50 protein-coding genes, 1 tRNA gene and 1 other RNA gene (1 of these 52 only partly in view) are annotated in these 57671 nt (G+C 42.9%); 25 read left to right on the top strand and 27 right to left on the bottom strand.

What is annotated here, in order from left to right; all coding sequences use genetic code 11:
- Positions 1-27: 27 nt before the first annotated feature.
- The gene (locus SJY28_RS13255) at positions 28-456 is read right to left on the bottom strand and encodes an MgtC/SapB family protein (protein ID WP_298809563.1); all 429 of its coding nucleotides are present in this window, start codon (positions 454-456) and stop codon (positions 28-30) included.
- 100 nt (positions 457-556) lie between these two features.
- On the opposite strand from SJY28_RS13255, the gene SJY28_RS13250 reads away from it, so the two are divergent.
- A complete protein-coding gene (locus SJY28_RS13250; protein WP_379545006.1) occupies positions 557-643 on the top strand; it encodes a helix-turn-helix domain-containing protein in 87 nt (28 codons plus the stop codon).
- 230 nt (positions 644-873) lie between these two features.
- Here the strand turns inward: SJY28_RS13250 and SJY28_RS13245 are convergent.
- A tRNA-Val gene (locus SJY28_RS13245) sits at positions 874-950 on the bottom strand.
- A 311-nt stretch (positions 951-1261) separates the two neighbouring features.
- Between SJY28_RS13245 and SJY28_RS13240 the strand changes: the two genes are divergently transcribed.
- A complete protein-coding gene (locus SJY28_RS13240) occupies positions 1262-2239 on the top strand; it encodes a glutathione S-transferase family protein (RefSeq protein WP_379544825.1) in 978 nt (325 codons plus the stop codon).
- 88 nt (positions 2240-2327) lie between these two features.
- Here SJY28_RS13240 and hemB read toward each other — a convergent pair whose 3' ends face one another.
- The 5 genes from hemB to SJY28_RS13215 all read right to left on the bottom strand — a co-directional run bounded on the left by hemB (position 2328) and on the right by SJY28_RS13215 (position 11934).
- Positions 2328-3335 (bottom strand): porphobilinogen synthase, encoded by a 1008-nt coding sequence (gene hemB / locus SJY28_RS13235; RefSeq protein ID WP_101206356.1) that lies wholly within the window; start codon positions 3333-3335, stop codon positions 2328-2330.
- 268 nt (positions 3336-3603) lie between these two features.
- Positions 3604-5418, bottom strand: a complete 1815-nt coding sequence (locus SJY28_RS13230) for an efflux transporter outer membrane subunit (RefSeq protein ID WP_379544824.1) — start codon at positions 5416-5418, stop codon at positions 3604-3606.
- Positions 5415-8645 carry an efflux RND transporter permease subunit gene (locus tag SJY28_RS13225; protein WP_379544823.1) on the bottom strand — a complete coding sequence of 1077 codons (3231 nt, stop codon included), beginning with the start codon at positions 8643-8645 and terminating at the stop codon, positions 5415-5417. Before SJY28_RS13225 ends, SJY28_RS13230 begins: the two co-directional genes overlap by 4 nt.
- Positions 8646-8679: 34 nt before the next feature.
- Positions 8680-10080: an efflux RND transporter periplasmic adaptor subunit gene (locus SJY28_RS13220; protein ID WP_179798404.1), complete on the bottom strand. Its 1401-nt coding sequence runs from the start codon at positions 10078-10080 to the stop codon at positions 8680-8682.
- A gap of 828 nt (positions 10081-10908) precedes the next feature.
- A complete protein-coding gene (locus SJY28_RS13215; RefSeq protein WP_379544821.1) occupies positions 10909-11934 on the bottom strand; it encodes a polyprenyl synthetase family protein in 1026 nt (341 codons plus the stop codon).
- Between the two features lie 569 nt (positions 11935-12503).
- Here SJY28_RS13215 and rplU point away from each other — a divergent pair.
- The 3 genes from rplU (at position 12504) to lolA (ending at position 14262) form a co-directional block, all read left to right on the top strand.
- Positions 12504-12815: a 50S ribosomal protein L21 gene (gene rplU, locus SJY28_RS13210; RefSeq protein ID WP_057761012.1), complete on the top strand. Its 312-nt coding sequence runs from the start codon at positions 12504-12506 to the stop codon at positions 12813-12815.
- A gap of 91 nt (positions 12816-12906) precedes the next feature.
- Positions 12907-13164 carry a 50S ribosomal protein L27 gene (gene rpmA, locus SJY28_RS13205; protein ID WP_021813611.1) on the top strand — a complete coding sequence of 86 codons (258 nt, stop codon included), beginning with the start codon at positions 12907-12909 and terminating at the stop codon, positions 13162-13164.
- Between the two features lie 411 nt (positions 13165-13575).
- The gene (gene lolA / locus SJY28_RS13200) at positions 13576-14262 is read left to right on the top strand and encodes an outer membrane lipoprotein chaperone LolA (RefSeq protein WP_057761010.1); all 687 of its coding nucleotides are present in this window, start codon (positions 13576-13578) and stop codon (positions 14260-14262) included.
- Positions 14263-14382: 120 nt separating this feature from the next.
- Here lolA and scpB read toward each other — a convergent pair whose 3' ends face one another.
- The 8 genes from scpB to mrdA all read right to left on the bottom strand — a co-directional run bounded on the left by scpB (position 14383) and on the right by mrdA (position 22415).
- Entirely contained in the window at positions 14383-14943 is a 561-nt protein-coding gene (gene scpB / locus SJY28_RS13195) for an SMC-Scp complex subunit ScpB (RefSeq protein WP_379545004.1), read from the bottom strand.
- A gap of 124 nt (positions 14944-15067) precedes the next feature.
- Positions 15068-15886: a segregation and condensation protein A gene (locus SJY28_RS13190; RefSeq protein ID WP_379545003.1), complete on the bottom strand. Its 819-nt coding sequence runs from the start codon at positions 15884-15886 to the stop codon at positions 15068-15070.
- Positions 15887-16067: 181 nt separating this feature from the next.
- Complete coding sequence (locus tag SJY28_RS13185) at positions 16068-17153, bottom strand: tryptophan--tRNA ligase (protein ID WP_379544820.1); 1086 nt, start codon at positions 17151-17153, stop codon at positions 16068-16070.
- 108 nt (positions 17154-17261) lie between these two features.
- On the bottom strand, positions 17262-18350 hold the full coding sequence (locus SJY28_RS13180; RefSeq protein WP_191113961.1) for a lipid A biosynthesis acyltransferase: 1089 nt from the start codon (positions 18348-18350) through the stop codon (positions 17262-17264).
- Positions 18351-18637: 287 nt separating this feature from the next.
- Positions 18638-19024 carry a 30S ribosomal protein S9 gene (rpsI, locus tag SJY28_RS13175; protein ID WP_021813618.1) on the bottom strand — a complete coding sequence of 129 codons (387 nt, stop codon included), beginning with the start codon at positions 19022-19024 and terminating at the stop codon, positions 18638-18640.
- A gap of 10 nt (positions 19025-19034) precedes the next feature.
- A complete protein-coding gene (gene rplM, locus SJY28_RS13170) occupies positions 19035-19463 on the bottom strand; it encodes a 50S ribosomal protein L13 (RefSeq protein ID WP_057761004.1) in 429 nt (142 codons plus the stop codon).
- A 210-nt stretch (positions 19464-19673) separates the two neighbouring features.
- Positions 19674-20360, bottom strand: coding sequence for a 16S rRNA (guanine(966)-N(2))-methyltransferase RsmD (rsmD, locus tag SJY28_RS13165; RefSeq protein WP_379544818.1), 687 nt, complete (start codon positions 20358-20360; stop codon positions 19674-19676).
- A gap of 69 nt (positions 20361-20429) precedes the next feature.
- Positions 20430-22415, bottom strand: a complete 1986-nt coding sequence (gene mrdA, locus SJY28_RS13160; RefSeq protein WP_191113959.1) for a penicillin-binding protein 2 — start codon at positions 22413-22415, stop codon at positions 20430-20432.
- Positions 22416-22908: 493 nt separating this feature from the next.
- On the opposite strand from mrdA, the gene SJY28_RS13155 reads away from it, so the two are divergent.
- From SJY28_RS13155 to adk, 6 genes are all read left to right on the top strand, one after another.
- Positions 22909-24243, top strand: a complete 1335-nt coding sequence (locus tag SJY28_RS13155; RefSeq protein WP_102093742.1) for a hypothetical protein — start codon at positions 22909-22911, stop codon at positions 24241-24243.
- 280 nt (positions 24244-24523) lie between these two features.
- Positions 24524-26554, top strand: a complete 2031-nt coding sequence (locus SJY28_RS13150) for a heme lyase CcmF/NrfE family subunit (protein ID WP_201571266.1) — start codon at positions 24524-24526, stop codon at positions 26552-26554.
- A 1-nt stretch (position 26555) separates the two neighbouring features.
- Positions 26556-27233 carry a DsbE family thiol:disulfide interchange protein gene (locus tag SJY28_RS13145; protein WP_379544817.1) on the top strand — a complete coding sequence of 226 codons (678 nt, stop codon included), beginning with the start codon at positions 26556-26558 and terminating at the stop codon, positions 27231-27233.
- A gap of 65 nt (positions 27234-27298) precedes the next feature.
- Complete coding sequence (locus tag SJY28_RS13140) at positions 27299-27787, top strand: cytochrome c-type biogenesis protein (RefSeq protein ID WP_379545001.1); 489 nt, start codon at positions 27299-27301, stop codon at positions 27785-27787.
- Positions 27784-29064 carry a c-type cytochrome biogenesis protein CcmI gene (gene ccmI / locus SJY28_RS13135; protein WP_379544816.1) on the top strand — a complete coding sequence of 427 codons (1281 nt, stop codon included), beginning with the start codon at positions 27784-27786 and terminating at the stop codon, positions 29062-29064. Before SJY28_RS13140 ends, ccmI begins: the two co-directional genes overlap by 4 nt.
- 335 nt (positions 29065-29399) lie before the next feature.
- Positions 29400-30053, top strand: a complete 654-nt coding sequence (gene adk, locus SJY28_RS13130) for an adenylate kinase (RefSeq protein WP_180952604.1) — start codon at positions 29400-29402, stop codon at positions 30051-30053.
- A gap of 194 nt (positions 30054-30247) precedes the next feature.
- On the opposite strand, the gene secB is transcribed toward adk, so the two are convergent.
- From secB to rsgA, 4 genes are all read right to left on the bottom strand, one after another.
- Complete coding sequence (gene secB, locus SJY28_RS13125; protein ID WP_057760989.1) at positions 30248-30700, bottom strand: protein-export chaperone SecB; 453 nt, start codon at positions 30698-30700, stop codon at positions 30248-30250.
- Between the two features lie 192 nt (positions 30701-30892).
- Positions 30893-31156 (bottom strand): glutaredoxin 3, encoded by a 264-nt coding sequence (gene grxC, locus SJY28_RS13120; protein ID WP_021813631.1) that lies wholly within the window; start codon positions 31154-31156, stop codon positions 30893-30895.
- Between the two features lie 359 nt (positions 31157-31515).
- Positions 31516-31971 (bottom strand): rhodanese-like domain-containing protein, encoded by a 456-nt coding sequence (locus SJY28_RS13115; protein WP_057760987.1) that lies wholly within the window; start codon positions 31969-31971, stop codon positions 31516-31518.
- 221 nt (positions 31972-32192) lie between these two features.
- Positions 32193-33296, bottom strand: coding sequence for a ribosome small subunit-dependent GTPase A (gene rsgA / locus SJY28_RS13110; protein ID WP_379544815.1), 1104 nt, complete (start codon positions 33294-33296; stop codon positions 32193-32195).
- 230 nt (positions 33297-33526) lie between these two features.
- On the opposite strand from rsgA, the gene orn reads away from it, so the two are divergent.
- A complete protein-coding gene (gene orn, locus SJY28_RS13105) occupies positions 33527-34114 on the top strand; it encodes an oligoribonuclease (protein ID WP_057760984.1) in 588 nt (195 codons plus the stop codon).
- Between the two features lie 119 nt (positions 34115-34233).
- On the opposite strand, the gene SJY28_RS13100 is transcribed toward orn, so the two are convergent.
- Entirely contained in the window at positions 34234-35118 is an 885-nt protein-coding gene (locus SJY28_RS13100; RefSeq protein WP_379544813.1) for a UDP-2,3-diacylglucosamine diphosphatase, read from the bottom strand.
- Positions 35119-35241: 123 nt separating this feature from the next.
- Positions 35242-35757 carry a peptidylprolyl isomerase gene (locus SJY28_RS13095; RefSeq protein WP_057760980.1) on the bottom strand — a complete coding sequence of 172 codons (516 nt, stop codon included), beginning with the start codon at positions 35755-35757 and terminating at the stop codon, positions 35242-35244.
- Between the two features lie 312 nt (positions 35758-36069).
- On the opposite strand from SJY28_RS13095, the gene SJY28_RS13090 reads away from it, so the two are divergent.
- The 5 genes from SJY28_RS13090 (at position 36070) to SJY28_RS13070 (ending at position 41915) form a co-directional block, all read left to right on the top strand.
- Entirely contained in the window at positions 36070-37809 is a 1740-nt protein-coding gene (locus SJY28_RS13090; protein ID WP_379544812.1) for a glutamine--tRNA ligase/YqeY domain fusion protein, read from the top strand.
- A 163-nt stretch (positions 37810-37972) separates the two neighbouring features.
- Positions 37973-38716: a phospholipase D family protein gene (locus SJY28_RS13085; RefSeq protein WP_379544811.1), complete on the top strand. Its 744-nt coding sequence runs from the start codon at positions 37973-37975 to the stop codon at positions 38714-38716.
- Positions 38717-38960: 244 nt separating this feature from the next.
- Positions 38961-39599, top strand: coding sequence for a peroxiredoxin (locus SJY28_RS13080; RefSeq protein ID WP_057760978.1), 639 nt, complete (start codon positions 38961-38963; stop codon positions 39597-39599).
- A 219-nt stretch (positions 39600-39818) separates the two neighbouring features.
- Positions 39819-40490 carry a glutathione S-transferase family protein gene (locus SJY28_RS13075; RefSeq protein WP_379544809.1) on the top strand — a complete coding sequence of 224 codons (672 nt, stop codon included), beginning with the start codon at positions 39819-39821 and terminating at the stop codon, positions 40488-40490.
- A 474-nt stretch (positions 40491-40964) separates the two neighbouring features.
- On the top strand, positions 40965-41915 hold the full coding sequence (locus tag SJY28_RS13070) for an META domain-containing protein (protein ID WP_379544808.1): 951 nt from the start codon (positions 40965-40967) through the stop codon (positions 41913-41915).
- Positions 41916-42075: 160 nt separating this feature from the next.
- Here the strand turns inward: SJY28_RS13070 and ruvC are convergent, their stop codons facing one another.
- Positions 42076-42660 carry a crossover junction endodeoxyribonuclease RuvC gene (ruvC, locus tag SJY28_RS13065; protein ID WP_379544807.1) on the bottom strand — a complete coding sequence of 195 codons (585 nt, stop codon included), beginning with the start codon at positions 42658-42660 and terminating at the stop codon, positions 42076-42078.
- A gap of 259 nt (positions 42661-42919) precedes the next feature.
- Here ruvC and SJY28_RS13060 point away from each other — a divergent pair, with 259 nt between their 5' ends.
- A complete protein-coding gene (locus tag SJY28_RS13060) occupies positions 42920-43552 on the top strand; it encodes an FxsA family protein (RefSeq protein ID WP_379544806.1) in 633 nt (210 codons plus the stop codon).
- A gap of 106 nt (positions 43553-43658) precedes the next feature.
- Here the strand turns inward: SJY28_RS13060 and ssrS are convergent.
- A non-coding RNA gene (gene ssrS, locus SJY28_RS13055) (6S RNA) lies at positions 43659-43854 on the bottom strand.
- A gap of 247 nt (positions 43855-44101) precedes the next feature.
- On the opposite strand from ssrS, the gene gpmI reads away from it, so the two are divergent.
- Positions 44102-45760, top strand: a complete 1659-nt coding sequence (gene gpmI, locus SJY28_RS13050) for a 2,3-bisphosphoglycerate-independent phosphoglycerate mutase (RefSeq protein WP_379544805.1) — start codon at positions 44102-44104, stop codon at positions 45758-45760.
- A 234-nt stretch (positions 45761-45994) separates the two neighbouring features.
- Positions 45995-47464, top strand: coding sequence for a S41 family peptidase (locus SJY28_RS13045; RefSeq protein WP_379544804.1), 1470 nt, complete (start codon positions 45995-45997; stop codon positions 47462-47464).
- A 74-nt stretch (positions 47465-47538) separates the two neighbouring features.
- On the opposite strand, the gene SJY28_RS13040 is transcribed toward SJY28_RS13045, so the two are convergent.
- The 3 genes from SJY28_RS13040 to SJY28_RS13030 form a co-directional block, all read right to left on the bottom strand.
- A complete protein-coding gene (locus tag SJY28_RS13040; protein WP_379544803.1) occupies positions 47539-49266 on the bottom strand; it encodes a sigma 54-interacting transcriptional regulator in 1728 nt (575 codons plus the stop codon).
- Between the two features lie 166 nt (positions 49267-49432).
- Positions 49433-51190 carry a sensor histidine kinase gene (locus SJY28_RS13035; protein ID WP_379544802.1) on the bottom strand — a complete coding sequence of 586 codons (1758 nt, stop codon included), beginning with the start codon at positions 51188-51190 and terminating at the stop codon, positions 49433-49435.
- A gap of 34 nt (positions 51191-51224) precedes the next feature.
- Complete coding sequence (locus SJY28_RS13030) at positions 51225-51860, bottom strand: response regulator (protein WP_379544800.1); 636 nt, start codon at positions 51858-51860, stop codon at positions 51225-51227.
- A gap of 392 nt (positions 51861-52252) precedes the next feature.
- On the opposite strand from SJY28_RS13030, the gene SJY28_RS13025 reads away from it, so the two are divergent.
- Together SJY28_RS13025 and SJY28_RS13020 are read left to right on the top strand one after the other, a co-directional pair.
- Complete coding sequence (locus tag SJY28_RS13025) at positions 52253-53335, top strand: serine hydrolase (protein WP_057760963.1); 1083 nt, start codon at positions 52253-52255, stop codon at positions 53333-53335.
- Between the two features lie 87 nt (positions 53336-53422).
- Positions 53423-54091, top strand: a complete 669-nt coding sequence (locus SJY28_RS13020; protein WP_379544798.1) for a thiamine phosphate synthase — start codon at positions 53423-53425, stop codon at positions 54089-54091.
- Positions 54092-54156: 65 nt separating this feature from the next.
- On the opposite strand, the gene SJY28_RS13015 is transcribed toward SJY28_RS13020, so the two are convergent.
- Positions 54157-54486 carry a TraR/DksA family transcriptional regulator gene (locus tag SJY28_RS13015; protein ID WP_379544796.1) on the bottom strand — a complete coding sequence of 110 codons (330 nt, stop codon included), beginning with the start codon at positions 54484-54486 and terminating at the stop codon, positions 54157-54159.
- 505 nt (positions 54487-54991) lie between these two features.
- On the opposite strand from SJY28_RS13015, the gene SJY28_RS13010 reads away from it, so the two are divergent.
- The 3 genes from SJY28_RS13010 to fba all read left to right on the top strand — a co-directional run.
- A complete protein-coding gene (locus SJY28_RS13010) occupies positions 54992-56206 on the top strand; it encodes a phosphoglycerate kinase (RefSeq protein ID WP_379544795.1) in 1215 nt (404 codons plus the stop codon).
- A gap of 257 nt (positions 56207-56463) precedes the next feature.
- Entirely contained in the window at positions 56464-56850 is a 387-nt protein-coding gene (locus SJY28_RS13005; protein WP_379544793.1) for a hypothetical protein, read from the top strand.
- A 412-nt stretch (positions 56851-57262) separates the two neighbouring features.
- Positions 57263-57671, top strand: the 5' portion of a protein-coding gene (gene fba, locus SJY28_RS13000) for a class II fructose-bisphosphate aldolase (RefSeq protein WP_057760953.1). The gene runs 629 nt beyond the window's last position; the window shows 409 of its 1038 coding nt (coding positions 1-409); it begins with the start codon at positions 57263-57265; its stop codon lies beyond the right edge, outside the window.

The raw sequence follows: 57671 nt of genomic DNA, 5'->3' as shown, positions 1-57671 counted from the left end.
CTATTCTAATGACTAAGAATGGCATCGTTAAGATTTTGGTTTAAAAGGTTTTGAGAATTGTAGAATTAAAAAACCAACTATTGATAATATAATGGCAATCTCATAGCGACCATAAGCCACTGATATCCCAATGGCGGCTGTATTCCACAATCCAGCCGCAGTAGCAGTGCCCTTTGCGCCACTTTCATTTTTAAAGATAGCACCACCGCCAATAAAACCCATTCCAGTGATTATGCCATACATAATTCTAGCCTCAGCATCGGCGTCTTGATAAATGTCCATGCCCACTAGCATAAAAGCACACGAAGCAATTGTTACTAAAGGAAAAGTCCTCAAACCTGCACCATTATCTTCAAGTTCACGGTTCAGCGCGATTGGTAGTGACAATATGAAAGCAATACCTAATTGAAAGGCATGATACACCAGAACATTTAGACTAATATCGAAGTTAAACATAGTAATAACTCAGAATATATTTATGGCATGGTTTACTTTAAAAAATATGAGTATAAATAAAGAATAACAGAAATTAGTAAGTCGTAGTGTCTAAGATCTAATTGATAAAATTTGTGAGGCACTAGGTATTGAAGTAGGTGATTTATTTACTTATGTACCTAACGAGTCGCTGGATAAAGAGAAGTAAATAAATATTGAGAGTGTTTTAGATAATTTAGGGTAGAGGCCGAAAGTGCTACCCTGAAAGAAAGGCGAAATAAAGAGCGGGCACAGCTTGGGCACACACGTTTTTTGATGATGTTTGCGGAAAGTGAGAAAAGAGGAAATTTGCATCGACGTATAGTTTTCTTTTCCCCTACAGCCCATATTTCACGGACAAAAAAAAGCCCCAATCTTAAGATTGGGGCTTTTCGAATCTGGTAGGCGTAATCGGATTCGAACCAACGACCTCTACCATGTCAAGGTAGCGCTCTAACCAACTGAGCTATACGCCTATTTAGGTTGAGCATTTTAGCAAGTTTCCCAGACTTTGCAAGTCTTTTTTAGCTTAAACCTCTTTTATTATCATAATATCTGCTATTCAGGCTTATATTAGTTATTTAGATATATTTTTGTGTATATTTACTAAACATTAAATTTAAACGGTTTAGTTTTTATTGTTAATAAACTGGGTGACGCTAATGATTAAACCCTTATAACTGGTATGATATCTCCCTAAACAACGTAATCGTCATGATAATAATGGCTTAAAGTCAGTCATGCTGACTAAGCGTTAAACAAATATTAAAAACAGTTGGAGAATAACATGGGTCTCTTGGTAGACGGGCAGTGGCAAGACAAGTGGTATGAGACAAAGGAGAGTGGCGGCCGCTTTCAGCGTGAAGATGCTGGTTTTAGAAACTGGGTAACGGTAGATGGTAGCGCAGGGCCTACAGGTATTGAGGGCTTTAAAGCCGAACCTGACCGCTATCATTTATACGTGTCGCTAGCCTGTCCTTGGGCACACCGTACCCTTATCTACCGCAAGCTTAAAGGCTTAGAAGATATCATTCCGATATCTGTAGTACATCCATATATGGGTGAGTATGGTTGGACGTTTGCAGAAGGTGCAGGCGTCGTTGCTGATTCAGTTATCAATGCAGACTATGCTTATGAGCTGTATACCAAGGCCAAGCCAGACTATACAGGCCGTGTCACCGTACCTATCTTGTGGGATAAAAAAACAAATACAATCGTGAGTAATGAATCATCTGAAATTATTCGTATGTTTAACTCTGCCTTTGATGAGGTTGGGGCACTAGCAGGTAATTTTGTGCCAGCAGAGTTATTACGAGAAATTGATGACATCAATACCTTTGTCTATTCTACTATCAACAATGGCGTGTATAAGACAGGATTCTCTACCACACAAGAGGCTTACGAAGAGGCCGTGATTGAGCTGTTTGCGGCATTAGATACACTTGAGACGCGCTTAGCACATCAGCGTTACTTGGTAGGTAGCACGATAACTGAGGCTGATTGGCGACTGTTTACGACGTTGGTTCGTTTCGATGCTGTTTATGTTGGACACTTTAAATGCAATCTGCGTCGTATCGTTGACTATCCAAATCTTTGGGGCTATCTGCGTGATTTATATCAGGTACCTGGCATTAAAGATACGGTAAATATGGATCATATCAAGCAGCATTATTACACCAGTCATGCCAATATCAACCCCACGCGTATTGTCCCTACTGGCCCAGTGCTTGATTTTAATGAAACACATGACCGTGCACGTCTATAGTTTTATTTATCAGAAGATATTCAAAAAAAGCCCCAGCGACTAATAGGTAGCTGGGGTTTTTACATTATAAAAGTTAGTGTAATTACTATTAGGCATTGTTTAGCTGGCGGGCCGCTTCTAGAGCGAAGTAGGTCAAGATGCCATCAGCACCAGCACGGCGGAAGCCAATCAGCGACTCTAAAATTACTGCATCACTTAACCAGCCGTTTTGAATGGCTGCCATATGCATGGCATATTCGCCTGAGACTTGATACGCAAAGGTGGGTACGCCAAAGGTATCTTTGACTTCACGAATCAAATCAAGATAAGGCTGACCTGGTTTGATCATGACCATATCTGCGCCTTCGTTGATATCCATAGCCACTTCATGTAGCGCCTCAGCACGATTGCCAAAGTCCATCTGATACTGTTTCTTATGGCCACCTTTTAGGTTGCCAGCACTGCCAACGGCATCACGGAATGGACCGTAGTAGGCAGACGCATATTTGGCTGAGTAAGCCATAATAGCCGTATTCACAAAACCTTCTGCTTCAAACGCGTCACGCATGGCCTTGATACGGCCGTCCATCATGTCACTAGGAGAGATGATATCTGCACCGGCGCGCGCATGTACCAACGCTTGCTTGACCAATACTTCGATGGTTGCATCATTGATGACGTAACCACTGTCATCAAGTAGACCGTCTTGACCATGTGAGGTATAAGGGTCTAGCGCTACGTCAGTCATGACGACCATTTCTGGCACAGCATCTTTGACCGCTTTTATCGTACGTGCAGTTAGGGCGTTTTCGTCATAAGCGGCGCTACCGTCTGGTGTTTTCAAGGCGTTATCGATCACAGGGAAAAGGTCGATGGTTGTGACACCCTCTGCTAACAATTCTTTGGCATAGTTGATTAGCAAATCAATCGATAAGCGTTCAACGCCCGGCATACTAGCGATGGTTTCGCGTTGGTTTTCGCCTTCTAAGACAAAGACAGGGGCAATAAAGTGCTTAGGATGCAGCTCTACTTCACGAATCATCGAACGTACGTTGTCGTTGTAGCGTAGACGACGTAAGCGAGTGGCAGGGTATTGACGGTTAAAGGTATAGCTCATAATAATTCCTTATGATTGTTTTAATAGTTATCATGTTACATGGTTAAAATAATATCGCTATAAGCGGTATTTTATAGAATCAGCTTATCAAAATCTTTGCTTTATAAGTGGCTATAAATAAAGAGAGCTTACATAAAGTGAGCCTACTATAACCAAAAGACGTTAATGAAAGCAAAAAGCCCCACCACGTTAAGTCGGTAGGGCTGATAGTACGTATCGACTGTAAATGTGATGATAGAGCTGCGTCATCAGATTAAGGCTGGGTCATTTAAGGCTCAACAATCTGGGTCACAGGAACTTGTTCAACACTATTGTTATTGAAGCGAATCTCTTCAGTGACCACGCCGACAGCGGCATCCTTCTTACCATCGTCATTCACATCGACGATAGCAGTCGGTTCAAAAGTAGTCGTTTCTACCGCTTGCGACTGCTTGATGGCGACAGCTTCTTGCGGCGTAGTCACACGCGCTGAACCAGCTGCTTTGATGGCATTTGTCGCTTTGGTTTTTGCACTAGTAGCAGTTCCAGTGACAATCTGCGCCAAGTTGGTGTGCTGCGGTACAGGAATGACAGACGGTACATCAAGATTCGCTCCGCCACCAAGCGCTTGGTACAGCTCAATCTGGCTAACGATTTTCTGTAGCTCTAAATCTAGGATACCTTGCTGAGTAGAGAACAGTGAACGCTGCGCGTCAAGTACGTCCAGATAGTTCGAGATACCTGCCTTAAAGCGCGCATCTGCTATCTGATAGGTCTGCTCAAAATTATCTTGCAGACGATACTGCGCCTCTAACTGCTCACCAAGTGTTGCACGAGTGGCAAGTACATCTGACACTTCGCGGAATGCCGTTTGGATAGAGCTCTCATAGCTAGCAAGCGTTTGCTCACGTTCGATTTGAGCCACATCATAGTTGGCATCTAGACGGCCTGCATCAAAGATAGGGACGCTAATGCTAGGTCCAAATGACCAGCCAACGGCACCATTTTTGAACAAGTCATTTAAGCTGCCGCTACTGACGCCCACACTACTGGTCAAGCTAATAGATGGGAAGTAAGAGGCACGGGCCACCTCGATATTCGCACCAGCCGCTTTTAGGTTATATTCTGCTTGTAGCACGTCAGGACGATAACGTAGTAATTCACTTGGTAGACCGGCATTGAATATCTGCTGGCTAGTGATATTACTGACGGCAGGTGTTGGGATCAGCTCGTTTGGAATCGCGCCACCAACCAAGTACTGCAATGCATTGCGTGATTGGAGAACGCTGGTCTGTGCACGTAATACGGCAAGCTTGGCATTCTCTAATGAGGCAGAAGACTGTAGTGAAGGTAGCTTAGGATCGATACCTGCTTCAAAACGTTTATCCGCGATAAATAGCGAACGCTCACGACTCTCGACTGTAGCTTCAGCCAGTTTTAACTGCGCTAAGCTATAGCTTAGGTTGGCGTAGCTTTGGGCAATATTACTAATCAAGCTGATTTGGGTCGCATCTTTAGCTGCTGTAGTCGCCAAGAAATTCTGCAATGCTTGATCTTTTAAGCTTGAGATTTTACCCCAAAAGTCGAGCTCGTAATTGGCAAGGCCCAAGTTGACACTGTAGCTACTACTAGCGTTTCGATCAGTACGATTCTGTGCTGAGCGAGTATAACCAGCACTGCCGTTGATAGCTGGCAAGTCATTAATATCAGTAATCTGATACTGGGCACGTGCTCTTTCAATCGCTAGGCGCGCACTCTCAAAGTCTTTGTTGTTTTCAAGACCGAGAGCAATCAGACCTTTTAGACGCTCATCGCTATAAAAATTCTGCCAGCGTTGACTGGCAATGCTTGCTTGGTCAGCACTACTGACAGTCTCTTTATCAAATGCACCGTAAGATTGCTGCATAGGGATATTCGGCTCTGCTAGCACAGGACGCATATCCGCTTTTGGAATGGTGTTACAAGCGGCCATGCTGATTGCTAATGCAGTCAGTCCTAACAGGCGGCCACTGTTTTTGCGCAAACGAGATAGTGCTGGCTGTGCATCGATAGCTGTGATAGCTACCGATGACGAGTTGATGATAGATGTTTTTTGAGCACTCATTGTGTATTGTCTCCAAGACTTGCAGGCTGATAACTCTCAGAAGGTGTTGAGTTATGCGAGTTAGGCGTACCATTGCCACCATCTTTATCATTGGGTGTGTTGTTCTCATATTTATGCGGGAACGCACTACGCACCCAGATATAGAACATTGGGATAAAGAAGATACCTAAGAGGGTTGCTGTGATTACCCCACCAACAACACTAGTACCAATAGCGTTTTGACTGCCTGAACCTGGCCCATTCGCCAAGAATAATGGCACAACACCCAGACCAAAGGCAAGTGAGGTCATGATAATCGGACGCAAACGTTGGCGTGCTGCGGTCATGACGGCCTCTCTGAGGCTGTAACCTTCCTCTTGGTGTTCTTTCGCAAACTCGATAATCAAAATGGCGTTTTTGGCGGACAGACCAACGACAGTCAGTAGACCAACTTGCAAGTAGATATCATTGGCAAAACCACGTAGCCAGGTAAATATCACTGCACCCAATACCCCAAGTGGAATAACTAGTAGCACAGAGAAGGGAATCGACCAGCTTTCGTACAAAGCCGCCAAGCATAAGAAGACAACTAGAATTGAAAGCGCATAAAGCATCGGCGCTTGGGCACCTGACTTCTGCTCTTCCAATGACATGCCTGTCCACTCATAACTGATACCTTCAGGTAACTTGTCTATCATCGCTTCCATCGAGCTCATCGCTTCACCAGTACTTAGACCTGGTGCGGCGCTACCTTGGATGTTCATGGACGGTAGGCTGTTGTAACGAGTAAGACGCGGTGAGCCTGACTGCCACTCACTACTAGAGAAGGCATCGAACGAAATCATATCGTTCATGTCATTTCTTACATACCATTTGCCAATATCATCAGGGTTGGTACGGCTGCTGGCTTCACCTTGTACATAGACACGTTTGATACGGCCACGATCGATGAAGTCGTTAACGTAGCTTGAGCCCCACGCTGTCGAGATGACACTGTTGATATTGCTTAGTGACAGGCCATAAGCCGCCGCTTGTTCTTGATTGATATTTACTTTAAGTTGTGGCGAGTCTTCTTGACCGTTAGGACGTACGCCAGCCACTTGATCATTTTGTGCGGCCATACCTAAGAGCATATTTCGGGCTTCAAGTAGCCCATCATGTCCGAGGTTACCACTGTCCTGAATCATTAAGTCAAAACCACTGGCGTTACCAAGCTCGGTAATCGCTGGTGGGACGATGGCAAATACTTGTGCTTCGTTTAGCTGAGTAAAGAAATACCCCATCGCTCGACCAGCGACAGCTTGAGCGGTATTTTCATCGCCCGAGCGTTTCTCCCAGTCTGATAAGCGCACAAACGCCAGACCCATATTCTGACCCTGACCCGCAAAACTAAAGCCTGCAATGGTAAAGACCGAAGCGATATTATCGGTTTCTTGAGTATCGTAATAGTTTCTGACTTTATCCAATACGTCTTGTGTCTCATCTAACGTAGAGCCAGCCGGAAGCTGAACCAAGGTAAACATAATACCTTGATCTTCTTCTGGTAAAAACGAGCCTGGAATACGTAAGAATACGACTGCCATGATACCGATGATGGCTGCGTAGCCAATCATGTATAACCATTTAAAACGAATACTTTTGCCTACAAAGTTTTCGTAAGAACGGCTAAGTTTGAAGAAGCCGCGGTTGAACCAACCAAAGAAGCCTTTTTGCTTTTCGGTACTGCCTTTTTCATGACTTTTGCCACGTTTTAGCAAGGTCACACATAGGGCAGGGGTGAATACAAGCGCGACCATGGCAGAGAGCACCATGCTGGTAATCAGCGTGATAGAGAACTGACGATAAATCACACCTGTTGAGCCACCAAAGAAGGCCATTGGTACGAATACTGCGGACAAGATAAGCGCAATACCAATAACGATTTTACTGATTTCACCCATCGACTGGATAGTTGCGTCTTTGATAGAGATGTGAGGATCTTCTTCTAGTATTCGCTCAACGTTCTCTACGACGACGATCGCATCATCGACCAGTAGACCAATGGACAATACCATGGCAAACATGGTCAACACGTTGATACTAAAGCCAGCAACGTATAGTACTGCAAAGGTACCCAATAGAACCACAGGTACTGCAAGCGTTGGAATAATGGTTGCGCGCCAGTTCTGCAAGAAAATGAACATGACGATAAATACTAAGACAATAGCCTCAATAAGTGTATGTACTACTTGCTCGATAGAAAGCTTCACGAATGGCGTTGTATCATAGGGAACAACTGATGCTAGACCTGTTGGGAAGTTTTGCTCCAGCTCTGCCATACGCGTAGCAACAGCTTCGCGAGTTTCAAGCGCGTTAGCACCGCCCGCAAGCGAAATACCTAGACCAGCAGCTTCTTGTCCATTATATAAAGACAAAATACTATAGTTTTCACTACCGATTTCAACATCTGCTACATCACCCAAACGTACTTGCGCACCAGAAGTATCCGTTTTTAGCAGAATGTTTTTAAATTCTTCAGGCGTTTGTAGGTAGCTTTGAACAGTAACAGTGGCATTGATAACTTGTTTGTCTGTGTCGGCAGGTGCTTGACCCAATTGTCCCGCAGATACCTGAGCGTTCTGTGCTCGTATCGCATTAACGACATCTGAAGGTATCATGTTGTAGCTACGTAGGCGTGATGGGTCTAACCAAACACGCATCGCATAAGTAGAACCAAAGACCTGAACGTCACCCACACCTTCGACACGACTGATCGAATCGAGGACGTTAGAGTTAATATAATCGGCAATATCCGACCGATCCATATTGCCGTCTTCAGAGATAAACGCCTGTACCATCATAAAACTGCTAGATGATTTGTTGACGTTGACACCTTGACGCTGCACTGATTCAGGTAGCGAGCTCATCGCGGCTTGTAGTTTGTTCTGTACTTGTACTTGCGCAGTATCAGAGTCGGTACCGTTTTCAAAGGTTAGCGTCACTGACGCACTACCATTCGACGAGCTCGACGATGACATATACATCAGGCCATCTAGGCCTTTCATACGCTGCTCAATGATCTGTACTACTGAGTTTTCTACGGTTTGCGCATTAGCACCAGGATAGCTTGCACTGACTGAAATCGTTGGTGGTGCGATACGTGGATATTGTTCAATCGGTAGATTAAGAACGGATATCACCCCGATGAGCATGACCAAAACAGCCAGCACCCATGCAAAAATAGGGCGATTAATAAAAAAACGTGACATAGTATATCCCTAAGTCTTCCTGTCTTGAATGGAATTAGTTGGCAGCGGCTTCTGTTGGTTTTTTGGTAGAAGTCTCATCGCCAGCTGGCTTTTTATCCATCGTTTTTGCGGCTTGCTGCGGCGTTTTGGTATTAGGCGCACTTTGTGCAGCTGGTGCTGGATTTGCACTTTCTAATGGTTTAGCGACCACCTCTTGGTCAGGCTTGACCTTAGCACCGCCAATCACAACCACTTTGTCACCTGCTTTCAAGCCTTCAGTGACGACCCATTGTCCATCGTAAGTACCATTAATGGTGACCGGACGTACTTGGATTTTATTATTTTCGTCAACGATATAGACTTGTGTCTCACTCTTAGGCGTACGAGTGACCGCACTTTGCGGGACAAGGGCTGCGTTGGTAATAACGCTCTGCGTCAAACGTGCCGTGACATACATACCTGGTAGCAGAATGTTATTGCTGTTTGGGAAAATAGCACGCAAAGTGACAGCGCCTGTTGACTCATCAACTTTGGCTTCAGACAGTGCAAGCTTACCGCGTACTGGGTAAACAGAACCATCTTCTAGCACCAATTCAACTGAGTTCATACCCGGCTGAGCAGTACCATCTGCGATCTGCTGACGAAGCTTAAGCAATTCAGAAGAAGACTGGCTGATATCAACGTAGATAGGGTCTAAGCGTGAAATAGTCACCAATGGATCTGCTTGACCAGCACTGACTAGAGTACCAGCAGTGACGCTAGAGCGATCAGTACGACCGGTTAGTGGTGCGCGTACGATTGTACGGTTTAGATCTAAGGTACTGGCTTCCAAACCTGCTTTTGCGGTCTGAATGCCTGCTTTTGCACTCTCAATACCTGCTTGAGTTTGACCGACAGCGGCGGCGGCACTTTGTACTGCTGCTTGTGCTGTACGTACGGCTGTTTGTGCTTGATCGTACTGCTGCTTTGAGATGGCATCAATACTGACCAGACCCTGCAAACGTTGTAAGTCGTTTTGCGCTTGTGCTAATGACGCTTGACGACTGACTAGCTCAGCTTTTGCATTGGCATTGTTTGCCACAGCAGTCTGATAGTTAGCCTGTGATTGCTGTACGGCGGCTTGGCCACTCGTTACAGATGAGGCATAGTTGTCGGTGTTGATGCGATACAGTGGCTGACCTTTTTTGACGTTACTTCCTTCACGGAATAGTACTTCGTCAATCACACCATTGACCTGTGGGCGGACGTCAGCAGTTTGATAAGCTGCAGTACGACCAGAAAAAGTTTGTACTTGAGGGACGGTATCGAGAGTGACTGTCTGAACGTTGACAACCGCAGGCGGCATTTGCTGCTGTGCGGCTTGCTCACCAGCGGCGTCCTCGTTTTTGTCACAGCCAACCAGTACAGCTCCAGATAGTACAGATGCTATTACAAGCGCAAGATAAGAGTGCTTCATCAATGTCCTCGGCAATATATATAAATAGTGACAGTATAAAAATCGATCAATAAGTTTGGCGTACTGAATATAAGGGTCTTGCTAATACTAAATAACTTGCTAATGCTGAATAAAGAGAATAAATAGCCTAAGCTAGCATTATTTATTCCAATTTCAGATTATTCTGTTAGTGAAATATGACTAATAGAAAATCTGACATCGATATGGATTAAGTATCGAAAGAATTATTTAGCATTAATTGTTTAAGCAAACCACAGAATGGATTAATAAATTTAATGAGTCATTATAAACTATTGGGGTAACCCCACAGTCAAGTAGTTTGCGATACGAGCTGGACCGAAAAGCAGTAATATTACAGTTTACGAATTAATAGATTACCGTCATAGTAAGCGTCGTCTCTATTAACAGCTAATGGAACCATGCACAACCTAGTATCAAAATATATTGTAAACTTTTGTTATAAATCTAAAACCCTATAGTAACTAAGGTTTTTAAACGATAGAAAATCGACTTTGTCAACAAAATGACAATTTTAGCAACCCCTAATTACAGTCATAAAAAATAACTATCAGTATCTCTCTACCTAGCGTTGTCAAATTTTAACCGACTGTCAAAAAGCCTTATACGATTATAGTACTGCAAGAATGTATGAAACTTAAAGAAAGGTAACGATTTGGCTGACATGCTAGTTTTTAAGAGGGTAATTTCTAATTTATGGGCTTTTTATTTATCAATTGCTAAAGAAATTTGCTAAAAAGCTTTGCTAAAAAATTCTGTCAAAAAAAGAGTCGTCTTAATTAGCTAATAATAAAGACGACTCAGCTTTAATTATACTAGTCGGGCGCTAGCGAGTTCAGTCAATTGATATAAGCCTGTACGATAACGGTTGTCTGGTAGCGTACTCAGTGCATCTTGTGCCAGTTTAGTTTCTTCTAGAGCGCGCTGCTTACAATAAGCCAATGAGCCAGAACTACGTACCAACTCAATCAGTTGCTCAGCGTTTGGTGTCTTACCTGTCTGAACGGCGATACGTAACTGCTCATAACCTTCAATGTCGCTGTCTTTGAGTAGCTCGAGTGCTTTGATAGTCGGTAGGGTAGGCTTGCCTTCAGCAAGGTCATCGCCTAGATTTTTGCCCATCACTTCGCTATCGCCACTATAGTCGAGCACATCATCGATAATTTGGAAAGCATTACCAAAATGCTGTCCAAAATCGCCCAATGCCGTCATATATTCTGTCTTATCTTGCAAGATAGCAGCGCCTTGGGTCGCCATCATGAACAGGCGTGATGTTTTGCCATCGATAATGCGTAAGTAATCTTCCTCTGTTGCGGCAGGATTATGCTGGTGCTGTAGCTGTAATACTTCGCCTTCGGCAATGTCACAAGTCCCATCAGAGAACACTTGCAACAACGGCAAGCTCTGAAAACCAACCAACAGATTGAACGCGCGAGCAATCAAATAGTCACCGACTAACACTGCAGTGGCGTTGTCCCACGTTGCATTTGCCGTCGGTTTTCCACGGCGTTGCCCTGACTCATCGATGACATCATCATGGACTAGGGTGGCGGTATGTAGCATTTCAGTGATAGCAGCTAGATGCATGGCCTTTTCTGATGGATTGTCATCAAACATACGTGCGCAGAGCAAGGTAATCAACGGACGCATACGTTTGCCGCCAGCATTGATCACGTGTTGCGAGACGCTCATGACGAGTTGTACTTTTGAGTTCAAACTGCCAAACACTTGCTTGTCCATTACCTCAAAGTCGTTGGCTACAATACTTTGAATATCAGCATAGCTAGGCGTCGATTGAGGGGCAGGCACGGTATTACTTAAAGAGGTACTAGTCATAATAAATAGTCATATTAATAAGAGTAAAGAGAGTTGGTATAACCTTGACTTTATCTATCTATAGGTAAGGTATTATTTCGCTTATGATAGCATAGCTATCTGCTTAAATTGTTGGTTAAAGTATATAGCACAAGTAGGTCAAGCATATGATATATAGGGCTTACTATGCCTATTGAATAGAATAAAAACTGTAAGAAATTTCTTATGTTTTACAGATATATCTTCTAGCGCATTTTAAGCTTATTGGTCACATAAATGATTCATAAAAGGCTGTAAGTAACTGATTACATAAGTTATAATGGCCGCTGTTGGGCTTAATCTATCACTTATCATTACTATTTCTCATGTTTATATTCGTATGGTCGTTTATCGACTTTCTTTGATGAGCAGCCGTTATAGCTAAATGAGAGATGGTCATTAGTGTAACCACCTTGCAAAAACAAGAGGCGCGGCTTGCTTTTATGAGCAAAAAGCCGTAAAATCTTGCCTTTAATTTTTCCCTGTCGTGTTCGTCGTAAAAGCGTTGGTATAACATCAGCCACGGCACACGGGTTAAACGGAGTCATACAATGTACGCAGTAATCAAAACTGGTGGTAAACAGCACCGTGTAGTCGTCGATGAATTGCTTAAAGTTGAACTACTAAAAGCAGAAAAAGGCGAAACAATCAAATTTGAAGACGTGTTGATGGTTGTTGACGGCGATAACGTCAAAATCGGTCAGCCTGTTGTTGACGGCGCTAGCGTAGAAGTTGAAGTTGTTGAGCATGGTCGCGGCGAAAAAATCCGTATCATCAAGCACAACCGTCGTAAGCATTATCACAAAGAACAAGGTCACCGCCAATGGTATACCTTGTTAAAAATCAAAGCGATTAATGCCTAATTATCCATTTAGCAATTATTGCTAAATAGCGCACTAAATGCTTAAGAGTTATCGCATCAGCGATAAGTCAAATTAACAAGGAGATTTTCTCATGGCACATAAAAAAGCTGCCGGTTCGAGCCGTAACGGTCGTGATTCAAACCCAAAAATGCTAGGCGTAAAAATCTTTGGTGGCCAAGCTATCACAGCTGGTAACATCATCGTTCGTCAACGTGGTACAGAATTCCACGCAGGCGAAGGCGTTGGCATGGGTCGTGACCATACTTTATTTGCACTGAATGACGGTGTTGTAAAGTTTGCGACCAAAGGTAAATTTAACCGTCGTTATGTTACGGTTGAAAACGCATAATTATCTATTTAGGTCGTTTTATTCTTTGGATAGAATGATCAGATAATTAAAAAAGCCCTTACTGCCTTACGGTAGTAGGGGTTTTTTACGTTTGTAGGGTGATATAAATTAATAATAATAATTCTGAGCGATATTTTTAAGGCCACTATTAGCGTAATTACTGTAGCTAACAATTATAAATGCAAACTTTTACCGTGTAACTGTATTGGTTACAAGCGTGTATGGCAGCCGTAGTAAAGATTGCAAATCATGACTAGGCGCGTAATAAAAAAACTGGCACACTGTTGCCATTGCTGATGGTTACCAGTTTTAGCTTGGTAAAATCAGTATTTATAGAAAACAAAAATTTCAATAGAACATTTTATTTTTAGCAACAACTTTAAAGCGATTATGCTTTTTTAGAGAGGATTTATGATGAACTTATCTACGAAAAAATCAACCAAACAAAAAATGATGAGTGGCGCTTTAGCAGGTGTATTAATGACATCGCTAGGTATCGCAGCGCCAATGATGGCATTGACTCAAACGGCTACCGCAGCTCCTGCTGATAACCTAACAGCAGCTAAACGTTTGAATAAATTGCTGACCAATACCAAGAGTATGACGGCTAATTTTAGTCAAACGACTAAAGGTGCGAGCAGTGGTACTTTTAAAGGCTCTATGAGTGTCCAACGTCCAAATAATTTCCGCTGGGAAACCAAGTCACCATCAGAGCAGCTGATCGTTGCTAATGGTAACTCTATGTGGGTTTATGACAAGGATTTAGAGCAAGCGACTAAACAAAATGTCGACAGCCAAGTAGGTAATACACCAGCCTTGCTACTATCAGGTGATCCAAGCAAGATTGATCAAAACTTTAAAATCACTCAGCCATATGACAACAAAAACTACTATGTGCTCTATCCTAAGTCAGACAGTGCAAGTTTCAAAAGTCTTTCAATAAGCTTTAGTGGTGGCAAACCTGTCATGATGGTATTGAATGACACCTTGGGTCAAACAACTTCTATCAAGTTTAGCGGTATCAAGATGAACCCAAGTATTGGTAGCAGTCAGTTTAAATTTACACCACCAAAGGGTGTTGACGTTATCAATCAGTAATTAACCGATATATTGCTAGGTTTTGATATCAGTTCAAAATCAGCAACGTAATAAAAAGGACAGATCCTATGCGGTCTGTCCTTTTTTGTGTGAGTAACTATAGTTTGTTCAGCAGAAAACTTAAGACATGGATTGTATGGTTTCCATATCTGGCATAGGTGGAAGTCCATCTAGATGGCTTAATCCAAACGCATCTAAAAACTGCGCAGTAGTATGAAGCAATGCAGGACGGCCTAGAGTATCTTTAAAGCCTTTCTCCACAATCCATCCTTTATCGAATAACTGGCGCAGTATATTGCTCGATAATGTGACTCCGCGCACATGCTCGATATCACTACGCGTCACAGGTTGCTTGTATGCAATGACACTTAGGGTTTCAAGTAAAGCTTGGCTCAGGCGTTCCTGACGCTGCGGAAAAGTACGCTGGATTAGACTGCTATAGTCATCAGATATCTGTAGACGATAACCGCTGGCTGTCTCATGTAGCCTAAGCACACCTGTATCTAAGCGTTGTTGCAGCACTTCCAAGGTTTGCTTTAATTCTTTAGTAGATAATGACAAATGTTTTTTTAACGAGTGAGCTGTCAGCGGTGCCTCTGACGCATGCAACAGCACTTCGATACGTTTACTCATCTCTTCAAGAGAATTATGCTGCGCTTCAGCTGATGGTGATGTAGTCATAGTTGTTGATTCTTGGGTTTTGCTATGTTGCTTTGGATCTTCAATATCTACCATCTAAAGTATGCTCTTATTTCAATATTGTGATTTTGATAGAGAATGGGCTAGGAGACAATTTTAGAGCCTACTAGGCTAGCCACTGTAACGTAAGTGCGGTAGGCTCACTATCCACATCAGACGGTTCGTCATTGGGAGCAGAGTTGACGATACCGCTATCTGTCTTAATGTTAACCACACCGACCAACTGCCGCTTTATAAGCTCAAGTACGGCAACGAAACTCACGACCACGCCTATTTTACCCTGTGCTTTATCTAATAGCTCATAAAAGGAGCGCGCCCCGTCCGTACTTAATTGCCTGCTAATACTGGCAATACGATCGGCAAGGGGTACTGCATCAACTTTGATCGTATGCATTTGATAGTCGGGCTGTAGTTGCATTTTAAATAAGCTATCAATCAGCAAGTTAGGTGAGTAGCTTGGCAGCTCCGCATTCATAACGTCTTGACCAGGCATACTAACCATGGCCAAAAACACATCGCGCTCTAGACGTACTAGATTGTCTAGGCGCTGACTGACCACTTTGATTTGCGCGTATTCTTCGAGGCGTTCGATTAGCTCTGCTTTTGGGTCACGCTCGTCGGTTGGGGTATCAGGGGTAGGTAATAGCAATTCGGTTTTGATAGCGATGAGCGTTGATGCCATTAGCAGATAATCACCTGCTAATTCAAAGTGCTCGGTATCCAACTCACCGATATAAGCTAAGTACTGCTCAGTGATGGGCAGAATGGGCATCTGAGTCAAATCGACGTTGTTCTTTTTGACCAAATACAAAAGGAAATCCAATGGACCAGCAAACTGCTCTAACCAAATAGCAAAGGCTTGCGGTGGCACATACAGGTCTTCTGGCAAATGCTGCACAGGCGTCTGATAGATACGTAGCGACATATCATGGTTGATTGACTCATCAAGCTCGCTCTGATTGTATGTAAGTTCGGAGGTTGAATAAGCCATAGCAGATAAGGCGACTTTAGATAAAGCCGCCTGTTTGGTGTTCGGTTCAGTTTGCACGTTTAGCACCCGCTTTGATAATAAATTGCGCCAGTGAAACGACTATATTAAGCAACGATTATTTAAGCTTAGCAAGCGGACGGATACCGATAGCACGGCGAGCTTTGTCTAGTTGCTTACGACTATGACGACGGGCTTTATTTGCACCCATCTGCAATATTTCTTCTAGCTCTTTTGGATTGGCCATTAGCTCTTCGTAACGTGCACGGAATGGCGCGACTTCATCATTAATCTTATCAAATAGAGCTTGTTTTGCATCACCCCAGCCAATACCAGCGGCATAACGCGCACGCATATCAGCAATCTCTTCAGCGGTCGCAAATGCTTTATAAATCTCAAAGATAGCTGAATCATCAGGATCTTTTGGCTCATCAGGTAGCTGTGAGTTAGTCACAATTTTCATAATAGCTTTATGCATCTGTTTTTCAGGACTGACTTGTGGGTTTGGCTCACCAAATAGGGGAATCGTATTGCTATAGCTCTTACTCATCTTACGGCCATCCAGCCCAGTAAGCAGCGGTATATCGTTATCAACGACTGCTGACGGTAGCGTGAAAAGCGACTTATAACGATGATTAAAAGTACCTGCGATATCACGCGCCATCTCGATGTGCTGTACTTGGTCACGACCAACAGGCACGTGGGTCGCATTAAACATCAAGATATCAGCCGCCATTAGTACTGGATAACCAAACAACCCCATGGTGACACCTTGATCAGGATCGACATCGGCTTTTTCTGTGTTGATATCGACGGCTGCTTTATAGGCATGGGCGCGGTTCATCAAACCTTTGGCACATGAGCAGTTCAAAATCCAAGCAAGTTCTGGAATTTCAGGCACATCTGACTGACGATAGAACGTCACACGCTCAGGGTCTAGACCACAAGCAATCCACGTAGCGGCAATGGCTCTCGTCGATTCATGAATGATAGCAGGGTCATAGCAGCCGATGATGCCATGGTAATCTGCCAAAAAGAAAAACGCTTCATGATCACTATTTTGAATAGACTCAATCGCTGGACGAATCGCGCCAACATAGTTACCCAAGTGCGGAATACCAGTCGGTTTGATACCAGTCAGAATGCGCTTGGCTTCAGTTGAAGTATCAGAAGCTTGATTGTCAGGAGTACTGTTATTGCTCATGGAAAATCCGTTATTTTGTTTATCAAATTATTATCAATGCATAGCTAAAATGCAAAATATTAGCCGCAAAGTATAGCAAACTTCACCAGTATTTTTGGGAATAAAGCCTTACTTATAGATATCGGTACGACCGTTTGGCCCATGTTTGAAGCGGCGATGGAACCACATCCACTGAGTGGGATCAATACGAATGAGCCCTTCTAAGACTTCATTGACCCGAGTGGCATCAGCGACTTCATCTTTACTTGGATAATTGTCTAATTCTGGCGTAATTGTTAAATGATAATGGGGACGTTTACCGCGCGGCAAGTTGTCAGGCGTTTGCCGATAAGTATGCAGTGCCATGACAGCTGGCGGCTGTGCTTTGCTACCCAGTTTCGCCATGCGACGCGATGCAGTAATCGTTGCGGCTGGCACACCGAAGAATGGCGCCATGACACCTTGCTTGAGACCATAATCTTGATCAGGAGAGTACCAGATGACGTGTCCTGCTTTGATAGAGGTAACTAAGCTTCGCATATCACGACTAGAGATTTGCTTACCAAAAATATTGGTACGACCATTATAAATAAACCAGTCTAATAGAGGGTTGTTCTGTGTACGATACATACAATCTACTGGGAAAAACTGTGCACATAATAGGCCACCCAAATCTAGCATCGTATAATGTGCACCGAGCAGGATAACTGGTCGCTGCTCATTTTGCGCATTAACAATATGCTGTAAACCCGAAATGGACACAGTTCTAGTAAATACATCTGGCCTGAACCAAGCGCATAACGTTTCAAACACACCAATGCCTTGATTGACAAATACTTGCTTGGCCATTAATTCACGTTCAGCTTCAGGCTTTTCTGGAAATGCCAACTTCAGGTTGATTAACGTATCGCGTCTACGTGAGCCAGCAGCTTTATAAATTAATATACCGAGCTTACGACCTAGCCAAAACTGCCAGCGTAATGGCAGATATATCATGGGTAGCATTATCAAGAATAATAACCAAATGCCCCAATTCTTGGGTGATAAAAACTGCCACTGAAATGGCTTGTTATCTGCTTGCGCTGTACGCTTATGATTTTGGGTAATTGTCGGTGTGCCAGCCGGTATCGCAGGCGACTTAGCCGACTGTTTCATGCTAGGCGGCACGCTGCTATTGGCAGATGGCTTGCTAGGGTCAAATTGTTCTGGCGCTTTCATAATATCCTTCTGCGGCACGGTTTGAGGCATCATGGCAAATAATAAAAAGTTACTGATATGATGGGGTAGCGTTTAATGCTTTGCAAGTTAGAATTTCTACAGACGCTCTACTTTGCAGTGTCGAAACAAGGCACTCATGTTAATTATTGCCGTATCAGTAGGCATAAAAAAACCTTATAAGCTGTGACCAGCTTATAAGGTTTTGCAAAACCAGACTCTTATTTAACTTTGCTACTGAAGCTCTGAGAAAAAGACAACAGCAGCAAAAATATAAGAGAGAGTTTTGATTAACGTTTTGAGAACTGTGGACGTTTACGTGCTTTACGTAGACCCAGTTTCTTACGTTCAACTTGACGTGAATCACGAGTAACAAAACCAGCTGCTTTTAGGGCAGGCTTCAAAGTTTCGTCAGCCTCGATTAATGCACGTGTGATGCCGTGGCGGATTGCGCCAGCTTGACCACTAATACCACCGCCTGCAACAGTTACATATAAGTCATATGCGTTAGCAGAGTCTAGTAGTTCTAATGGCTGACGTACAACCATGCGTGAAGTTTCACGGCTGAAGTATTCGTCAAGTGGCTTACCGTTAACAACGATACTACCAGTACCTTTTGATAAAAATACACGAGCAGTAGACGTCTTGCGGCGACCAGTTCCGTAATTGCGTTCCATAAGTATATCCTTAGATGTCTAGTTCTTTAGGTTGCTGTGCAGTATGTGGATGATCAGTACCCGCATAAAGTTTCAGCTTCTTGATCATCGCATAGCCAAGAGGGCCCTTTGGAAGCATACCCTTAACTGCTTTGTGTAGAACATCTTCAGGCTTATGTGCAAGCAACTTATTGAAGTTGGTTTCTTTAATACCACCTGGGTAGCCACTGTGACGATAGTACTTTTTGTCTTGTGCTTTTTTACCCGTTACCGTGATTTTGTCAGCATTGATGACAACAATAAAGTCACCAGTATCAACGTGCGGAGTAAAAGAAGGCTTGTGCTTGCCACGTAAGCGAGTTGCGATTTGAGTGGCTAAGCGACCAAGGGTTTTGCCGTCAGCATCTACGACATACCAGTCATGGGTCACTTCAGCTGGTTTTGCACTAAGTGTTTTCATGATAAAACCTTAAAATTAGAATTCGTTGAGAGTTTAGCTGGGAACGGGGCTCTCAAAAAACAGACTGCACATTATAAGCAGTAGCGCCTACGCTTGCAAGCTGCATTGGGGTTTATTTTCGCCTTATATACATTAAACTGCAGCGTCGGCCAGTTTTTAGCGGTTCTAAACATTTGTAAAATACGTTAACGGCTTTCATCAACCCGACAATTATGACGATGATAGACGATAAAGTCCAGCGACAACTTGTCCGACTTTGGTTTGTTTCAAGCATTCAAAAGCGATTGGTTGCTGAGTAACGCTTGATTGAGAGTCTGAATTCTCATTTAGCGACGCTTCCAATTGCTTAAGCTGTGCTGACAAATCTTTATCAGCCTCTAAATAAATCAGTGTTTCAGTATTGATTAAGGCATTAGTAATAAGCGTAGTCAAAATAGGCTGCCATAAATCCTGAGCATAAGGCGGATCGATAAATACAATGTCAAAGGGACGCGTAATTAGCTGCTCTTGACGCAATACTTGCTCAGCAGTGCCAGTGATGATTTGATAAGAAGCAGCCTCAAGGCGTAATTGCTCAGCGCTCTGACGTAGCATGTTACTTTGTGCTGGATTGATTTCGATAAATGTCGTGTAGGCAGCGCCGCGAGATAGCGCTTCAAACCCCAGTACGCCACTGCCAGCACAGCTATCGAGTACATACGCATCATGAATGTCAGCGAGTAGCCAGTTAAATAAAGTCTCTCGCAAGCGATCTGGGGTCGGGCGCAGGCCATCTGCATCGATGAAACTTACAATACGGCGCTTAAACTGACCACCGATAATGCGCACATCACCCGCTGCGGTACTTTTCGCCTTACGGTTATTCTTTGGTGCGCGTCCATTTGAGGCTTTTTTCATTATCGTGTCTCGCTTACCAATTCTTTGCTAGGTTTTGCTTTTTATACTATTAAACACTTAAAGGTCTAGTTACTCAGACGTCGCTGCTGCCGCTTCAGCTTCCGCGGCTTCTTTCTCTTCCAATGCTTTTGCTTCTTTATCACGAATGGCATCACGCATCGCTTTTTCAAAAGCCTTTTGGCGTTTAATAACTTTTAGCTCGTCAGCAGAAGGTGGTAGCACAGGATCTGTTTTACGTTGTAATACCCAGTAATCAAATAGAGCACGGCCAATAGGCGCTGCAACAGCACTACCACCGCCGCCATTTTCGACCAATACCGCAAGGGCAATCTGCGGGTCTTCTACTGGGGCAAAACCATTAAACCAAGCGTGATCCCAGTGGCGCTTATCAATCGCTGACTTGTCATAGCGTTTGCCTTGCGCGATAGATTTCACCTGTGCGGTACCTGTTTTACCAGCGATACGATAGCGCGGGGTATAGATACCGCGTCCTGTACCATTTTCTACCACGCTTTCCATCGCATCATGCATACGCAACCAGTCGGACGGCTTACCGTTGTAGTCAATTTTACCATCTGGCTTAGTGATGATTTTGACGTCCGCGGCGCCGTCACTGCTCTTTAATAAGTGCGGAGTGATATGCTGACCTTTACTGGCTGTCATGGCTGTAGCGTTAGCAATCTGTAATGGTGTTGCCAAGAAATACCCTTGTCCAATACTGACCGAGATAGTTTCACCCGGTAGCCAGTCTTTATCGTAAGTATCTTTTTTCCATTTTGGTGATGGCATGATGCCTGATTTTTCATTAGGTAAATCAATACCAGTATCCTCACCAAAACCAAAGCGTACCATCCAATCGTGCAGACGCTGAATGCCCATCTCATAAGCCAACTTATAATAATAAGTATCGACCGACATCGCGATGGATTTTTTTAGATCTACCGTACCATGACCGCCACGTTTCCAGTCGCGGAATCGATGCGTGTCACCAGGTAAGCTAAAATAACCAGGGTCATAGATGGTGCTATTCCAATCGCGTAGACCATAATGAATACCGCCCAAACCCTCAAATGGCTTGATAGTAGAGCCAGGTGGGTAGGTACCTTGTAGTGCACGGTTATACAGCGGCTGATCCAAATCTTCACGCAGATCATCATAATCTTTAAAAGAGATACCCGATATAAAAGGGTTAGGGTCGTAGCTTGGATTACTCACAAATGCCAAGACGTCACCGTTTTTTGGGTCTATCGCGACGATTGCACCGCGGCGTCCATCGAGCTGCTGCTGGGCGATGGTTTGCAAACCATAATCCAAGCTCAATGTAATATCGTTACCCGCTATCGGCGGCTTGGTATCCAATTGACGTAAGATATTACCATGTGCGTCTGTTTCTACCGATTGATAACCCGGTTGCCCAAGCAAAATATCTTCGTAGTAGTCTTCAATACCAATCTTACCAATCAAGTCAGTACCAGCGTAACGGTCTTTATCAATACGCTTTGACTCTTTGTCGTTGATACGCCCGACATAGCCGATGACATGGGCAAACAGCTCGTCATAAGGATAAGAGCGCGTAAGCTTGCTTTGAATAGAGACCCCGCGGAAGAACGGCTTACGCTCACTAAACTGAGCCAACTGTGCTTCTGTTAAGTCGATCTTGATCGTTACAGGGTCATTTTTATTTTTACTTAGACGCGCCAAGATATCAGTGATATCTGTATCGGTTAAATCAAAAATCGGCGCAAGCAGATGCAACGTGCGTTCAGGATTTTCGACTTCATCAGGACTGAGCATCGCTGTAAAGACTGGCTGGTTGTCTGCCAGTATTACTCCGTTACGATCATAAATATACCCACGACTAGGCGGCGCAGATATCAGTTTGATACGGTTGTTATCGGCTTGCGTTGTGTACTGATCATGAGCGTAGACTTGCAAATACCCATAGCGTGTTATCAAACCGCCCAAACCAATCAATATTATAATCCCAAAGATGATAATACGATTGGTAAAGGTGCTGTTGACCTGTTCGGTATTGGGAGTTATCGGTTTATTCATAGAAGATCAGAGCCCAAACGGTCAGTGAGTCAATAAAAGAAAAATAAGAGGGCAGGTTGGTTAACCAAAGTGCGGTGAGTCTAAAAGATAATGCAAATGGTTTCAATCACATAGAAGGGTATGGGGTGAAATCGTCATGCAGTCATTTATACGCAGGTAGTCTTTGTTATTGCACTACAAATTATAACAGAACAAATGAGCAGGCGCAGTACTCAGTCATATATTTTGTCTTGTTTATCTACTGACCAAGAACTGGCTTATATTTAGGTTTTTATCGGTTAACAGACGATATGAACCATGTCATTTTTAGTCACAACTTGCCGTTGGTCTATATGTGCTAATAAATGGCAAGTATGCTAAAATCAGGCGATTTATTTTATAGTAGTTATTATGGGCGGAGCGTCTTTTGAAACGTTCTCATTTTGCTAAAGCCTCGTTATCAGTAGCGACAATATTAGCAACGACAATCAACCTGTCAGGGACTAGATAAGTCATGGACGTAAATTCATTATGGCAGACGATAGCTGAACACCCAGAGTTTTTTGCCATGCTGACCATCCCACCAGTGACGGCATTCGTCACTTGGGTACATGTGTGGATGGCGCTCAAGATGCTGTTCTATCCGGTCAAGTTCTGGGGTATTCGTATTCCTAACTTCCCATTTTTTGGGTTGCCAGGTATTGGTTGGCAAGGTATCGTTCCGCGCAAAGCGGGCAAGATATCAGGGGTTATCGTTGACCAGACGCTCTCAAAACTCGGTTCGCTTGATGAGTTTTTTAAGGCGATGGAGCCTGAGCAAATGGCGATATTTGTCACCGACACGGTAGACAAAAACCTTGAGCCATTGATTGATGAGATTATGCTGGATCACTCGCCAGCATTGTGGGGCAATCTACCTTACGCCCTAAAGCGCCGTGTCTATGCGCAAGCACACAAAGAGCTACCTAGTATTATGCAGTCGCTGGTGACAGATTTGACTTACCATGTCGAAGACTTGGTCGATATGCGCAAAATGATTGTCAACACCATGGAAAACGATCGTCGCCTGATGGTCAATATGTTTTTAAAGGTTGGGCAAAAAGAGATCGATTTTATCTGGCACATCAGTGCTTTGATTGGTCTGGTATTTGGTATTATCCAGATGTTTATATTTTTGGTGGTGCCACAGCATTGGACCGTGCCGTTCTTTGCCGCGATTTGGGGTTTTCTCACCAATTGGATTGCCATTTGGATGGTGTTTAATCCAGTAGAGCCACACTTTATACCTTATTTGAAGCTGTTTTCGGTGCAGAGTCGCTTTCCATTTATCAAACCCGTCATACCACATATCGCAAAGTATCGTTTGCAAGGCGGCTTTATGAAGCGCCAAGAGGAAGTTTCTGAGGTTTTTGCTGAAATTGTGGTAAAGGATTTGGTCACTCTAGAAAACATCATGAATGAGATGATGTATGGTGATCGCTCAGCGCAAACCCGTGATTTGATGAAATCGCATCTATATACGGTACTAGAGTCACCAGTGATTAGCACGACACTACGTGTGGGGTTGGGACGCCGCGATTATGGCCAACTCAAAAATACCATTATTGACAAATCTATTGTCGCAACGATGGTACCACTGCGAGATCCTGAGCTAAATGAAAGCCGAGCCAGTAAGATATTTGGTCTGTTTCGCGATAGAATACGTGCGCTTACGCCAAATGAGTTTCAGAATCTATTGCGTCCCGCTTTCCGTGAGGATGAGATGACGTTGATTGTTTTGGGCGGTTTGACCGGTTTTCTAGCAGGTTGGTTGCATTTAGTGTTAGTATTTTTCCCCTCGATGCAGTAATGCATCAATAAGTATTTTTAATTAGTCATGAATGGCTGTATTGAATAAGCTTTGAATAACTAAAAAATGTAAAATTAACAACAGATAAGCATTTTGTATCAATCATTCATATTGGTACGTCACAATGATAGTAGCGGGTTTTATGTGCTTCTACAGCAATTGAAACCTCAGTTTTTAACCGTAAACTATGACCGCATAAAGGACTATTAGCGTTTGCCAGTGGCTAGCAATGCCATCGGTGAACCCTTAATTGTATCCAAGGTAAACAAGGTTAGACCGTATGTTAATCACAGAATTGGGTTATTTTGCCTTGCTGGCCGCTTTTATATTGGCGATTTTGCAGGTGGTACTACCAACCATTGGCGTCATGCGTGACCACGTCGCTTGGCAGCGTTTGGCGCCAAGTCTGGCATGGGCACAATTTGCGGCAATGATTACCTCATTTGCTGCGCTGATGGCAGGCTTTTATTACAACGATTTTAGTCTCGTCTATGTCACTCAGCATTCCAATACATTGCTGCCTTGGTACTACAAGCTGTCGGCGACATGGGGCGGGCATGAAGGCTCGCTGCTGCTTTGGATGACCATCATGGCCACTTGGTGTGCGCTGGTCTCTTACTTCAGTCGTGGGTTGCCGTTGTCTATGCGTGCGCGAGTGCTGGTGATATTGGCAGGCGTGCAGATGATGATGCTAGCGATGCTTATCTTTACCTCATCGCCATTTGATCGCACATTACCCAATTTGCCTGTTGATGGTGCGGATCTAAACCCTGTATTGCAAGATTTTGGTCTGATTATTCACCCACCGATGCTTTATATGGGTTACGTGGGTATGGTTGTGCCATTTGCGTTTTGTATGGCAGCACTGTGGGAAGGGCGCTTGGATGCGGTATGGACACGTTGGTCGCGTCCATGGGCATTGGCGGCTTGGGGTTTCTTAACAGTCGGTATCGCGCTTGGTTCTTGGTGGGCTTATTATGAGCTTGGCTGGGGCGGTTGGTGGTTCTGGGATCCAGTAGAGAACGCCTCATTAATGCCATGGTTGGCAGGAACAGCGCTACTGCATTCACTTGCTGTCACTGAAAAACGCGGTGTGTTTAAAGCATGGACAATCATGCTCGCAATCTTTGCTTTTGCGCTTAGCTTGCTTGGCACGTTCTTAGTACGTTCAGGTGTCATTACGTCAGTGCATTCATTTGCCGCTGATCCAACGCGTGGTCTAGTGATTCTAGTCATTCTCGGTATCATCGTCGGCGGTGGTCTGTTGATGTTTGCTGTACGTGGTTGGCGTTTGACGGTCGAGAGTCAGTATCGACTAATCTCACGTGAATCATTTTTGGTGATTAACAACGTTATTATTCTCATTTCAACCTTAGTGGTACTACTTGGTACGCTATATCCTATTATTGCTGATGCCTTTAACTTAGGTCAGGTATCTGTTGGCCCTCCATACTTCAACGCCCTGTTTGTGCCGTTGACATGGCTGCTACTGGTGGCGATGGGTATGGGCTCTAATATTCGCTGGAAACAAGACAGCCGCCCGTTATTGGGTGCTGGCATGGTTATCGCGGTAAGTAGTTTGGTATTGGCCGCCATTATCACCTATTTCACCAGTCCATCAGCGATGCTAAATATCGGTGTTACGTTGGCCGTGAGCTTTTGGGTGTTGTTATGGATGGTTGTCGATTTCAAAGACAAAACCAAAAATGCACCGAGTCGCTTAAACGGCTTACGTCAGTTACGTCTAAGTTATTGGGGTCAACAGACCGCTCATATTGGCGTCATCATTGCAGTTATCGGCGTGGCATTTACTAGTACGTTGAGCATTGAGCGCGATGTGGCGTTAGGGCCTAATGACAGTGTCAATGTGCAAGGCTATGACTTTACGGTGAAAGGCTTTAGTGAAGTAAAAGGCAGTAACTTTGACGCTACGCAAGCAGAAGTAACGGTCAGTAAAGACGGTCAAGAAGTGACCACGTTATATCCTGAAAAGCGTAACTATATTATCAGTATGATGCCGATGACAGAAGCTGCGATTGATGCCAATCTGATGCGCGATGTGTACGTAGCACTTGGTGAGCCGATTGCTGAAGATAGCAATGAATGGGCTTTCCGTATCTATGTCAAACCGCTGATCCGCTGGATATGGTTAGGTGCACTTATCATGGCGTTTGGTGCATTGCTCAGTATGCTAGACAATCGTTACCGTATCAAAAAAACCAAAACACCTGCGCAAATCGCGGCCAAAAAATCAGGCTTTGCGACGGTTGCAGATTTGGATACGTCAGCTACAAAGATAGGGGAGCGTTAATATGACTACCTCAAACAATGAATCGGATAGAAAAGCTCAGCAAGAATCTGTCAACGACCCTAAAGTTGCTAGCAGCAATAAAGTAAAAACTAAGAAAAGGCTTAAAATTGGGTTTTTGATTCCGCTGGTTATCTTTATTGGTTTGGTCGCTATGCTCTATATGCGTTTGGGCAAACCGACTGATATCGTGACCAATACAGCGCTTGAGCGTCCAGTACCTGCTTTTGAGTTGCCATTATTATCAGATACCAGTCGTATCATGACCAATGACAACTTGCCAGATAAGCCATTCCTCATGAATATTTGGGGCTCTTGGTGTCCAACTTGTATCATTGAGCATCCTTTTTTGATGAAGCTAGAAGAGCGCGGTGTTAACTTAGTAGGCGTAAACTACAAAGATGATATTGGGGATGCGTTAGGGTATCTTAATCGCGGTGGTGACCCGTTCTCTATGTCTATTCAGGACTTGTCAGGACAGTTTGCTCTAGATTTGGGTCTGACAGGTGCACCTGAGACTTTCATCGTCGATGGAGATGGGATTATTCGTCAGCATATCATCGGTGAGATCAATGAGAGCAATTGGCAAAGTCGTATTACGCCTTGCTTGATGGTGCTCAATGACGCTAGTAATAATGGTGTCAGTCCAGATCCGAGCCAAGTTGCGGAGGCGTGCAAATGATAGCCTACCAAATAAGAAATGCGACCATAAAGTTAACAAGCTTGTTTATCGCTTGTCTATTCAGTATGGCAAGCTTTGCTGCCATTGATGTCTACGATTTTGACTCTGTGCAACAAGAAGCCCAGTATCGCGGTCTTATCGAAGAGCTACGCTGCCCGAAATGTCAAAACCAAAACTTGGCAGGGTCTGATGCGCCAATTGCCCAAGACTTAAAGCAAAAAACCTATGATTTGATAAAAGATGGTCGTAGTGATGGCGAGATTCGAGCCTATATGCAAGAGCGCTATGGCGACTTTATCAGCTACAAGCCGCCAGTACGCCCTTCGACATGGATTTTATGGTTTTTCCCACCATTATTATTGATCGTTTTATTGGTCGGTTGGTTTTGGCAAAGTAAACGCCGTCAGCTTGTCGCCAGCGGCGAGAGTGGTGTCGCAGTAGACAACCATGTTAAAGCGTTGTCTGCCGCTGAAAAAGCAGAACTTGATCGCTTATTGTCACGAGCCAATAACGATGACAAAGACGACACTACAAGCCTTGGGGGCAAAAAATGACCATATTTTCTACTGTTGGCTTATTTATTGCGCTGAGTTTACTTGTCGCTCTACTATTGGGCATTATCACTATTAAGCCGTGGCTAAGAGCACCGCGTTCGCATAGTAAGCCTGTGGACAATCAACTGCTGGATATCAACGTTGCTGTGTTTCGTGAGCGACTAGCAGAGCTGAAAACAGACAAAGACAGTGGTATCATTGATGACCATCACTATCAAAACCAGAAGCTTGAGCTTGAACGTCAGCTTTTGGATGCCCAGCGAGAAGTGTCACCGATGGTCACGCCAGGTATCAAAAGCCGATTGATTATTATGGTTTGGGTGCCTGTATTGACTGCCATGGCATATCTGATGGTCGGTGATCGCACACCTGTCTTTGAGCTGTGGGCTGCCGAGGACAAAGTCGGTCAAGTGGCGGATGACTTACTGACAGGTAGAATCGATCAACCACCTGCTTGGGCAATTGAGGATGGTAATCAGCTGATTAGTGCCATGCAGACTAATGTATATCGTCATGCTAGCGACTATAATCGCTGGATGCGTTTATCAGAGCTGTTCTTGTCATTAGAGGCGACTGATTCGGCATTAGAAGCGTTGTCGCGCGCTTATCGTCTATCACCTGATAACGAAGAGATTGCGACCACTTATGCGCAGATCAGTTTCTTTGCTAATAAAGGTCAGTTAGATGCCAATAGCCGCCGAGTGTTAGAAAACATACTAGTCACAAACCCAGAGCATGAAGGCGCACAAATGCTTATGGCGATGGGTGAGGCTCGTGCTAGTAACTTCGATCAAGCGCAAGGCTGGATTAAACGTCTGCGTGACAGTATCGCGGCCAAACCAGGTGATCATACGCAAGCGCTATCAAGTCTAGATGAGCTTAGCGCTAATGTGGTGATGCAGCAGCAGCAAGCCTCTGAAGGCGTCGAAGTGACAATCAAAATTAATGCTAGTCTGTTACCATTGGTAAAAGCTGACGATACGCTGTTTGTGGCGATACGTGATGTAAAAGGTGGTCCACCATTTGCTGCTAAGCGTCTACCAATTAGCAATATCAAACAAGGCGAAGCTGTTATTAGCCTAAGTGATCTTGATGCTATGATGCCAGAGCGTACTCTAGGATCGGCTCGTTCTGATAAAGTGCAGCTAGCGGTCATCGCTCGTATCAGCCATAGTGGCAATGCTACCGCAGAGTCAGGCGACCTCTCAGGCAATCCAGTGGTCATCAGTGCAGAACAAAATCAGGTCAACGTGGAAATCAATCAGCAAGTGCCATAGCCATAGTAGTATGATAAATACCGGACGCTAATGGTATTTATTATATAGACGCTGCTGCTCAGTACGGACGCGAGCAGCAGTGCTATGATTGTTCTAATTTGAAAGAGATATGAAGTGAACCCAGATATATAAATGGGCGTTTCAAACGCAGTCAATTCTATTACTTTTTATCTTGAATTGACCATGTATGAACAGATAAGTCATGCCAACTTGTCACATCAATAATGAAAATACTTGAGCTTTGCAGGGCCACAAGGTAAGGTAGCTTTGCAAACAACTAATCCCAGAGTTTTATTAATCCCAAAATCCTATCTATTAAGGAGAGTCGTGTAATGATGCGTATTATTTTACTAGGACCACCAGGCGCCGGTAAAGGTACCCAAGCCCAGTTTATTTCTAAAGAATATGATATTCCACAGATCTCAACTGGCGACATGCTACGTGCAGCAATTAAAGAAGGTAGCGAGCTTGGCAAAAAAGCCAAAGATATCATGAATGCTGGTGGTTTGGTTTCTGATGACCTCATTATCAACCTAGTGAAAGAGCGTATCGCTAAGCCTGATTGTGTGAATGGTTGTATCCTAGATGGTTTCCCGCGCACTATTCCTCAAGCGCAAGCACTTGCAGACGCTGATGTTGCTATCGATCATGTTATCGAAATCAGTGTGCCTGATGACGAGATCGTGAGCCGTTTGTCTGGCCGTCGTCAGCATCCAGGTTCAGGTCGTGTTTATCATGTCGATCACAATCCACCAAAGGTTGAAGGCATCGATGATGTCACTGGTGAAGCGCTTATCCAGCGTGAAGATGACCAAGAAGCGACTATCCGTGACCGTCTGTCGACTTACCATGAGCAAACATCAGCATTGGTTGGTTTTTACCAAGACAAAGCTAAAGAAGGCGATGATGCGCCTAACTATGACAAGTTTGATGGTACGCAAGGTATCGATGACGTTAAGCAGCAAATCCTATCTGCACTAAAAGGCTAATGTTCGATGTTAGCTAATTGATTTAGCCAGTCGATGTAGTCGTTGAAGACCCTGTTTAATAGCAGGGTTTTTTTATGGCTGATGATTTTATGCCTTATAAAAACATACCCACAAAAAAACCGCTTACTCATTATAAGTAAACGGCCTTTTATCAAATATACGACTCGTAGAGCTCATATATTTTTGGTTAGCGCTTAAGCATTACCTTGAGCATCAACTTGTGCTTGCTGCTGGCTCTGTGCATACGCTTGATCAAAGTTCACAGGTGCTAATAGCAATTGTGGGAAGCTACCACGCGTCACGATGTCACTGATGACTTCACGAGCATATGGGAACAACACGTTAGGGCAGTATGCGCCTAGGATTTGACCGATTTGATCTTCTGGAATATCTTTTAGTAAGAAGATACCAGCTTGATGCACTTCAGCGATAAATGCTGCTTCTTCCGCATTTTTGGCAGTAACGCTTACAGTTAGGATGATTTGATAATGATCGTCATCTAGTTTTTCAGCGTTGCTAGACAAATTGATATCAAGCTCTGGGTTCCACTCTTTGGTGAATACGCTAGCGCCTGGGACTTCAAGTGACATGTCTTTTACGTAGATGCGTTCTAGTGCCAATTGTGGTTGTGCTTGTTCTTCAGCCATGGTAAATCCTCTAAAATTAAATCAAATGATTGGGCAAATCGTCATTTTAATAAAAGTTCATTGTAATATAAATCGAGACTATTTTTTGGTATTGTCTCGATATTTTTTATTATTACTTCTTACTGCTCTATTAAAACGTGCCACTGTCTATCTTTACATAAATAAAGATAGACAGTAAAGAAAGGTAGCAGATTAACCAGCCAATAGCTCGTCAAGTTTGCCTTGTTGGTTCATTTGGTTAAGTTCATCAAAACCACCAACAAAGGTTTCGCCAACGAAGATTTGCGGCACAGTGCGGTAGTTATTGGTTTTTTTCATCAACGCTTGACGCTCTTCGCTGCTCATATCGTGCATGCCGATTTCTTCATAATCAACGCCTTTGGTTTTTAGTAGTTGTTTGGCGTTTGAGCAGTATGGGCAGATAGGGGTAGTGTAAACTTTTACAGATACAGTCATGGTAAATCCTTATTTATAAATTTATGGGATAACAAACGTATTATAGAGAGCATGATAAATTATCATAGTCTAAGCGTTGGTATAGTCTGTTATCAATGAGTAAAGTAAAAATGCATTCGGTGATGCTCATTACTAAAGTGGGGATGGGCATAACAAATTCAAGCCGTTTTGGCGCAAAACGTATTTTAGTGCTGTAAAACCTGATAAATAGGTCATAAAAAATAAACCACAAAAAAAGACACCTGATAAAAAGGTGTCTTCTTTATAGCCTTGATAGCGCTGATAACGTTAGTCAGGTCGCATAAACATCAGCTAAGCAATGTGTATAAACGCTTCACTTAAGTGCCTATACAGGTCTATTACTTGCTTAGACTTGGTTTTGTTTTACCTTTAGCCTTTGCTTTGGCGTCTTTTACACCAACCAACGGCATGCCAGCGCCTTGCCAGCCGCCAATACCGCCCTCTAAGCGATAGACACTATCTTTACCAATCATTTGAATCGCAGCGCCTGCTTGGACGCCCATGTCGCAGATGATAATCACTGGCTGCTCAATCGCGCGAATCTCTTCTAAGCGGTCTTTGAGGTCAGTGAACGGTATGTTGCGGCTGCCTTGAATATAGCCTGATTCAAACTTCTTTTTAGCGCGAATATCGATAAGTTGCGCGTTTTGAGAGTTGACCATCATGCCAAGCGTGTTAGGCGATATTTTTCTACCGCTACGTTTGTTTTCAATCGTAAAAAACAGTATAGCAAGTACGGCTAATATACCAAATAAAAACGGGTGGTTGCCCACAAATTCCAGCGCACGATCCAAACCATACCTCCAAAAAAATAAGTGTTCTATTAAGCTGAGAAGACAGCCCAATGATATTGAACAAGGCGCTATTATACCGATAAGGCCATCTATAGTAAACGGGCGATGACACAGGCAATAATTGGGCAGTTATTGTACCTATCTATGGATCTTCTCAGCCTAATAAAAATATCTACTCACAAGACCGCTTTTAACTAAGGCGGACACTAACAAGCCAAATATTAATAAGGCTTCGTATCTGCCTCTTCTCGTAGCGTGACGAGGTTTTCAACGCGGCGCTGCAATACCTCACCATCAGCTACTGCTTGCCATAGTGCGCAGCCTTTGCTGTTGTGAGTATGGCGACAGTCACGGAATTGGCAACTGCCGGCCAATGGTGCTAGCTCAACAAAGCCTGAAATAATATCATCAGGGGTAAGGTGCCAAATGCCATACTCACGAATTCCTGGTGTATCAACGATACCGCCTTGGGTAAGGTCTTCTGGATTGAATGGCAACAGTCGGCTAGTTGTCGTGGTGTGCTGACCGAGCTTAGAGTTTTGTGAGATGATATTGACGCTCTGTCCAGAGTCAGGCAGAAGGGCATTGATTAAGCTGCTTTTGCCGACGCCAGATTGACCCGCGAAGATTACCAGCTTTTTATCTATATAACGCTTTAGTTCATCAAGGCCTTCTTGCTCATCGCTCTCGGCGATATTTTCAGGGCAATCGACCGAAGTCAGAACGTTTTCATAACCAAGCGCGGCATACTGTGCCAATAATTCATTGGTGTCTACGCCATTTTCTGCTGCCAATAAATCGGCTTTATTGAGTACCAACAGTGGTTTGACACCTGCATGATGGCATACCACAAGATAGCGATCGATCAACGTTGGCGCGGCGGCAGGTAATGGCGCAAAAACAATCGCCAAAATATCGACATTGGCGGCAACAGGTTTGAGCTTATGATAGCGGTCAGGACGAGAAACCAGCGATGTACGCGGTTTGACCGCTTCGATACGGCCAAAGCCAGTATTAGAATCGGCATTCCAGCGCACTTGATCGCCAGCAGCTAGCATCGGTAGATTGGTACGCACATGACAGCGCCAAATATCATTCAATTCAAGCGTTTGCCAAAACGGTTCAGGGTCATCAGGTGCAATCTCTGGCTGCTCAGGTATCACTGCAGGCAGGCTAGTGACTTGTACTTCTAGTTGCTTACCGTAATGCGCCATGACCACGCCATCCATCAAACTGTCATCAATACTATCTTGATTGGACAGTTGCTGCTTGTCGATGCGACGAATCTGTTGTTTAGTCAGTTTGCGTTGCCGGATTAATGCCATGGGTTTTTGACCTATTATAAAAATACTGCTAAGTGTAGCGTGAAAATTTGCTAACATACAGCCTAAAGCGTCTGCGGCAGACAGTGGTTTTGTAATATTTTGGCTGCTTGCTAGATTTTTTGAATCAATCAGTGCATTACAAAGCTGTCTGAATATGAGTATTCAACCGCAATACGTTTTTTAAATTATCTTTAAAACTGTCCCAAAATTTAATGACCATAGGATATTGTATGACTACCGGTGACCATCCCAACAAGATTAAAATCAAAAATCAAGGCAAAAAAGGGCTGGTGTGGATTGATTTAGAAATGACCGGACTTGATACCTTAAACGATGAGATTATCGAGATTGCTACTGTCGTTACTGACGAAGATTTGAATGTACTTGCTGAAGGGCCTGTGTTTGCTATCAAGGTATCAGATCAAGTCTTAAACAAAATGGATGACTGGAATACTAAGCAGCATGGTCAGTCAGGATTGGTCGATCGTGTACGTCGTAGTACGGTGACATTGGCAGAAGCCGAAGCGGAGACCATCAAGTTCCTAAACAAATGGGTCGATAGTGGTAAGTCGCCAATGTGTGGTAATTCTATCTGCCAAGATCGTCGATTTATGGCGCGCCAAATGCCAGAGCTTGAGCGATTCTTCCATTATCGCAATCTTGACGTATCATCAATTAAAGAGCTTTGTTTCCGCTGGCGTCCTGATATCTTAAAGAACTTCGAAAAAGGTGGCAGTCATTTAGCCCTAGATGATATTCGTGACTCTATCCGTGAGCTAAAGCACTACCGTCAGCATTTCTTTAAGCTAATACCTTAAGTAGATAGCAAGCGATAAGCTATTTAAAAGTGTAGTCAAAGAATTGTAGTAAAAAAACAAAAGGGTCTGTTGATATTTCAACAGACCCTTTTGTTTTTTAGATAGGTTCAATGATCAAGTCAAACAAGCATTGTAAACTCAAACAATTCAAACTTAGCATCATTACTGCTTAAATCATTACTACTAAAACCGTCATTTGAATGCTCGTCGCCTGTCACTGCACCAATCACGGCGCTAACTTTCGGCTGGCGAGTGTCTTTATCTAACAATCGCCAGTCGCCTAAGACATAACGTTTCTTATCAGCAGTCGCCTGATGAATGTCTGGACGATGAGTATGACCGTGCAATAAGGCATCGCTATCAGTGATTGCCTGACGAACTGCCACATCATTCACATCCATGATATGCGCAGCTTTGTTCGCATTATTCTGCTGGCTTCGTTGACGCATATTATCTGCGATGGCTAAGCGTTTTTCTAATGACTTATTGAGCAGATACCACTGGGTTAAACGGTTGCGCATAACTCTACGAAAGAACTGATATTTTTTATCATCAGTACAGAGTGCGTCACCGTGCTCTAAGCGATAATTCTGCTGACCAACAGGCAAAGTATAGGGTTCGTTGATAAGCTCTCCACCGAACAGATTACAAAACGGCTGACCCAATAAAAAATCACGGTTACCGTGCATGACCAATATCTCACAGCCATTGATACGTAGCTGTTTTAGCTTTGCAATCAATAGGGTGAGCCAATGCGCTATCTGCTCGTCTTCTGACCTTTTCTCTTCTAATAGGGATAAATACGTATCATCACCTAGCCACACCTCAAACCAATCACCTAGTATAAAGAGGCGTTTGAGCGCTGACAGGGCGAGACAGTCATCTAATAGCGCCAAAAAAGCCTGCACTAAGGCAGGCTCCTGAGGCGATAAATGCAAATCGCTAATCAATACTTGCCGCACTTGATGAGGGCGGGTCGTGATTAAGTGATTAAAACTTTGCATTTATCTTTGTCCTCGTGACTTATCGTATAGCGAGCATGATTTAATAAATTCTATTAAAAAATGCTCGCTCATTCACAGCTATCGCTAAGTAAATATTACTGAATAGCTGCTATTAAATAACTACTACTGAGTAATGATGGTTGCTGAGTTGATAACAACTGGCTCTTTTGGCACATCAGCATGCATGCCGAAACGACCAGTTGGTACGCTACGCATTTTTTCGATAACGTCCATACCGCTTGTTACTTTACCGAATACGGTGTAACCCCAACCTTGCATGTTTTTGCCAGAGTGGTTTAGGAAGTCGTTGTCTTTTACGTTGATGAAGAACTGGCTAGTCGCTGAATGCGGATCTTGGGTACGCGCCATTGCGATAGTACCTTTGTCATTTTTCAGGCCGTTGTCCGCTTCGTTTTCGATAGGCGCGTTGGTTGGTTTTTCATTCATCTCAGCGTCCATTCCGCCGCCTTGAATCATAAAACCATCAATGATGCGATGGAAAATTGTACCGTCATACTGACCAGATTTTACGTAGTTTAAAAAGTTTTCTACGGTTTTTGGTGCTTTTTCTTCGTTGAGTTCGATAACGATCGCACCCATATTGGTTTCAAGTTCTACTACTGGTGGCATGTCTACCATGGGATATTCCTTTTTGATTGCAGCGCCTTAAATAGCACTATTGTGAGTGGTGGTTAAAAAGTTACGGGTAGTCTAACGGCTTTTTTATCCCGTGTCATGTATCAGGCTGTTAATGCGTTTGCGAAACCTGATAGAATAACGCAACTTTACCCATTTTTGACAAATTTTGATAATGCGGTCGCACTATCTAAGTTTTAATATTCTCGCTTTATTTTAATATTCTCGTTTTATTTTAACACTTTAGTTTAAACGTTTCGTGATGCGTGATGGCACGCACCATGAACTGACAATTTGCGTTAGGAGCAATGCCCGATGAGTGATCACTCAAGCAACAATGCACAAAAAGACGAAGCAAAAAACGATTTTATTCGTAATATCATTCGTGACGATGTCAATGCGCAAAAATACCAGCAAATTGTAACGCGCTTTCCGCCTGAGCCAAATGGATACCTGCATTTAGGCCATGTAAAATCTATCTGCTTAAACTTTGGTGTGGCCAAAGAGTTTGGCGGTGTGTGTAACCTGCGTTTTGATGACACCAACCCAACTGCCGAAAAGCAAGATTACATCGACAATATTAAAAACGATGTGCAGTGGTTAGGTTTTGAGTGGGCAGGAGAGGCACATCATGCCTCAGGTTATTTTGATCAACTGCATGCATGGGCAATCCAATTGATTGAGCAAGGCGACGCTTATGTTGATTTGCAAACCCCTGAGCAAATCAAAGAAAACCGTGGTTCATTCAATGAAGCGGGAACGCCTTCACCATATCGTGATGCCAGTGTTGAAGAAAATCTAGCGCTGTTCAACTATATGAAAGACGGTAAATACGCTGAAGGAAAGGCTATTTTGCGTGCCAAGATTGATATGGCCAGCCCAAATATGAACCTGCGTGATCCTGTTATCTATCGCGTGATGCATCAAGCGCATCATCAGACTGGTGATAAATGGTGCATCTATCCGATGTATGACTTTGCTCATCCACTCTCGGATGCGTTAGAAGGAATTACCCATTCATTATGCACGCTTGAGTTTGAAGATCATCGTCCATTTTATGATTGGGTTATTGCAAAAATCGGCTTTGACGTACCGCCGCATCAGTACGAGTTTAGCCGCTTAAACGTTGACCATACATTGACCAGTAAGCGTAAGCTGAAGCAACTAGTAGATGAAGGTATCGTCAGTGGTTGGAATGATCCCCGTATGCCGACTGTCGCTGGCATGCGTCGCCGTGGTTATACGCCAGAGGGCTTGCGTGATTTTTGTGAGCGTGTGGGTGTAACAAAAGCGGATAGTGTGGTTGATTTCCGTTTGCTAGAGTTTAGCGTTCGTCAATCGTTAGAGACGACTACTGGTCGCGGTATGGCGGTACTAAAGCCATTAAAAGTGACCATCACTAACTTTAGCGAGGCGGTAAGCAGTTGGGAGTCGCAAAAAGCCGATAGCGTTAATGCACGTTTTGACGATGCGACTCAGACGCTTTGGTTGACTCAGCCGAACCATCCTAACGTCGATATGGGTGAGCGTGAGATTCCATTCACCGAAACGCTATACATTGACCAAGGTGATTACGAGATTGAGCCGCCAGCAGGCTATAAGCGTCTCTCTCCAGAAAAGCCAGAGATTCGTCTGCGTAACACCTACGTACTAGCCGTCACTGAACATATCACTGATGAAAATGGTAATGTCGTTGAGCTAAAAGCGACGATTGATTCTGCTACTTTGGGCAACAACCCTGAAGGGCGCAAGGTCAAAGGCGTGATTCATTGGGTATCAGCCAGTCAAGGTGTGCCAGCGACCGTACGTATGTACGAGCAGCTATTCAGTGCTGAGGATCCAAGTGGCGTCGCTGATGTTCATCAAGCGCTAAACCCGAACTCGCTTACTGAGCTAAATGCAGTGGTTGAGCCATCTTTGGTCAATGCAGATGCTGGCACGCGCTTCCAGTTTGAGCGTGAAGGTTACTTCATCTCTGATAGTGAAGATCACAGCACGGATAAGCCAGTATTTAACCAAATCGTTAGCTTGCGTGATAGCTATAAGCCAGCCTAATTTAGGTTAGCTTAGTATTTAAAAGTATCCTTATCCAAATAGATATTTTGAAATAATACTGAACAATAGTAGTTTGCAAGTTAGCCCATTTCTAGTACGCTAGGAATGGGCTTTTTTATGTGCAGTTATAAAGTTAAGCATAGTAAGATTTGAGGAAATAAGAATGGCAAAGTTTCTAAACAGCAGTGGTACAACGTATCATTTAGAAGAGTTGATTAAAAACGCTTCTGACAGGTTGATTATTATTAGCCCATACTTGAAGCTTAATGAACGTATCAAAGAATTATTAGAAGACCGCAACCGTCTCAAGATCGACATTCGCATTGTTTATGGCAAGAATGATTTACATCCTGAAGAAATAAACTGGCTAAAAAACCTGACCTTTATTCGTACTAGCTTTTGCAAAAACTTACATGCGAAATGCTACCTGAATGAAAATGAATGCATTATTACCAGTTTAAATCTTTATGAGTTTAGCCAAGTTAATAACAATGAGATGGGCGTACTGATTTATCGTAATGATGATGCCAAACTTTATGCCGACACCTATGAGGAAGCGCAGCGCATCATTCGTATCAGTGATGAAGTGAGAATGTCTCTTGAAAAAGTGACCGAAACTGAAAGTAAGTCTGAGCCTAGTCCCAAAACAATAAGCGCTACTACCAACACAACTGTCAATGCTACGACAGAAACCACACCTAATTACTCTAAACTGACTACTGCCAAGCTTGCTAAAGAGTTGGGCTTTAAAACTCAAGAGTTGAATGAAAAGTTACTTGCAGCGGGTTACCTACAATCGCAAGATGGTGAGCTAGTATTGACTGATGCTGGACGCGCAGCTGGTGGTACCAGTAAAAAGGGTAAGTTTGGCGAGTTTTGCTTATGGGATGCAGGTATGGTGGTTTAATTATTTATCAAAGCTGCTTGTCCATAAAAATTCATTAAAAAATTTGTCCATCAGCTTAGAGGTAAATGGAATAACCGCATTACAATCCGTCACAAGACATTCATAACCAGTTTGTTAAGATAAAGTCAGTTTTTACGGATGTGCTTTATGTTATATTTGATAGCTGAGCACGTCAATGATAATAATAGAACGCGAGGCCGACGTGTCGATATAAGCGTTCATTCACATAGCTAAGGAATCAAGCATGGCACATTTACGTTTAGGTGATACCGCACCAAATTTTGACGCTACAACCACAGAAGGTGACATCAATTTTCACGAGTGGGCAGGTGATCATTGGGTCGTTTTCTTCTCGCATCCAGCAGATTTTACGCCAGTATGTACCACTGAGCTTGGTCGTGCCGCTGCATTAAATGGCGAGTTCCAAAAGCGCAATGTAAAGCCGATTTGTATTTCTGTTGATAGTCTAGAAGATCACAAAGCGTGGGCGAGCGATATCGGTGAGACTCAAGGCACAGATATGAACTTCCCAATCATCGCTGATCCTAATAAAGAAGTCGCTGAACTATATGACATGATGCATCCTAATGCCGACAGCACTCATACAGTACGTAGTGTCTTTATCATTGATCCAAGCAAAAAAGTTCGTTTAACACTGACATATCCTGCTAGCTGTGGCCGTAACTTTGATGAAATTATCCGCGTAATCGACGCACTACAGTTGTCGGATGAGTATAACATTGCGACACCTGTAGACTGGAAAGATGGTGATGACGTAATCATTCCGCCAAGCGTGAAAAACGAAGATATCGCTGCAAAATATCCAAAAGGTCACAAAGAGATTAAGCCGTATCTACGCACCACACCTGCACCAAACAAATAATTATACTGATGTGTAAATGTAATTAAATAAAGCCCCATGACTCAAGGTTATGGGGCTTTTATTATTTCTACTTTATGATTAATAACACTTTGCCATGATGGCCAGATTAGGCTATAACTGTGGTATAGCGTATCAATATTTGTGCTTATCAGTACAATAACCATAATAAAGCGTATCAGCGTCAAATCGCTGTCCAATCATTCTTACAAGGAGTTTGCTATGAAAAAACTATATATTACCCGTACAGCGCCCAATCCGCGTAAAGCGCTTATCTTATTGGCTTCAAAAGGTATCGATGTCGATGATATGGATGATGTTGATGTGATTGATATTGATTTTGCGGCAAATGAGCAAATGTCAGAAGCCTTTACGCAAATGAATCCGATGCAGACCGTACCTGTTTTGACCTTAGATGATGGTACTGTATTGAATGATTCGCAGGCAGTTTGTGAGTATCTGGATCGTGTTTACGGTGAGCGTTCGGTCATGGGTAATGATGTGGTACAGCGTGCGCAAGTTTGCTCTATGCGCCGTGTTGCAGAGTTTGAAGTGATGTACAACTTGATGCTCGCGTTTCAGCACAGTCATCCATCTAAAGCACAACGTGTTGAGCAAGTGCCCGAGTTCGTCGCACCATCGATTGCTCGTGCTGTTAAAGCCATGGCTTACTTTGAGACGATATTAGAAGGTCGCGAATACCTAGTAGGCGAGCAATTAAGTTTTGCGGATATCGTGCTATATCTCAGCTTAGATTTTGGTAAAGTATTAAAAATTAATCCTAATGAACAAGGCGAAAACCTGGCTCGTTTTTATCAAAAGATGAATGAACGTTTCAGTATTAAAAATATGGCTAAAGCCAAACCTCCAGTGTGGATGACTAAAAGGTTCTAGGGCGTGTCCTCAATTCAATCGATAGTTATCTAAATGGGTTAAAAATGGCTAAATCTTGCCAAATGGCGTCAAATAGCTGACTAATATCTCGATATTATCTGCGCTATTTTCCTTGTTTGACTGCGATTTATCTCATTTTTATCACCATTTTTAAAATGAGGACACGCCGTAGAAAAATAGTTTAAATCATGAAACTTATCTATTAACCTATTTGGTAAATTGATCGCTATAAAGCAAAACAGCTAACCTCAATCGTTAGCTGTTTTTTTATGAAATATAATAAAAATCAACATTTCGTTACATAGGTTAATAGAGCCAAGGTTATAGTGGTTAATCTAGCTTAGTTATATCAATTATGTTTTTAAAACGTTCATTTAAGAGGATGCTTTTAAATTATTACTTCTTTTGAATAGGTTTTCAAAACATAGATGGTACGCGAGATAAGTTGTACAAGCTTACTAAGAGGTATGTAATATGGTAGGTAGCCGAAATAAGCCAACGTTAAAATTACTGCTATTACCCAGTATGATGGCAGTTAGTCTGATGCTAAGTGCGTGTCAAAAAGAAGCGGTGTCTAGTGAAAATGATACATTAGAGGGTGCTGAAGCTGGTGAGATGACAGACTTAGCCGTAAGTGAAGGTCTGGTATCTAGTATGAGCCCTACATCAGACGAATCAGAACCTGTTGAATTAACTGTTCAAGACAAGCTGACGACTACCTTATCTCATCATCGTTGGACGTTAGTAAATGCAGTCGACGCCAATGAACAACCTATGGCTGAATTTGCGAATATCAACAGTCAGGTAACGCTTGCCTTCAACCAGTATCAAGGGCAAGACACGCTAAGCTATAGCGTAGGCTGTAATACGATTAGTGCTGGCTATCAGTTAAAAGGGCATACCTTAACTACTGAAGAGGGTATGAGTACGAAGATGTCTTGTGGCGAGCTAGATGTGGCTGAAAACACCTTGAATACATTGATGCAGGGCAGTAGTGAGTTCAAAATTGATCAAGGCGATAATCCAGTATTAACCCAGTTTACCGACGATGATGTAACTCTGGTTTGGAATGGTAGGCTTACTGCACAAGCGAAATATAACAGTAAGGGTGAAACAGTATTTTGGGCAGTAAACTCCGAAACTGTACCTTGCGAAGCAAGTAACTCTGAGCAGTGTCTACAAGTTAAACCTATCACCTACAATGATCAAGGTATTAAAACTCACGAAGGACAGTGGCGAGTATTCGTTGGTGAGATCGATGGCTATCAGCATGACAGCAAACACGAAGAAGTATTACGCTTACAACGCTATCCGCTAAACATCGATGAATTATCAGAGACTAATGAGCCAACTAAAGATGATACTGCTGATGAAAAGTATGCTTATATATTAGATGCTGTCATTGAAAGTGCAGTTGTAGAGTAGCCTATTATAGTTTGAGCTTTGAAATGCTCATAGTTATAAAAAACACGCGTCTAGTAGCGCGTGTTTTTTATGGGGTGTCTAATTTGCTGTTTATCTATTTTGACGCTTTTCTGCTTCAACACCTCGCTATCTTAATGCCTCACTATTTTAACGCTGATCTTTAACGTAAGTTACCTAAATCTTCTTCGGTCAAGCGCCAACGGCCTTTCTTTTTAGAAGCACCTCGACCACGCATGGTGCTGTTCAGTATCAGCTTGTTCATTGAATGGCTTGAGTGAGCATGACAGATGGCGCAGGCAAGTCCATCGGCAGCATCTTGTTGCGGTACAACTTCTAACGCTAATATCCGGCACACCATCTCCTGTACTTGCTCTTTGGCTGCCGCTCCATAACCACAAACGGCTTGTTTGATTTGTCGAGCCGTATATTCTGACACTTCTAAATCTAGTGCAACCATTGCTGCAATCGCTGCACCTCTTGCTTGCCCAAGCTTAAGTGCAGAATCAGGGTTTTCCGCCATAAATACTTGCTCAATCGCTGTATAGATAGGCTCGTCAGCATATTTTAAATGATGTTGTGTGATACGCGTTAATCCATTAAAGATACGTTTGAGGCGTTCAGGCATCTCTTTGGTATCTGTGCGAATCGTTCCTGCATCGATATAGGTCAGCTTGTCACCTGTCTGCTGTACTATCCCATAACCAGTCATGCGTGACCCTGGGTCAATCCCTATAATAATTGCCATAATATTCCGTCTTACTTACCTGTCATTTTATATTCAGTCCTATAGAAATCGGATACGGAGTCAGACTCGCTTAGCCTACTGCTAGTAGCACTGACGTTTGTCTTCCTTGTATCCAAATTATATTGTACCGACTATATAGCTTAAAAATTAGCCTTAAGTTTGATAGTATAGCAACCAATCCCCATATACATCATATGTTAGCCATTTTAATTTTCATGGCGCTCAATTTATTGGTTTTTATTTTATAGGACGACACTTTATGGGTCAGATAGTTGGTATAGCCATCGTTTGGTTTATTATCGAGATGCTACTATGGTATTTGCTTGCTCAGTTTATGAGCGGCTGGTGGGTGTTTATGTGGTTTATTATCGCCGCGGTTATCGGTATCTCCTTGATGCGCAAAGGTATGGCTGCTCTTAATCCAATGGCACAGCAAATGAAAGCTGGTGGCATGATGAACCCTGCGATGCGTCCGCCAGAGACCACGATGATTAAGAGTATCGCGATGGCAGCTGCAGGTATTTTATTGCTTATTCCTGGGGTGCTTAGTGATTTGATGGCGCTGTTGGTAGTATTGCCACCTGTGCAGAAAAAGCTAAAAGACTTGGCCAATAATTACGTCATGAATAATCAGCAAAAAATGATGGAAATGATGGCCAAGCAGATGGGCGGTCAAATGGGTGGTGGTCAAAATCCATTTGGCGGTGCTGGTGGCATGGGTGGGCAAAACCCGTTCGGTGGCGCAGGTGGCATGAATGGTCAAAATCCATTTGGTCAACAGCAGCAAAACCCATTTGGTGATGTGTTTAAACAGCATACTACGGTTGATGGTACTGCCAAAAAAATCCCTAAAGATGTCAAGAAAATTACCAAGTCTGCTAATGACGAATAACCATTCAGTTAAATCATAAGCATAAAAAAAGCCCCTTTCATCAATGACGAAAGGGGCTTTTTAGTGGTAGTAAATAAATTATAAGAAATATACTTACTAACCGAATGAAACAACCGAAGTGCCGCTGTAAGATGGTGACCCATGAACCGTGAAGTTCAGGGCGGATGCGTCATCATCTCTGCAGGTTTCCTGATACACCGCAAGCGGTGCAGGCATACACAATGAGACAATAGGTACCACATCCTGGTAAAGCATTATCGGCTCAGGGAATAAACATCTACTAGCCAACACTTCAGAATAGTTTTATCTTAACCAATGAAAAGAGTGATTGCAAGTCTGAATTACAGATTGATACGTAGCTTGGTTAATTGGCCGCATTTATATTGTCTTGCATAGAAAAATCATCGCAAGATAACCCTATAAAATTATTCATAAACTCACGAAAAATGCTCAGTTTTTCAGCTATTTCAAGATGTGTGTTAATATAGAGGGCTTTATATTCCCTTACACAGCATTATAGGCGTTCATTCACTCGAGGAGCGGTAATATATGACCAGTACCCAACAAGCATCAGACTCTATTGATAATAACAAAACACAGCTTAGCAATAACCAAGACGGTGCACAGAATAAAAAAATACCGCATGTCTTGATGATATTGGACGGCTTTGGTCATCGTGAAGAAGATAAAGATAACGCCATCGCTGCCGCTAATATGCCAAATCTAGACAAGATTTATCAGCAATATCCTCATGGCCTGATTTCTGCCTCAGGGGAAGATGTTGGTTTACCTGATGGTCAGTTTGGTAATTCAGAAGTCGGTCACATGAACTTAGGCGCAGGGCGTGTTCTTTATCAGGACTCAACACGTATCTCAAGTGAACTTGCCAATCGTGAATTTTATAAAAACGAAGCATTGGTTGATGCGGTCAAAGCCGCCAATGAACGTGGCGGTAATGTCCATATTATGGGCTTGCTTTCTGATGGCGGCGTTCACTCTCATCAAGACCATATCGAAGGTATGTGTCACTCAGCATTGGTCCATGGTGCCAAAAATGTCTTTATTCATTGCTTTTTAGATGGCCGTGATACCCCGCCTAAATCTGCTGATAAGTACATCAATCGTCTGCGTGATTATATCAATAAGTTGAATGCTCATTACGAAGGTGGCCGCGTACAGATTGCAAGTATCATCGGCCGCTACTATGCAATGGATCGCGACAATCGTTGGGATCGCGTACAAAAAGCCTATGAGCTGATTACTGAAGGCAAAGCTGATCGTCTATCGACACGGGCAGATGGCGCTGTTCAAGCTGCTTATAAAGCGCGTGAGACCGATGAGTTTGTTAGTCCAACGACCGTAATTGGACGTGATGAAGTGCCATATACTGTCAATGATAACGACGCACTTATTTTTATGAATTTCCGTGCTGACCGCGCTCGTGAGCTTGCCCAAGCATTTGTCTTGCCAGATCATGAGTTTTCTGGATTTGCGCGTCAAAAACAACCAAAACTAGCGGCATTCGTGATGCTAACTAAGTATTCAGATGTCCTAGCTGACAATCCAAAAACCAGCATTGCTTACTACCCAACGTCTTTGGCCAATACATTGGGAGAGTACTTGCAGGATCAAGGAAAAACTCAACTACGTATCGCTGAAACTGAAAAATATGCGCATGTGACATTTTTCTTTAGTGGTGGCCGCGAAGAAGAGTATCAGGGTGAAACTCGTATATTAGTGCCATCTCCAGACGTTGCGACTTATGATTTACAGCCTGAGATGAGTGCGCCTGAAGTCACTGATAAATTAGTAGAGGCAATTGAGTCTGGTAAGTATGATGTATTGGTGGTCAATTATGCCAATGGTGATATGGTTGGACACACAGGTATCTTTGATGCAGCGGTAAAAGCGGTAGAAGCTTTGGATGTATGTGTTGGCCGTATCGAGTCAGCAGTGCGAGCAGCTGGTGGTGATATGCTTATCACAGCCGATCATGGTAACTGTGAGCAGATGCAAGACTATGAAAGTGGTCAAGTACATACACAGCATACGACAGAGCATGTACCATTAATTTACGTAGGTGAGCAAAAGTTGCAAGTACGCCGTGGCGGTAAACTTAGTGATGTGGCACCGACTATTTTATCATTGATGAACGTTGACGCCCCTGCTGAGATGACAGGTGAGAGCTTATTGGTTCCAGCAGTCTAAGCCAGTCGAGTTAAACCACAGTACTTGAATGACTGTGGTTTATATCAATTCGTTAGCTGTATTAGAAGATATCAAAAAGGAAAGGATAACCTATTATCCTTTCCTTTTTTTGTGATACATTTTACTTAATTTACTTGCAATACTATGCTAGTTCGAAATATGCGTTTGGTGCTATCTTATAAATCGCTATATAACGATAAATTCGTATTCTCTATTATTCAAATGAGTTCTTTTATGCAGCCTATTTCTTTTGCACGTTCTTTTTTATTCAAAGGGTTAAGTAAATCAGTAGAGAAGGCATCCGTCGCGTCCAAGGTTTTGCAGCCTGCAATTTTAATAGGTGTGCTTGGTTGTGCGATTAGCGTAAATGCACAAGCAGCAGTGGGAGCTTCTACAAATAATGATAATCCTACAAATGGTCTACAGCTCATCAGTTTGAATGCAGATGAGATAGCGGATGAAAACGACGCTGATAATTTATCTAACATTGCTGATATGTTAGATGTCGCCGATGAGCCAGATGACTCGATAGATAGTGTGCCAGATGAAAGCGCGCTAACGGATGATGCCGATGATATTGATACGGAGATTCCAGCAGAAGTTGCACAAGTATCGCTAAATGCTATCTCTCCTGAGACGCTAAAAACATTTGTGGCTGTGGTGGATTTAGTACGTCGTCAATACATTGATGCGGTCAATGATGAAGAGCTATTTAGCAATGCGATGAGCGGTATGCTGACCAAACTTGACAGCCATGCTGAGTTTTTGGACGCAGAAGCTTATGAGAACCTGCGTGCTTTTACTGAGGGTGACGTCGGTGATATTGGTATTAAGGTTAATTACCAGCCAGAGGCGGGGTATTGGGTCGTGACAGAGGTTATCGATGATTCACCTGCAGACAAAAAAGGCATCGCAGTTGGTGATTATTTGCATCAGGTTGATGAGTTTAAGCTAGACGAAGGGCGACAGGTTAATGACGTTGAGCAGCTTTTGACAGGTATTGCTGGTACGCAGGTAGATATTATTACTTCCAAAGCTGGCCGCCGTAAGCACACAACGACGTTGCAGCGTAATAATAGTCATCCGCAGATTATCGAGACCAAACTGGTTGATGGTATTGCCATTGTCAAATTACCGGCGTTTCAAAACAACAGCCGTGAAAAATTACTAGAAGGTTTAATTAACCTAAATGCTCCGATATCAGGAATTTTGCTAGATATGCGTGATAATCCAGGTGGCGTACTGACATCAGCAGTGAGCGTGGCCAGTTTATTTATGGATGATACCGATGTAGTGCAGGTGCAAGCACGTCAGAATAAATCACGGGTACTATCGACCCAAGGTGATGCGATACTTAAACCTTTGCCATTAGTGGTATTACAAAACCGCTATTCAGCATCAGCGGCAGAGGTACTTGCCAGTAGTTTACAAGCACAAAAACGCGCTACTATTATCGGTGAAGTTAGCTATGGCAAAGGCTCAGTACAATCAGTCATACCGTTAAACGATGAGCAAGCCGTCAAATTGACTGTGGCCAATTATATGACGGCAGCAGGCAAACAAATAGATGAGATCGGCGTAGAGCCTGATGTGACTTTATCAGGCAGCGAGAACACGTGGGAGGAGCAAGCATTAGAATTAGTAAAGGCACGCGCGCTTGTTTCTGGCATTCGCTTCGTTAGAAAAAATGCTACGAAAGAATAGATTTTCGTAGCAATTAATTAACAGCACATACCATTCAACGCTTAAAAATATTTGAAGATGACGTTTAAAGGAAATTAGTCAGATGCATCTTCAGAAATTTCGAGCTTTTTCATACGGTAGCGTAAAGAACGAAAGGTTGTTCCTAATAATTCAGCTGCTTGGGTTTTGTTCCAGCCAGTTTGTTTGAGTGCCGTGATAATCAGCTGCTTTTCTTGTTCCTGCAAATAATGTTCTAACCCTTGAGGCGGTAATTGACCGTCAAACAACTCTTGTAAACCTGATATGTCTTTAGAAGTTTCTTGAGCGCTTTCTTGTTGGGCGGTGGAAGCAAGGAGTGATTCTTCGTCATAAGTATTTGCTACGTTGGTTGACGAACTGTTATTACTAGCTGACGAATGCTGCACCATTGAGGGGTAGTGGTTGGTATTAGTACGATAGGGATGTAAATTGGTCGCCCTTTGTTCAACTGGCGTCGTTGTATTGCGATTAGATTGAATGACTTGCTCATCGTCCTTTGTTGATTGGACTGTAGATTGAACGTCTATTTGATTTTCTACGTCACGAGCAGGTGGCTCAGAGCTATCGATAGCTGAGCTATGATTTTGCTCTTGTGTATTTACAAGCTCAGGTTCAATGTCAGGAAGACCTAAATGACTAACGTCTATGTATGAAGTTTCAGCTAACGTAACTGCACGCTCCAACAAGTTGCGTAGTTCACGGACATTACCCGCAAAATCGTGGCGTTGTAAGCGTTCGCAGGCTTCCATCGTCAATGACGGCGGCGACTCTAATTGCCAGTCATCAGCAATCATCGCCAAAAAGTGGTCTGCTAATACAGGAATATCATCACGGCGTGCATTAAGTGTTGGAAGCTTTAGCTCAATGACATTGATGCGATAATATAAATCTTGTCGAAATGCACCATCTTGTACCAATTGGCTCAGGTCTTTGTGAGTGGCAGACAAAATGCGGATGTCTACTGGCACTTCTTTTGTATCACCGATTGCCCTTACTGTTTTTTCTTGAATGGCACGTAACAATTTAACTTGCATGGCTAAAGGTAAATCCGCTACTTCATCTAAAAATAGCGTGCCACCATTGGCTTGTTGGAATAAGCCTTGTTTATCAGCGACAGCCCCTGTAAAGCTGCCTTTTTTATGACCAAAAAACTCCGACTCCATTAACTCCGATGGTATCGCACCGCAGTTCACTGGTACAAAGCTACCATCACGACGTGGACTTAAATCATGGATCAATCTGGCGACCACTTCTTTACCTGTGCCAGAAGCGCCCGATAAAAACACAGGTGCCTGTGAGCGTGCTAGCTTTAAAATAGTATTTTTGAGGGGATGCATGACAGCAGAATTACCGATCAATCTACTATCTAGCATTTTTTGTTCAGGAGAGCACTCTGGTGCGGCCTGTACTTCGTTATCTTGATGAATAACTTTTAGGGCATTCTCTACCAGTTGGCGCAAACGTGGTAGTTCTAGCGGTTTATTGACAAAATCGAAGGCACCAAGCTTTAATGCCTCAATAGCCAAATCCATGCTGCCATGAGCCGTAATCACCGCTATTGGAATATTAGAGCTATTGCTAATTTCTTTTACCAGCTCAAGTCCCGAGCCATCTGGCAGTTTTAAATCCGTTAGACAGAAATCGTAGTCATTGTCTTGCCAAAATGTTCTTGCTTGCGACAATGTATAAGCCACATCACTTTTGATACCCATTTTAGTTAGGGTAATTTGCATCAATCGACATAAATCTACTTCATCATCGACGACTAGCGCGGTTGTTGTCATACATCATCTCATCGTATTTTATGGCTATAAAATCAATAGCTGGGTCTAAATGGGTGTAATAGTTTTATACAGAGTTGGAACTTAACTCACTGATACTATAATCTCATTTCAAATATTATATTTTGCAAAAATTAATGCGAAATCACATAGCTTTTGAAGGATAAATCTAGGTAAGATTTTCTTCGATAGTTTGAAATTTATTATCAGATTTAATAGAAGGTACAATTAACCGAAAACATGTTTTCTCATGTTCAGGAATGTAGAGTAAACGCGCTTGATTTGCTTCACAAAATGCTTGTGATAAATAGAGCCCCAGTCCTGTACCAGCTTTATCTGTTGTAAAAAACGGATCGAACAAAAGTTCTAAATTTCCAGCACTAACACCATTACCATTATCTAATATATCGATTATAACATCGTTGTCTGCGCAGTAAATGTCGATTTCCACATAAGCGTGGGGATGAGCATAGCTGCTATAACGCAGGCCATTGTTGATTAGGTTGATTAATATCTGCTCTAACTGATGAGTATCAAATGATATGATGGGTTTGGTTTTTATTCGTAGAAAAATGTCGTGTCCTTGAAAGTAATTCTCCAAAAACGATGGCATCCATTCAGCCAATTCGAGCACCTGCTGAGTAGCCGTCTGCTGACGAGACAGCTTTAAAATATCCTCAATGATACGGTTTACACGCTTTGTCTGTGAAAATATCATCTCATAAAGCTCATGGTTGCCGGTTATGGCAGCATTCGATTCACTTGTTAATGCACTGTCATCTTCCATTTGTTCTGCAACATCTTCCATTAATAGCTGACTGGCTTGCGATATCGCTGCTAATGGGTTTCTGATTTCATGAGCAATACTGGCAGTCAATTGCCCTAAGGAAGCCAGTTTCAGTTGTTGAGCACTGGCTTGCTCACGGCGTAAGTCTTCTAATATGACAAGCTTACTATCGTCTTTTAGTGGAATAATTTGTACACGTAATTTGCCAAATATTGAGGCATTTGCCACAGCTGGCACATCGTAGGTAAAAGCGCGTGACTGCCCAGATGCTACCGACAAGCAGGCATTAAACAACTGTGAATGCTGCTTATTGAGTTGCTGCTCAAAATTAGAGAGAAGTGCTTTGTTTTGAGTCTCTTTCACATCTTCAAAGGTATTCTGCACTGTGGCAGGTGTGATAAGTGATAGACTCAGCAACTGATGTGCGGCAAGATTTGCTAAGACAATATGTTGCTTATCGATAACGATAACACCATTCACCATCTGCGTGATAACCTCTTGATTGATCACGTTTAGTCGCTCGACTTCCTTAGCATGGTTTGCCGCGACCTTTTCAAGCTGTACTAATCGCTGAGAGATAGACCAACTCAAACCGCCCACTGCCAAAAAACTCGCTGACATCAGTAGTGCATCACCTAGATTAGCTAGACTCATGCTATTAGCAATAGCGTAAAAAAATTGCTGATAAATAACGAGAATGATGGCAAGTAAAGTAATAACCAATGCTTGTGAGCCATGTAGTAGCATAAAGCTAGCTGCGACGACCACCATGTATAGCATGGTTAACTGCAAATCAGGGTTACCTGTCGTGTAGAGCAGCAGACTTAATATAATAACGTCTAAGGCCAGTCCGAATGCCAGTTGGCGGCGCATATGTTTTCTAACGACATAAAACAATCCAAGCAGTATCAAGCTTAAAAGTACATAGAAGCTTAGAGTCGTTTGTTGTAAAAAACTCGGTAAAGAAGCGCCATCACCAGTACGAGCAGAGATGTATAGCATGAGCATAGAGAACAGGCTAACGACGAAGCGATAGCTGCTATAGATCAGCCCCAACTTACGCAACATCGACAGAGGAAGCGTATCATCATGATGTACATAATGAGTAATGACAGAGCTAGAATTGGTAGCAGAGTTCATAAACTGGCCGTAATAGAATAAACGCTAAAATGGTTTATGGTTGAATCAGACCATGACGAATGGCCAAATGAGTCAATTTAACATCACTATCAACCCCAACTTTTTCATAAATACGGTAGCGATACGTATTAATGGTCTTGACACTAACAAACAATTGATCAGCTATTTGCTGAGGGCTTTGACAATTAACAACCATCATGGCCACTTGTTTTTCTCTGTCACTTAATAAGTCAAAAGGTGAGTTTGCATTATCAGATAATAAAACATCCGCTAACTGTTCAGCGACGTCTTGACTGAAGTAACGACCTCCTTGATAAATCTTTTTGACCGCACGTATCATTTCATCAAGCGGCGTGCCTTTGGTAATGTAACCATTCACACCTGCTTTGATCAGCATTGAGGGATAGGGCTGTGCAGACATACTACTGACCGCCAAAATCTTGATACCCATGTTGAGTTGTATCAGACGTTTGGTTGCTTCAAGCCCGCCAATATTCGGCATGTTAACGTCTAGTAAAATCACATCAGGATGTAATTGTTTGGCTTGTTTAATAGCCATATCACCGCTGTCTGCTTCACCTACCACTTCAATATCGGGGCTGTCTGACAACATACGGCTAATACCCATCCGTACCAAATCATGATCATCTACCACTAATACTTTAATCATAACCATACTCTTTATTGATTGTCAGAATGAACGCTTTATTAGGTTCAAATAGTATAAAAAATGAATATATGTCAACCGTTATTGTCATCTTTGTATATTCAAAAATCGCTAATTAATATAACAAAATACGAGTAATCATAACATTCGAAGTTAAGTTATATTGCTACAGTGTGAATTGATGTTTCTAGAATATAAATTGGTTGTAGTAAAGTTTGAACGAAGCCAAAAAAAACTACTAAATCAGTTTGATAGATTAAACTTAAATGTAAACCATGATACACTAAAAATACAAAAGCTCTATGTGAGTACTTACAAACACATCTATAAACGCTACGTACGTTTTTGGCGTCAGACAATATGTAACTGGCGTAATAGCGACAGCAGGAGGCATAATGAAGCAACTACCATTAACCAAACAGCAATTGATCGCTGCTATGATTTCATTGAGTTTGGGCAGTGTTGCACAAGCCGCACTTACAATTAATGGTAGCACTGACACTGCCTCTAGTGCACGCCTGAGTTGGGGCGGCGCTGATAGCTTGTCTGAAGCCCGCAACATTATGTACAAGTCTAATGGCTCTGCTATTAAGAAAGTCGATAATGGCTATGGTACTACCAATATTACAAATACTAATAGTTTTGCGAGTAGTAATAACACCAATAGTGCCCGCTACAATACAACTTATCGTGGGGCTTTCGGTAGCAGTGATATGATTCCGATTAGCACCGATTCACGTAGTGTTGCGGTGATTGATGCTGAAACAGGCGAATCTATCTATGAAAAAGATGCTGATATCGCGCGCCCAATGGCTAGTATTACTAAGGTTATGACGGCTATGGTCGTGTTGGATGCTGGCCTTGATATGCGTGAAGAAATCACGCTTGATCCAGAAGATTTCGTTGGTCCAAAGCGTGCAAGCTCACGTTTGAAATCAGGTGATCGTTTAAACCGTGCTGAGATGCTATTGATGGCGTTAATGAAGTCTGAAAATCCAGCAGCGAAGAGTCTGGCACGTAACTACCCAGGTGGCTATGATGCCTTTATGCGTGCGATGAATCGTAAAGCGCAAGACTTAGGTATGAATACGGCGTTTTTTGGTGATCCAACTGGACTTGATAAGCGCAACGTAGCTTCGTCAAAAGATTTGGTCAAGATGGTACGTGCTGCTGGCAACTATGATGTGATTCGTCGTTTTTCTACCACTAAGAGCTATGACTTTTTTGTCTCAAATTATTCAAGTGGTAACCGTACCTATAAAGCCAGTAATACCAGTACGTTGGTTCGTGACGGTAGCTATCCAATCGGTATCTCTAAGACAGGCTTTATCAACGAAGCCGGACGTTGCGTGGTGATGGAAACTCGGGTCAACAATCGCCCTGCGATTATTGTTATTTTAGGAGCAAACAGCTCAGCAACACGTTGGGGTGATGCTAAAAATATCTTAAATAGTTTGGCTACACGCCGTACAGTGTAAGTTTGCTATTCTAAATATATAAAAAAGCTGTTATATCGTATAACGGCTTTTTTATTGTGTTGAATTTAAGAATTAAGGATAAACGCTATGAGTCGTTCATCATTTTCCTCAGTTATGCCTAAGCTATATTTGTTGACCAACGATGATGAATTTGAGCTGTTATATCAAAAGCTAGAGGCAGCCTTGTCGACAGGATTAATTGCGCTATTACAAATTCGTCGTAAGCAAGTTCTTAGTCTACCTGATGGAGCTTTAAAGTTTTTTGATGAGGCGCAAAAAATCGTTGAGTTAGCTAAAACGTATAGCGTGCCAGTTGTAATTAATGATGACGTGAAGTTGGCCGAAAAGCTTGGCGTTGGGGTACACCTTGGTCAAACAGACGGCAGTATCGGTGATGCTCTACAGTCTCTATCACCGCATCAAATCATCGGTCGTACCTGCCATGGTGATGTAGCGCTGATTAAAGAAGCAAAAAATGACGGCGCAAGTTATGCTGCGATGGGTGCTGTATTTACTTCTACAACTAAGCCAAATGCTAATGTCATTTCGCGTCAGCAGCTTGTGGAAGGGTGTCAGCAAGGCATACCAATCTGTGTAATAGGCGGGCTAACCGCAGAAAATGTCTCAGAGCTGGTAGATTTGCCCATTGCGCTTGTAGCAGTAGTCGGGGATATCATGGACTTGCCAGTAGCAAACATAGCGCAGCGTTGTCATGAATGGCAGCAGGCATTTTCTAAATGGAAAATACCTACTTGAAGTACTCTTCTTAGAGAGGTTTTGGAGTAGCAATAGTCTTACAATAGAATATTAATATGACAGCGCTACTCAGCGTGTTCCATACATAAGGTGGCATAGGGTAGCGCTTCTAAGCGTTGCTCTTCGATTGACTCGCCGCAAACTTCGCACTCGCCATAAGTACCATTTTCAATTCGACTCAATGCATTTTCGACATAGATTAAGCTTTGACGTGCCTCGCTCATCAAATTTTTGCGCATGTCGTTTTGACGATAGGATATAGCCTGATCTTCCCAATGTTCATTGAGATCATCTTGTGGATTTTGAATGTGATCTTCTATCTTATCAATTCGAGATTCGTACTCATCTTTTAATTTTAATAGGTTTTGTTTCGCAGTGTGTAAGTTAATGCTCATTATTTTCTCCTAATGGATTATTTTTATTGTCAATGTTTCTATCATAAAGAGCTTGACTGCTGAGTACCACCACGAAATGTTACGGTTTATTGACTATGCTTAAAGCTAGCAACGGCAATTGTTGTCATCGAATAATGGTCTGAGAATATAGACTAAATATTTTAAACATGCTGAAATTTGTGACAGGTTGCTTGTGAGACTGCGCTAGAAAACTGGTAGAATACACCGCCGCTAAATTCTGCTTACTTCATCGACCTATTAGAGTGGTTTGATAAGTGTAAGAGCCAAGCGTTAAAAAACATTAAAAAGTGATAAAGCTGATAGTGACTATATAGCACGGGTATAAAATAGCTTGGCTATATGGCAGGCGAGCGAGAGTGCTACAAAATAGTGGATTGATCGAGCTTAGCACTGAATCTGATTTATATAGAGCGGACTATAATAGTCATATCAGTAACGACAGTAATCGCAAATTAACAGATATATTGATGCATAGGAGCAGGTGATGAATTTTTTGCGTATGAGTGAGTTGAACTTAACGGATAAAGTGGTCTTAATCCGAGAAGATTTAAATGTGCCTATTAAAGACGGTAAGGTCGCGAGCGATGCGCGCTTGCAAGCCAGTCTTCCTACCATCAAAATGGCGCTCGAAAAAGGCGCTGCGGTAATTGTTTGCTCACATTTAGGCCGCCCAACAGAAGGCAGTCCTGAAGCTGTATATTCATTGGCACCAGTTGCTGACTATTTGACGGACAAATTAAGCTCGCAATTATCGACACCTGTACGTCTTAATAGTGATTACCTTACCCAAGGTGCCAATGTAAAATCTGGTGAAGTGGTTCTATTAGAAAATGTACGCTTTAATGACGGTGAAAAGAAAAACGATGCCACGCTAGCGAAAAAGTATGCTGATTTATGCGATGTGTTTGTGATGGATGCTTTTGGTACAGCGCACCGTGCACAGGCATCAACAGAAGGCGTTACGCAAGCGATGCGTCAAGCAGACAAAACTGTGTGTGCAGGGCCATTGTTAGCCGCTGAACTTGATGCTTTGAGCCTAGCGCTTGAAACGCCAGCACAGCCAATGCTTGCTATCGTTGGTGGGTCAAAAGTGTCTACCAAATTAGAAGTGCTACACAGCTTGGCTGAAGTTTGCACACAGATTATCGTTGGTGGCGGTATTGCCAATACTTTCTTAGCAGCACAAGGTCACAGTGTTGGCGCCTCATTGTACGAAGCAGACTTGCTAGATACTGCACGTGACATTATGACCAAGACTGAAATTCTACTGCCTGAATACGTCGTCGTCGCTGATAAAAACGACATCGATTTCGCTGACTTTACTGGTTCATTGCAAAAAGCCACCGCAACGATCAAATCAGTTGATGCGATCGGTGACAATGACATGATATTGGACATCGCACCAGAAAGCGCAAAGCAGCTTGCCGATGCCATTATCAATGCAAAAACTATCTTATGGAATGGTCCAGTGGGTGTCTTCGAAGTTAATGCTTTCGGGCAAGGCACACAGATATTAGCTACTGCTGTAAGAGACAGTGATGGTTTCTCTATCGCGGGCGGCGGTGATACGTTAGCGGCCATCGATAAATATCAGGTTGCTGACGGTGTGAGTTATATGTCAACGGGTGGCGGTGCGTTTTTAGAGTTTGTTGAAGGTAAAGTACTTCCAGCAGTCGCTGCACTGCAAATAGATACCTAACTAATTAACGATACTCTGTAGCTTAGTAACATTAGACGTACAACTAACTTTAAATAACTAAGGTAGTCTGTAAAAATAATATTTTGGCTGTTGATTTGCTTGTTTTTATTGACATAAGTAAGTGCAATAGTCATCGATTATTATTAAGCAGTAATTATTTATTTATATACTGAAAATTATTATTGCATGTCTGATTCGCACTCTATAAAATAGCGCGACCATGTATTTTGACATGCATTATTTACGAGAGGTTTATTATGTTAAAACGTCATTTATTACTTGCTAGCGTACTTGCTGGTACCTTTGCAATCACTGCATGTAGCCAACAAACAGAAGAAAACACAGAAGCTGCTGTTGAATCTGCTGGCGATGATGCTGCTGCAAACGCTGATGCTGCTGCCGCTGAAACAGACGCTGCTGCTGCTGAAGCTGAAGCTGCTGCTCAAGACGCTGGTGCTGAAGTTGCTGAAGGCGCTGACACTGCTGGTGCAGCTGCGACAGACGCTCTAGAAAACACTGGCGATGCTATTGCTGAAAGTACTAACACAGCGGTTGAAAATACTGCTGAAGCTGTTGCTGATGGCGCTAACGCTGTCGCTGATGGCGCAAATGATGTTGCAGTTGATGCAGAGCAACAGTACTAAGCTACGCGATAACTAAGCACTATAATGACTGATTTACTGGGATTATATCGATTGATAGATAATCATCGGTAAATAACTCTTAAAAAGGGTCATTGCTTTATAAGCCTCAAAATACTAGAAAAGCCTTGGTGATTGCCAAGGCTTTTTGCGTTGTATGACATCATAACAGTTTATAAAGTGACAGTTTATAAAATTAAACTGATATCAAGAGACGGTATAGACTGACAAATAGTCGGTCAACCGCTACGAAGACAGAACAATTTTTGCTATAATCACCGCGTGGTAATCATATCCAATATCATTCAGACTTTCACTAGCCTATATACGGTCAGTATGGTCGAATATACAGTGAAATGATTGCTATCAAGCTGTTTTTTAAAATACTATTCAAAATCTAATCAGAGAGCGTCTTATGGCCCTAATATCCTTACGTCAACTTCTAGATCATGCCGCTGAACACAGCTATGGTGTTCCTGCCTTTAACGTCAATAACTTAGAGCAAATGCGTGCAATCATGATGGCTGCGGATGCTTGTGATTCACCTGTCATTGTCCAAGCCAGTGCAGGCGCACGTAACTATGCAGGGTCAGCATTTTTGCGTCATTTGATTATCGCTGCGATCGAAGAATGGCCACATATTCCAGTAGTAATGCATCAAGATCACGGTATGTCGCCAGCTATCTGCCAACGCTCAATCCAGTTAGGTTTTTCATCAGTGATGATGGACGGCTCACTTGGTGAAGATGGCAAAACGCCAATGGATTATGACTACAATGCTAGCGTCACGCGCGAAGTTGTTAAGATGGCTCATGCTTGTGGTG

This window comes from Psychrobacter sp. R86515 (assembly GCF_042466315.1).
Lineage (GTDB): Bacteria > Pseudomonadota > Gammaproteobacteria > Pseudomonadales > Moraxellaceae > Psychrobacter.
The sequence above is the reverse complement of the archived record's forward strand: the minus strand, read 5'-3'. Positions and strand labels throughout refer to the sequence as shown.

What these genes read in the sequence shown, in the direction of transcription:
- SJY28_RS13255 (WP_298809563.1), bottom strand. Translation starts at nt 456, where the DNA reads ATGTTTAACTTCGATATTAGTCTAAATGTTCTGGTGTATCATGCCTTT.
- SJY28_RS13240 (WP_379544825.1), top strand. Translation starts at nt 1,262, where the DNA reads ATGGGTCTCTTGGTAGACGGGCAGTGGCAAGACAAGTGGTATGAGACA.
- hemB (WP_101206356.1), bottom strand. Translation starts at nt 3,335, where the DNA reads ATGAGCTATACCTTTAACCGTCAATACCCTGCCACTCGCTTACGTCGT.
- SJY28_RS13230 (WP_379544824.1), bottom strand. Translation starts at nt 5,418, where the DNA reads ATGAGTGCTCAAAAAACATCTATCATCAACTCGTCATCGGTAGCTATC.
- SJY28_RS13225 (WP_379544823.1), bottom strand. Translation starts at nt 8,645, where the DNA reads ATGTCACGTTTTTTTATTAATCGCCCTATTTTTGCATGGGTGCTGGCT.
- SJY28_RS13220 (WP_179798404.1), bottom strand. Translation starts at nt 10,080, where the DNA reads ATGAAGCACTCTTATCTTGCGCTTGTAATAGCATCTGTACTATCTGGA.
- SJY28_RS13215 (WP_379544821.1), bottom strand. Translation starts at nt 11,934, where the DNA reads ATGACTAGTACCTCTTTAAGTAATACCGTGCCTGCCCCTCAATCGACG.
- rplU (WP_057761012.1), top strand. Translation starts at nt 12,504, where the DNA reads ATGTACGCAGTAATCAAAACTGGTGGTAAACAGCACCGTGTAGTCGTC.
- rpmA (WP_021813611.1), top strand. Translation starts at nt 12,907, where the DNA reads ATGGCACATAAAAAAGCTGCCGGTTCGAGCCGTAACGGTCGTGATTCA.
- lolA (WP_057761010.1), top strand. Translation starts at nt 13,576, where the DNA reads ATGATGAACTTATCTACGAAAAAATCAACCAAACAAAAAATGATGAGT.
- scpB (WP_379545004.1), bottom strand. Translation starts at nt 14,943, where the DNA reads ATGACTACATCACCATCAGCTGAAGCGCAGCATAATTCTCTTGAAGAG.
- SJY28_RS13190 (WP_379545003.1), bottom strand. Translation starts at nt 15,886, where the DNA reads ATGTCGCTACGTATCTATCAGACGCCTGTGCAGCATTTGCCAGAAGAC.
- SJY28_RS13185 (WP_379544820.1), bottom strand. Translation starts at nt 17,153, where the DNA reads ATGAGCAATAACAGTACTCCTGACAATCAAGCTTCTGATACTTCAACT.
- SJY28_RS13180 (WP_191113961.1), bottom strand. Translation starts at nt 18,350, where the DNA reads ATGAAAGCGCCAGAACAATTTGACCCTAGCAAGCCATCTGCCAATAGC.
- rpsI (WP_021813618.1), bottom strand. Translation starts at nt 19,024, where the DNA reads ATGGAACGCAATTACGGAACTGGTCGCCGCAAGACGTCTACTGCTCGT.
- rplM (WP_057761004.1), bottom strand. Translation starts at nt 19,463, where the DNA reads ATGAAAACACTTAGTGCAAAACCAGCTGAAGTGACCCATGACTGGTAT.
- rsmD (WP_379544818.1), bottom strand. Translation starts at nt 20,360, where the DNA reads ATGAAAAAAGCCTCAAATGGACGCGCACCAAAGAATAACCGTAAGGCG.
- mrdA (WP_191113959.1), bottom strand. Translation starts at nt 22,415, where the DNA reads ATGAATAAACCGATAACTCCCAATACCGAACAGGTCAACAGCACCTTT.
- SJY28_RS13155 (WP_102093742.1), top strand. Translation starts at nt 22,909, where the DNA reads ATGGACGTAAATTCATTATGGCAGACGATAGCTGAACACCCAGAGTTT.
- SJY28_RS13150 (WP_201571266.1), top strand. Translation starts at nt 24,524, where the DNA reads ATGTTAATCACAGAATTGGGTTATTTTGCCTTGCTGGCCGCTTTTATA.
- SJY28_RS13145 (WP_379544817.1), top strand. Translation starts at nt 26,556, where the DNA reads ATGACTACCTCAAACAATGAATCGGATAGAAAAGCTCAGCAAGAATCT.
- SJY28_RS13140 (WP_379545001.1), top strand. Translation starts at nt 27,299, where the DNA reads ATGGCAAGCTTTGCTGCCATTGATGTCTACGATTTTGACTCTGTGCAA.
- ccmI (WP_379544816.1), top strand. Translation starts at nt 27,784, where the DNA reads ATGACCATATTTTCTACTGTTGGCTTATTTATTGCGCTGAGTTTACTT.
- adk (WP_180952604.1), top strand. Translation starts at nt 29,400, where the DNA reads ATGCGTATTATTTTACTAGGACCACCAGGCGCCGGTAAAGGTACCCAA.
- secB (WP_057760989.1), bottom strand. Translation starts at nt 30,700, where the DNA reads ATGGCTGAAGAACAAGCACAACCACAATTGGCACTAGAACGCATCTAC.
- grxC (WP_021813631.1), bottom strand. Translation starts at nt 31,156, where the DNA reads ATGACTGTATCTGTAAAAGTTTACACTACCCCTATCTGCCCATACTGC.
- rsgA (WP_379544815.1), bottom strand. Translation starts at nt 33,296, where the DNA reads ATGGCATTAATCCGGCAACGCAAACTGACTAAACAACAGATTCGTCGC.
- orn (WP_057760984.1), top strand. Translation starts at nt 33,527, where the DNA reads ATGACTACCGGTGACCATCCCAACAAGATTAAAATCAAAAATCAAGGC.
- SJY28_RS13100 (WP_379544813.1), bottom strand. Translation starts at nt 35,118, where the DNA reads ATGCAAAGTTTTAATCACTTAATCACGACCCGCCCTCATCAAGTGCGG.
- SJY28_RS13095 (WP_057760980.1), bottom strand. Translation starts at nt 35,757, where the DNA reads ATGGTAGACATGCCACCAGTAGTAGAACTTGAAACCAATATGGGTGCG.
- SJY28_RS13090 (WP_379544812.1), top strand. Translation starts at nt 36,070, where the DNA reads ATGAGTGATCACTCAAGCAACAATGCACAAAAAGACGAAGCAAAAAAC.
- SJY28_RS13085 (WP_379544811.1), top strand. Translation starts at nt 37,973, where the DNA reads ATGGCAAAGTTTCTAAACAGCAGTGGTACAACGTATCATTTAGAAGAG.
- SJY28_RS13080 (WP_057760978.1), top strand. Translation starts at nt 38,961, where the DNA reads ATGGCACATTTACGTTTAGGTGATACCGCACCAAATTTTGACGCTACA.
- SJY28_RS13075 (WP_379544809.1), top strand. Translation starts at nt 39,819, where the DNA reads ATGAAAAAACTATATATTACCCGTACAGCGCCCAATCCGCGTAAAGCG.
- SJY28_RS13070 (WP_379544808.1), top strand. Translation starts at nt 40,965, where the DNA reads ATGGTAGGTAGCCGAAATAAGCCAACGTTAAAATTACTGCTATTACCC.
- ruvC (WP_379544807.1), bottom strand. Translation starts at nt 42,660, where the DNA reads ATGGCAATTATTATAGGGATTGACCCAGGGTCACGCATGACTGGTTAT.
- SJY28_RS13060 (WP_379544806.1), top strand. Translation starts at nt 42,920, where the DNA reads ATGGGTCAGATAGTTGGTATAGCCATCGTTTGGTTTATTATCGAGATG.
- gpmI (WP_379544805.1), top strand. Translation starts at nt 44,102, where the DNA reads ATGACCAGTACCCAACAAGCATCAGACTCTATTGATAATAACAAAACA.
- SJY28_RS13045 (WP_379544804.1), top strand. Translation starts at nt 45,995, where the DNA reads ATGCAGCCTATTTCTTTTGCACGTTCTTTTTTATTCAAAGGGTTAAGT.
- SJY28_RS13040 (WP_379544803.1), bottom strand. Translation starts at nt 49,266, where the DNA reads ATGACAACAACCGCGCTAGTCGTCGATGATGAAGTAGATTTATGTCGA.
- SJY28_RS13035 (WP_379544802.1), bottom strand. Translation starts at nt 51,190, where the DNA reads ATGAACTCTGCTACCAATTCTAGCTCTGTCATTACTCATTATGTACAT.
- SJY28_RS13030 (WP_379544800.1), bottom strand. Translation starts at nt 51,860, where the DNA reads ATGATTAAAGTATTAGTGGTAGATGATCATGATTTGGTACGGATGGGT.
- SJY28_RS13025 (WP_057760963.1), top strand. Translation starts at nt 52,253, where the DNA reads ATGAAGCAACTACCATTAACCAAACAGCAATTGATCGCTGCTATGATT.
- SJY28_RS13020 (WP_379544798.1), top strand. Translation starts at nt 53,423, where the DNA reads ATGAGTCGTTCATCATTTTCCTCAGTTATGCCTAAGCTATATTTGTTG.
- SJY28_RS13015 (WP_379544796.1), bottom strand. Translation starts at nt 54,486, where the DNA reads ATGAGCATTAACTTACACACTGCGAAACAAAACCTATTAAAATTAAAA.
- SJY28_RS13010 (WP_379544795.1), top strand. Translation starts at nt 54,992, where the DNA reads ATGAATTTTTTGCGTATGAGTGAGTTGAACTTAACGGATAAAGTGGTC.
- SJY28_RS13005 (WP_379544793.1), top strand. Translation starts at nt 56,464, where the DNA reads ATGTTAAAACGTCATTTATTACTTGCTAGCGTACTTGCTGGTACCTTT.